44 protein-coding genes (1 of these 44 running past the window's edge) are annotated in these 42119 nt (G+C 42.7%); 31 read left to right on the forward strand and 13 right to left on the reverse strand.

The features are described 5' to 3' along the window. The 5 genes from gpmI to EP57_RS13480 all read left to right on the forward strand — a co-directional run. Window positions 1-1359: the 3' portion of a 2,3-bisphosphoglycerate-independent phosphoglycerate mutase gene (gene gpmI / locus EP57_RS13455; protein ID WP_036087491.1), read on the forward strand. The gene continues 174 nt to the left of window position 1, outside the view; only the last 1359 of its 1533 coding nucleotides appear in the window; its start codon lies beyond the left edge, outside the window; the stop codon is at window positions 1357-1359. A gap of 110 nt (window positions 1360-1469) precedes the next feature. Next, complete coding sequence (gene eno, locus EP57_RS13460) at window positions 1470-2762, forward strand: phosphopyruvate hydratase (RefSeq protein ID WP_036087492.1); 1293 nt, start codon at window positions 1470-1472, stop codon at window positions 2760-2762. 111 nt (window positions 2763-2873) lie between these two features. Then, complete coding sequence (locus EP57_RS13465) at window positions 2874-3581, forward strand: alpha/beta fold hydrolase (RefSeq protein WP_036087580.1); 708 nt, start codon at window positions 2874-2876, stop codon at window positions 3579-3581. 246 nt (window positions 3582-3827) lie between these two features. Beyond that, window positions 3828-4571, forward strand: a complete 744-nt coding sequence (locus EP57_RS13475; protein WP_036087495.1) for an alpha/beta hydrolase — start codon at window positions 3828-3830, stop codon at window positions 4569-4571. Between the two features lie 85 nt (window positions 4572-4656). Next, complete coding sequence (locus EP57_RS13480) at window positions 4657-5103, forward strand: carboxymuconolactone decarboxylase family protein (RefSeq protein ID WP_036087497.1); 447 nt, start codon at window positions 4657-4659, stop codon at window positions 5101-5103. A 46-nt stretch (window positions 5104-5149) separates the two neighbouring features. Here EP57_RS13480 and EP57_RS13485 read toward each other — a convergent pair whose 3' ends face one another. Both EP57_RS13485 and EP57_RS13490 read right to left on the reverse strand, forming a co-directional pair. Then, window positions 5150-6340 carry an ABC transporter permease gene (locus EP57_RS13485; protein ID WP_036087498.1) on the reverse strand — a complete coding sequence of 397 codons (1191 nt, stop codon included), beginning with the start codon at window positions 6338-6340 and terminating at the stop codon, window positions 5150-5152. Beyond that, window positions 6333-7079 carry an ABC transporter ATP-binding protein gene (locus EP57_RS13490; protein ID WP_036087500.1) on the reverse strand — a complete coding sequence of 249 codons (747 nt, stop codon included), beginning with the start codon at window positions 7077-7079 and terminating at the stop codon, window positions 6333-6335. The genes EP57_RS13485 and EP57_RS13490 overlap by 8 nt, the downstream gene beginning before the upstream one ends. Window positions 7080-7233: 154 nt before the next feature. Between EP57_RS13490 and EP57_RS13495 the strand changes: the two genes are divergently transcribed. The 8 genes from EP57_RS13495 (at window position 7234) to EP57_RS13530 (ending at window position 15459) form a co-directional block, all read left to right on the forward strand. Further along, a complete protein-coding gene (locus EP57_RS13495) occupies window positions 7234-7935 on the forward strand; it encodes a LytR/AlgR family response regulator transcription factor (protein WP_036087582.1) in 702 nt (233 codons plus the stop codon). Between the two features lie 15 nt (window positions 7936-7950). After that, on the forward strand, window positions 7951-8757 hold the full coding sequence (locus EP57_RS13500; protein ID WP_036087503.1) for a hypothetical protein: 807 nt from the start codon (window positions 7951-7953) through the stop codon (window positions 8755-8757). Window positions 8758-8766: 9 nt separating this feature from the next. After that, window positions 8767-9705: a sugar-binding transcriptional regulator gene (locus tag EP57_RS13505; RefSeq protein ID WP_036087505.1), complete on the forward strand. Its 939-nt coding sequence runs from the start codon at window positions 8767-8769 to the stop codon at window positions 9703-9705. A gap of 83 nt (window positions 9706-9788) precedes the next feature. Beyond that, a complete protein-coding gene (deoC, locus tag EP57_RS13510) occupies window positions 9789-10463 on the forward strand; it encodes a deoxyribose-phosphate aldolase (protein ID WP_036087506.1) in 675 nt (224 codons plus the stop codon). A 66-nt stretch (window positions 10464-10529) separates the two neighbouring features. Next, window positions 10530-11555: a LacI family DNA-binding transcriptional regulator gene (locus EP57_RS13515; RefSeq protein ID WP_036087508.1), complete on the forward strand. Its 1026-nt coding sequence runs from the start codon at window positions 10530-10532 to the stop codon at window positions 11553-11555. 202 nt (window positions 11556-11757) lie between these two features. Next, window positions 11758-12939: a NupC/NupG family nucleoside CNT transporter gene (locus EP57_RS13520; protein WP_036087511.1), complete on the forward strand. Its 1182-nt coding sequence runs from the start codon at window positions 11758-11760 to the stop codon at window positions 12937-12939. 15 nt (window positions 12940-12954) lie between these two features. Continuing rightward, window positions 12955-14136, forward strand: a complete 1182-nt coding sequence (gene deoB / locus EP57_RS13525) for a phosphopentomutase (protein WP_036087512.1) — start codon at window positions 12955-12957, stop codon at window positions 14134-14136. A 21-nt stretch (window positions 14137-14157) separates the two neighbouring features. Continuing rightward, window positions 14158-15459, forward strand: a complete 1302-nt coding sequence (locus EP57_RS13530; RefSeq protein ID WP_036087516.1) for a pyrimidine-nucleoside phosphorylase — start codon at window positions 14158-14160, stop codon at window positions 15457-15459. A gap of 52 nt (window positions 15460-15511) precedes the next feature. Here the strand turns inward: EP57_RS13530 and EP57_RS13535 are convergent, their stop codons facing one another. Continuing rightward, window positions 15512-15976: a DUF1877 family protein gene (locus tag EP57_RS13535; RefSeq protein WP_036087517.1), complete on the reverse strand. Its 465-nt coding sequence runs from the start codon at window positions 15974-15976 to the stop codon at window positions 15512-15514. A gap of 192 nt (window positions 15977-16168) precedes the next feature. Between EP57_RS13535 and EP57_RS13540 the strand changes: the two genes are divergently transcribed. Next, window positions 16169-17143, forward strand: coding sequence for an ABC transporter ATP-binding protein (locus EP57_RS13540; RefSeq protein WP_036087519.1), 975 nt, complete (start codon window positions 16169-16171; stop codon window positions 17141-17143). Then, on the forward strand, window positions 17140-18654 hold the full coding sequence (locus EP57_RS13545) for an ABC transporter permease/substrate-binding protein (protein ID WP_036087521.1): 1515 nt from the start codon (window positions 17140-17142) through the stop codon (window positions 18652-18654). The genes EP57_RS13540 and EP57_RS13545 overlap by 4 nt, the downstream gene beginning before the upstream one ends. Window positions 18655-18707: 53 nt before the next feature. Here the strand turns inward: EP57_RS13545 and EP57_RS13550 are convergent, their stop codons facing one another. Together EP57_RS13550 and EP57_RS13555 are read right to left on the reverse strand one after the other, a co-directional pair. Further along, window positions 18708-19067, reverse strand: a complete 360-nt coding sequence (locus EP57_RS13550; RefSeq protein WP_036087522.1) for a Lin0512 family protein — start codon at window positions 19065-19067, stop codon at window positions 18708-18710. Between the two features lie 12 nt (window positions 19068-19079). Continuing rightward, window positions 19080-19526: a MarR family winged helix-turn-helix transcriptional regulator gene (locus EP57_RS13555; RefSeq protein ID WP_036087523.1), complete on the reverse strand. Its 447-nt coding sequence runs from the start codon at window positions 19524-19526 to the stop codon at window positions 19080-19082. 135 nt (window positions 19527-19661) lie between these two features. On the opposite strand from EP57_RS13555, the gene EP57_RS13560 reads away from it, so the two are divergent. After that, on the forward strand, window positions 19662-20102 hold the full coding sequence (locus tag EP57_RS13560; RefSeq protein ID WP_036087524.1) for a universal stress protein: 441 nt from the start codon (window positions 19662-19664) through the stop codon (window positions 20100-20102). Between the two features lie 50 nt (window positions 20103-20152). On the opposite strand, the gene EP57_RS13565 is transcribed toward EP57_RS13560, so the two are convergent. Continuing rightward, window positions 20153-21409: a nucleoside permease gene (locus tag EP57_RS13565; RefSeq protein WP_036087526.1), complete on the reverse strand. Its 1257-nt coding sequence runs from the start codon at window positions 21407-21409 to the stop codon at window positions 20153-20155. Window positions 21410-21466: 57 nt separating this feature from the next. Then, on the reverse strand, window positions 21467-22285 hold the full coding sequence (locus tag EP57_RS13570; RefSeq protein WP_036087528.1) for a purine-nucleoside phosphorylase: 819 nt from the start codon (window positions 22283-22285) through the stop codon (window positions 21467-21469). Between the two features lie 175 nt (window positions 22286-22460). Here EP57_RS13570 and EP57_RS13575 point away from each other — a divergent pair, with 175 nt between their 5' ends. Further along, on the forward strand, window positions 22461-23651 hold the full coding sequence (locus tag EP57_RS13575) for an ROK family protein (protein WP_077916872.1): 1191 nt from the start codon (window positions 22461-22463) through the stop codon (window positions 23649-23651). Window positions 23652-23678: 27 nt separating this feature from the next. On the opposite strand, the gene EP57_RS13580 is transcribed toward EP57_RS13575, so the two are convergent. The 3 genes from EP57_RS13580 to EP57_RS13590 all read right to left on the reverse strand — a co-directional run bounded on the left by EP57_RS13580 (window position 23679) and on the right by EP57_RS13590 (window position 26749). After that, the gene (locus EP57_RS13580; protein WP_036087530.1) at window positions 23679-24542 is read right to left on the reverse strand and encodes an alpha/beta hydrolase; all 864 of its coding nucleotides are present in this window, start codon (window positions 24540-24542) and stop codon (window positions 23679-23681) included. Window positions 24543-24660: 118 nt separating this feature from the next. Beyond that, window positions 24661-25272 carry an immunoglobulin-like domain-containing protein gene (locus tag EP57_RS13585; RefSeq protein ID WP_036087531.1) on the reverse strand — a complete coding sequence of 204 codons (612 nt, stop codon included), beginning with the start codon at window positions 25270-25272 and terminating at the stop codon, window positions 24661-24663. A gap of 154 nt (window positions 25273-25426) precedes the next feature. Further along, a complete protein-coding gene (locus EP57_RS13590) occupies window positions 25427-26749 on the reverse strand; it encodes a 6-phospho-beta-glucosidase (RefSeq protein ID WP_036087532.1) in 1323 nt (440 codons plus the stop codon). A 228-nt stretch (window positions 26750-26977) separates the two neighbouring features. Between EP57_RS13590 and EP57_RS13595 the strand changes: the two genes are divergently transcribed. From EP57_RS13595 to EP57_RS13620, 6 genes are all read left to right on the forward strand, one after another. Then, window positions 26978-27730: a MurR/RpiR family transcriptional regulator gene (locus tag EP57_RS13595; RefSeq protein ID WP_036087535.1), complete on the forward strand. Its 753-nt coding sequence runs from the start codon at window positions 26978-26980 to the stop codon at window positions 27728-27730. Window positions 27731-27803: 73 nt separating this feature from the next. After that, window positions 27804-28934: a globin domain-containing protein gene (locus tag EP57_RS13600; RefSeq protein WP_036087537.1), complete on the forward strand. Its 1131-nt coding sequence runs from the start codon at window positions 27804-27806 to the stop codon at window positions 28932-28934. 144 nt (window positions 28935-29078) lie between these two features. Beyond that, the gene (locus EP57_RS13605; protein WP_036087538.1) at window positions 29079-29345 is read left to right on the forward strand and encodes an ACT domain-containing protein; all 267 of its coding nucleotides are present in this window, start codon (window positions 29079-29081) and stop codon (window positions 29343-29345) included. Between the two features lie 18 nt (window positions 29346-29363). Next, a complete protein-coding gene (locus EP57_RS13610; RefSeq protein WP_036087539.1) occupies window positions 29364-30719 on the forward strand; it encodes a PFL family protein in 1356 nt (451 codons plus the stop codon). Window positions 30720-30848: 129 nt separating this feature from the next. Beyond that, entirely contained in the window at window positions 30849-31304 is a 456-nt protein-coding gene (locus tag EP57_RS13615; protein ID WP_036087542.1) for a MarR family winged helix-turn-helix transcriptional regulator, read from the forward strand. Continuing rightward, complete coding sequence (locus EP57_RS13620; RefSeq protein ID WP_221630066.1) at window positions 31301-31669, forward strand: DUF1304 domain-containing protein; 369 nt, start codon at window positions 31301-31303, stop codon at window positions 31667-31669. Before EP57_RS13615 ends, EP57_RS13620 begins: the two co-directional genes overlap by 4 nt. A 23-nt stretch (window positions 31670-31692) precedes the next feature. On the opposite strand, the gene EP57_RS13625 is transcribed toward EP57_RS13620, so the two are convergent. Continuing rightward, a complete protein-coding gene (locus tag EP57_RS13625; protein ID WP_036087544.1) occupies window positions 31693-32664 on the reverse strand; it encodes a LacI family DNA-binding transcriptional regulator in 972 nt (323 codons plus the stop codon). A 150-nt stretch (window positions 32665-32814) separates the two neighbouring features. Here EP57_RS13625 and EP57_RS13630 point away from each other — a divergent pair, with 150 nt between their 5' ends. From EP57_RS13630 to EP57_RS13660, 7 genes are all read left to right on the forward strand, one after another. Beyond that, entirely contained in the window at window positions 32815-34149 is a 1335-nt protein-coding gene (locus EP57_RS13630) for a 6-phospho-beta-glucosidase (protein WP_036087545.1), read from the forward strand. A gap of 489 nt (window positions 34150-34638) precedes the next feature. Next, window positions 34639-36000, forward strand: coding sequence for a PTS sugar transporter subunit IIC (locus EP57_RS13635; RefSeq protein ID WP_036087547.1), 1362 nt, complete (start codon window positions 34639-34641; stop codon window positions 35998-36000). Window positions 36001-36209: 209 nt separating this feature from the next. Next, window positions 36210-36431, forward strand: coding sequence for a hypothetical protein (locus EP57_RS13640; RefSeq protein ID WP_036067252.1), 222 nt, complete (start codon window positions 36210-36212; stop codon window positions 36429-36431). Window positions 36432-36434: 3 nt separating this feature from the next. Then, on the forward strand, window positions 36435-36611 hold the full coding sequence (locus tag EP57_RS13645) for an LPXTG cell wall anchor domain-containing protein (RefSeq protein ID WP_114983024.1): 177 nt from the start codon (window positions 36435-36437) through the stop codon (window positions 36609-36611). A 14-nt stretch (window positions 36612-36625) separates the two neighbouring features. Continuing rightward, on the forward strand, window positions 36626-37054 hold the full coding sequence (locus EP57_RS13650) for a DUF3284 domain-containing protein (RefSeq protein WP_036087549.1): 429 nt from the start codon (window positions 36626-36628) through the stop codon (window positions 37052-37054). 211 nt (window positions 37055-37265) lie between these two features. Next, window positions 37266-39155: an LTA synthase family protein gene (locus EP57_RS13655; RefSeq protein ID WP_036087551.1), complete on the forward strand. Its 1890-nt coding sequence runs from the start codon at window positions 37266-37268 to the stop codon at window positions 39153-39155. Window positions 39156-39169: 14 nt separating this feature from the next. Further along, window positions 39170-39544, forward strand: a complete 375-nt coding sequence (locus EP57_RS13660) for a nuclear transport factor 2 family protein (RefSeq protein ID WP_036087552.1) — start codon at window positions 39170-39172, stop codon at window positions 39542-39544. 99 nt (window positions 39545-39643) lie between these two features. Here the strand turns inward: EP57_RS13660 and EP57_RS13665 are convergent, their stop codons facing one another. Both EP57_RS13665 and EP57_RS13670 read right to left on the reverse strand, forming a co-directional pair. Then, entirely contained in the window at window positions 39644-39844 is a 201-nt protein-coding gene (locus EP57_RS13665; RefSeq protein ID WP_036061193.1) for a cold-shock protein, read from the reverse strand. A 176-nt stretch (window positions 39845-40020) separates the two neighbouring features. Next, the gene (locus tag EP57_RS13670) at window positions 40021-40722 is read right to left on the reverse strand and encodes a Crp/Fnr family transcriptional regulator (RefSeq protein ID WP_036087553.1); all 702 of its coding nucleotides are present in this window, start codon (window positions 40720-40722) and stop codon (window positions 40021-40023) included. Between the two features lie 195 nt (window positions 40723-40917). On the opposite strand from EP57_RS13670, the gene EP57_RS13675 reads away from it, so the two are divergent. Beyond that, window positions 40918-41943 (forward strand): Mrp/NBP35 family ATP-binding protein, encoded by a 1026-nt coding sequence (locus EP57_RS13675; protein ID WP_036087555.1) that lies wholly within the window; start codon window positions 40918-40920, stop codon window positions 41941-41943. Window positions 41944-42119: the final 176 nt, after the last annotated feature.

Consider the following 42119-nt stretch of genomic DNA (forward strand, 5'->3'; position numbering starts at 1 on the left):
ATGGGTAACTCAGAAGTTGGTCATACGAATATCGGCGCTGGACGCATTGTTTACCAAAGTTTGACGCGTATTGATAAAGCCATTGAAGAAGGCGAATTCGCAGAAAACGAAGCACTAAACAACGCATTCACGCACACAAAAACAAATAACTCCGATCTTCACTTGTTCGGTTTGCTATCAGACGGTGGCGTGCACAGTCACATCAACCATCTTGTAGCATTGCTTGAAACAGCGAAGAACAAAGGTGTCAAAAACGTTTACATCCATGCTTTCCTTGATGGACGCGACGTGGCACCACAATCGGCTGTAGGCTATATTGAGACGCTACAAAAAGCAATCGCTGACTTGAACTACGGCGAAATTGCAACAGTTTCAGGACGCTTCTACGCAATGGACCGCGACAAACGTTGGGAACGTGTAGAAAAAGCTTACAACGCAATCGTTAAAGGCGAAGGCGCACAGTTCGAAGACCCGATTAAATTGGTCGAAGCTTCTTACGCAGACGGCAAAAACGACGAGTTCGTTGTTCCAGCCATCATTGCTAAGGACGGTAAACCAGTGGCAACGGTAAAAGATAACGATGCTGTTATTTTCTTCAACTTCCGTCCTGACCGCGCGATTCAACTTTCAAATGCCTTCACGGATACAGAATGGGAACATTTTGACCGTGGCGACAAACATCCGAAAGACGTGAAATTCGTGACGATGACGCTTTACAACCCAAGCATTATTGCCGAAGTTGCTTTTGCGCCAATCGAAATGAAGAACGTTATCGGAGAAGTTTTATCAAACGAAGGATTATCTCAATTGCGTATTGCTGAAACCGAGAAGTACCCGCACGTTACCTTCTTTATGAACGGTGGACGTAACGAAGAATTCCCTGGTGAAAGCCGCATTTTGATCAATTCACCGAAAGTCGAAACATATGACTTGCAACCTGAAATGAGTGCTTATGAAGTAACAGACGCGCTAGTTGAAGATATCAAAAACGATAAACACGATGCGATTATCTTAAACTTTGCAAATCCTGATATGGTAGGTCACTCTGGTATGGTCGAACCAACAATCAAAGCGATTGAAGCTGTAGACGAAAACCTTGGACGTGTTGTCGATCTTATTTTAGAAAAAGGCGGTTCTGCGATTATTTTCGCCGATCACGGTAACTCTGAAACGATGACAACACCAGAAGGCAAACCACACACAGCGCATACAACCGTACCAGTTCCAGTCATTGTTACGAAAAAAGGTGTTACATTACGCGAAGGCGGTCGCTTAGCCGATGTAGCTCCAACAATGCTTGATCTTTTAGGCGTGAAACAACCAGCCGAAATGACAGGCGAAAGTTTAATTCAAAAATAACATGGTCCTGCTTTGCGTTTTTGCGAAAACAAGGCTAAAATAAGAAGGTAAGCAACCGGTAATTCGGTCACTTCCTTACAAAAATTCATTTTTAGAGGAGAGTTTTAATTATGTCAATTATTACTGAAGTATATGCACGCGAAGTTCTTGATTCCCGTGGTAACCCAACAATCGAAGTAGAAGTTTACACAGAAACAGGCGCATTTGGTCGCGCATTAGTTCCAAGTGGCGCATCTACTGGTGAATATGAAGCAGTAGAATTACGCGATGGCGATTCAAGCCGTTACCTAGGTAAAGGTGTTTTGAAAGCTGTTGAAAACGTAAATGACATTATTGCAGACAAAATTATCGGTTTTGACGTAACAGACCAAATCGGTTTAGACCAAGCAATGATCGAGCTTGACGGAACTGAAAACAAAGGTAAATTAGGCGCTAACGCAATTCTAGGTGTATCTTTGGCAGCAGCACGTGCAGCAGCTGAAGAATTAGGCTTAGAATTATACGAATACATTGGTGGAGTAAACGCTAAAGTATTGCCAGTACCAATGATGAACATCGTTAACGGCGGCGAACATGCTGACAATAACGTAGACATTCAAGAATTCATGGTTATGCCAGTAGGAGCTAAAACTTTCTCTGAAGCATTACGTATGGGTGCTGAAATTCTACACAACCTTAAAACAGTTCTTAAAGGCAAAGGCCTAAACACTGGTGTTGGTGATGAAGGCGGATTCGCTCCTGACCTTAAATCTAACGAAGAAGCGTTAGAAACAATCATCGAAGCAATCAAAAAAGCTGGTTACACTCCAGGCGAACAAGTTAAATTGGCAATGGATGCTGCATCTTCTGAGTTCTATAACCGCGAAACTGGTAACTATGAACTTAAAGGTGAAGGCGTAACTCGTACTTCTGAAGAAATGGTTGCTTGGTACGAAGAGTTAGTAAACAAATACCCAATCATCTCTATTGAAGATGGTTTAGACGAAAACGACTGGAAAGGTCACAAACTATTGACAGAACGCATTGGCGATCGCGTACAATTAGTTGGTGATGACTTGTTCGTTACAAACACTAAGAAACTTAAAGAAGGTATTGACAATGGCATCGCTAACTCAATCCTAATCAAAGTTAACCAAATCGGTACGCTTACTGAAACATTAGACGCTATCGAAATGGCTAAACGCGCTGGTTACACAGCAGTAGTTTCCCACCGTTCTGGTGAAACAGAAGACAGCACAATCGCTGACATTGCTGTTGCAACAAACGCTGGCCAAATCAAAACAGGTGCTCCAACTCGTACAGACCGTGTTGCTAAATACAACCAATTGCTACGTATTGAAGACAACCTAGGTAACTTAGCTCAATACCACGGCGACGATACTTTCTACAACTTGAAAAAATAATTGTCGCTTGTAATGACATCCCGGAGTTTTCCGGGGTGTTTTTTTGCATTCAGGAAGCCAACATCGTCATTTTCTGCTATAATGACTTTACGAAAAGGTCGGGTGATAGCGATGAAAGCATATGTGAATGGAATAGAACTCTCATATCATATTTACGGCAGTGGTGAACCGCTTGTTTTGTTGCATGGCAATGGGCAGAGTCATGGTGCGCTGAAACGCCAAATCGACTTTTTTCGAAAAAGGTACCAAGTGATTGCTGTAGATTCACGTGGTCATGGCAAGTCCGAGCTTGGCTTTCGACCGCTTGATTTTCAAGTGATGGCGCTAGACATTTTATGTTTATTAGATTTTTTGAAAATTGATACGTATCGCGTTATCGGGTATAGTGATGGCGGGATTATTGCGCTAGAAATGGCGATATATCAACCGAAGCGGCAGAAACAGATGGTCGTGATTGGCACGAATTATGACGCGAATCAGATTAAATGGTGGGCTAATATTTTTAGCGTTGTTGGTTATTTCTTTGCTTCGCTGTTGACGCCGCTTAGTTTCTTTTTTAGGCGGATCAAGGCGCAGATGGGTTTGATGATTTTTTATCCGCATATTAAAGAAGAGGAGCTGGCGAATATTTCGGCTCCAATGTTGGCGATTGTTGGGGAATATGATGTGATTTCCAGAGCTGACACGAAAAAAATGGTTGATTCGGTACAGCGCGGGGAGATGGCTGTGATTCATAATGGCACGCATTTTTTGATCCGGCAAAAACCGCGAGAATTGCACGATATTATTGCCTCCTTTTTTGACAAAGATGTGACATAAACATAGGGAGAAAGTAGTGAAAATGTGTTTTTCTTTGGATTGCGCAAAAATAACATTGACACCCAAACCGTTCCGCGTTATCATATGTCTATTGTATAAATTATTGACCCCAAAAACAGAGATTGTGAATCGTGCTGAAGCCTTTTATAGCAAGGGTTTTCAGCGACCGAATCAAAAGCTGGTAATTTGTGCGTTTATGGCGTACAATGAGGGCAAGTTAAGGAAGATGGAGGAGTGCAATTAATCATGAGTACGGATCGTAGCTTTCTTATAAAAGCAGGCAGTCGTGCTGTTCTATTACTGCATGGATTTGCAGGAACGACAGAGGATGTTAGAGAATTAGGAGAGTATCTAGCAGAGAACGGTTATACGGTATATGCGCCAAATTATCGTGGTCATGGCGAAGAACCAGCTATTTTTCTAAAAACCACACCAGATATGTGGTACGAAGATGCAACGGCTGGCTACAAGCATTTACAAGACCAAGGATATCATGAAATTGCAATCGTGGGTGCCGCAATGGGTGGCGTTTTTGCGCTGAAAATGGCAGAAACATTCGCGCCTAAGGCTATTGCTCCATTATGTGCGAACGTGAACCGCAAAATGCGATACATTCCAGTAGAGAATTATTTATTAAAGAGTATGAGAAAAGATGGCATTGCAGAGCAAGACGCGCAAGTAATGCTTACTAATTATGCGCCGGAAATCGGCAAGATGGCAGATGCCCGCTCGGAATTCTACAAAACAGTAGCAAGCGAGATTGAGCGCATTGAAGTGCCAACGATGATTGGCCAAGGTTGTCGAGATGAAGAAATTTCAGCAGATGACGCGAATTATATTTTCAAAAATATTCATTCTGATGATAAACAACTTTGTTTCTACGCTGGATCAGGACATGATATTACGAACGATTGTGAGAAAGACATTTTAGGTGAAGACTTAGTGTACTTCTTAGATGACTTGATGTGGCTAGAACAAGAAGTAATGTAGAAATAATAGGGAAACGCCTGACGTGGGTGTTTCTCTTTTTTTGTGGATTTGTGTTATTATGTAGAGACGGAAAGGAGAATGTCAAATGACTACACGTTTTTTTCTAATGAAAGAGAATCCGAAAGCTTATGAACTACTTGGTGAACTGGATAAGTTGGGGAGAGAAAGCAATATTCCGCGTAACTTACAGGAATTGATTAAAATTTATGCGTCCAACTTGAACCATTGTGCGTTCTGTATTGATATGCACACGAAAGAGGCGCTAGAGATTGGCGAAACATTGCAACGTATTGCTGGTGTGAATGCGTGGCGTGAAGCTCCGTTTTACAGCGACAAAGAACGCGTTGTGCTGGAGCTTGTAGAGGAAGTGACGTTTATTCATCAACATGGCGTTTCTGACGCGGTGTATGATGAGCTTACAAAGCATTATAACGAGAAAGAAATCGGCGAACTATACGTGCTAATCGCAACAATTAATGCGTATAATCGCTTAGGAATTATGAGTAGACTACAACCTAAGATAGATAAATAATAAAAAGGCCCGTCAAAAATTAAATTTTTTGGCAGGCCTTTTTTTGCTATTTGGCTAATAGGTAATCGTTGTTGCTGTACATCCGTTTTGCTAGGTATAGGAAAATCAGGGCGAGTACAAGGTTGGAAGCGATTGTTGCGAGTAGATGTGTCCAAATGAATTGGTCGTAAATCATTTCGCGTAGTAAAAACGAGATGTTTGCCAGTGGGATGAAGAACATGGTTGTTGTGGTTTGGCTCAGGCTAACGAACATGGTCACGAACGCTGGAATTATGGCCAACATCATGATTGGACTTTGGTAGCTATTGGCTTCTTTCATTGATTTCGCAAAAATGGCTGTGATGGTTTGGAGGCTGACGATGAGTGCTGCAAAGGAAGCCGTTGCAAGGAGTGCTACGAAAAACAGGCCGAATGGGTTTGTCATGGCGTCAAGCGCCTTACGCAAATGCTCGGTTCCAAAAAAGATAACGAGTAGTGTAGCGGCAAGCGCAACGGTTGCTGTGAAAAGGCTGACGGTAATTGCGACGGACCATTTGCCAAGCAATAAAGTCGAGCGTTTTACTGGTGTGACAAGCAGAGCATCAATGATTTTCTTATCTTTTTCGCCTGCAAAAAGTTCGGAAATGACTGGGTATGCGCCGATTGTTACGCCGAGGCAAAGTAGCATTGGCAGGACGATGGTTAACATCATTCGCGAAATGTCGGTTTCTTCTGTGCTGCTAGATAAAGGCTTGATTTGGACTTGTATCGCGTTTAATGTTTGGATAGGGACGCTAACTTTTTCTAGGCGGTCGGAAACAATGTTTTTATCGATTGCGCCGAGTTGGGTACTAAGGTCGGTTACGGCGGCACTAGCATTTTTATCAGATGAGTCGCTGTAAATGATAACCGATGTCGCGTCGCCATTTTTTAGTTTGGTTAGTGCGTTTGGGTCTGCTTCCATGGCGATAAGTGCGTCTCCAGATGAAGCGGTTTGCTTAGGGTTGCTGGCTTTTTGGAATGTTAAATCTTTATCCTGTTGTTCTAAAACGTGTAGCAGTTCGGGATCTGCGGTTTGGTTAACGGCAACGGTGATGCTTTTGTCTGGATTGTGGCTCATCATGTTTTCGTAAAATAAAATCAGCCCGACAAAAAGGAGCATTGGTAGGAAAACGACGAGCAGGAAAGTTCGCTTATCACGCATGATTTCGAGCATTTCTTTTTTGTAAACGTGTCCGAATAGGCTTTTTTTAGACATACATATCACCCCGCACGATGTTTGACATGAAAATATAATTTAGGTCATTCGTTCCTTCTTTGGCGTATAAGGCTTCCGCGGTTCCGGCATATAGAAGCTGCCCCTGGTGCATCAAAATGAGATCGTCCGACAGGCTCTCTACTTCGTCCATGATGTGGCTGGAGAAAATAATCGTCTTCCCTTCTTGCTGCAACTGGCGTGTGAAATCGCGGAACACATTGGCACTTGTGATATCTAACCCCGTCGTCGGCTCATCAAAAAGGACTACCGCGGGATCATGGATGACGGCTCTAGCAATCGCGACTTTTTGACGCATGCCCCGGGAAAAACCGCCAACAGTTCGGTCGAGTTCTTTGCGCATGCCAAAGCGGAGTGAGAGGTCATCGATGCGCTTTTTCAAGGTGTGTTTTGGTAAACCGTAAAGACCTCCGAAATATAATAAGTTTTCGCGTGCTGTTAGGCGGTCGTAAAGTCCTGTTTCGCCGCCGAATAGGACGCCGATATGGCTTTTTACTTCTTCGGCTTGTGTTTTATTATCGTAACCCGCGACGGTAATCTTTCCTTCATCTTGCGTTATCAATGTCGCGATACTACGCAGAATGGTCGTTTTACCAGCGCCGTTTTCGCCTACTAAACCGACAATGCGGCCTTTATCGACGTGGAATGAGACGTGATTGACTGCGGTTGTTGATTTTTTGCGATCGCGGAATTTTTTGGTGACGTTTTGTACTTCAATCATGTTTGTTCCTCCTTTTTGCTTTTCTTGATGTCTTTATCATAGCGCAAAATGGCGAGAATAGGAGGGGTTTGTCGTAAAGGGGGGCAATTTCGTCGTGAAAAGGGTGTTTTTCGCCTAGAGTTTGTTTATAATGGAGGAATAAGGGGTGAAAAAGATGCTAACTGTTGGAATTGTTGACGATAATCCGTTAGATTTAGATAAATTGGAGTTAATTGTAGGTAAAGTGGCGACTGTGGAATTGCGACTAAAGGCGAACAATGCGGAGGAAGTCTATGCATTCATTCAGGAAACGCCAGTGGATTTGCTTATTACAGACATTGAAATGCCGGGAATGTCAGGCTATCAGCTAGCGGATTTTATTCACCTAAATAACATGAGTACAAGCGTGATTTTCGTTACTGCAAAAAGCGGTTATGCCGTTCATGCTTTCGAGCTCAACGTGCATGATTATATTTTGAAGCCTTACAATCAGGAACGGCTGGTCCAAAGCATCGAACGCTTTACCGACAAAAAAGAAGCTGGTAAAATAACGGGGCGGCTTTTCATTCGTTCTGGCGGCGACTTGGTCATTATTCCGAAAGACGAAATTATTTTTCTGGAACGGACGGGGCGTACGACGACTATACATACAACTAAAGATATTTTTGAGTCTTATCAATCACTCGGCGAATTAGAAGGGGACATTCGTGAAAGCATGTTTATCCGCTCGCATCGCTCGTTTCTCATTAATTTGCAATACGTCAAGCGCTTCACCGAATACTCGAAAAAATCATTCGAAGTCGTGTTCGAAGGCACCTCACAAAAAGCCCTTGTCACGAAAGAAAAACTGAAATATTTACAAGAAAACTATTTTTAAGAAGGAGCTAACTCAATGCGATTAATTTTGACTGTTCTGATTTTGGCATATACTATCGCGTGTTTGTATTTGGAAGCGCATGTCGTTTTGCAAGTGGTATCTGTAGTCCTTTGCTTTGGCGCACTAGCTCTTGCTATGAAAATTCGCACGGTGAAGCTTTCGCTGGCGGGAATTACGGTTATCGGCTTACTGCTCGCACTGATTTACGACGCGAGTTTGGCAGGTTGGGCGCTCCTTTTTCTGTTCCTCGTTGCGCAATATCAACTGGGCCAGCTCGAACAAACCAACCAGCAGCTGACAAGCAAAAGTGACCATTTACAAACCTTCGTGGCACTCCTTCAAAAAGAACGACATAAAAATTATGCGGGTCATGCAAACGATGCCGCATTCCAACTTGCCAAAAATGAACGACCAGACATCGCGGCTTGGCTTGTCACAACGGACGAACAATTGAAGTTAGCGAATCTGACGTTCAAAACCGACTTACACAGCGCAATTTCTGACTTACCGTTCCAAGAAGACGAACTGCGCGCACTGTTAACCGCCATCATGACCAACGCCAAACAAGCAGCCTCCCAAGTCGAAAACGGCTGGATTTCATTACGACTCCAACTACAAAGCGGTCTTTTCTTACTTGAAATCAGCAATGCTTCCAACATGCCCAATCAGGCGGTCATGGACAACCTATTCGCAAGACCGAAACCTACAAGCGGCACAGCCATCATTAAACACTACATAACAAAAGCACACGGCATCATCGACTACCGCTTCGACCAAGCCCAATTTAAACTACTATTAAAGATTCCAGCGATAAAGAAATGAGGAAACCCAATGGATAAACAAAAACAGCAGCTCAGCATTGAAGTCGCGCGGCTTTACTACCAATCCGACTACAGCCAACAAGAAATCGCCAGCCAACTCGGCATTTCCCGCCCAACCGTTTCAAGACTTTTGCAATTTGCCAAAGAGAGCGGTTTTGTGGAAATTAAAGTGACTGATCCGTTCGCCGATTTAAATGCACTAGAAACCGCGCTAAAAGCCAAATACAATCTGCGGGAAGCCCACGTCGTCTTTTCACCAACGACCGAATACCCGACAATCACTGACTTCTTGAGCAAAAAAGCAGCAGAATACCTCGAAGAAACCGTAACAAATGGTGATATTCTTGGCGTCAGCTGGGGAACAACGATGTACGAAATCGCCAAAAAAATGCGTCCACAAAACGTGCGCGGTGTCGAAGTCATCCAATTAAAAGGCGGCATCAGCCATTCCAATGTTAATACGTACGCCTCTGAAACGATTTCTCTATTCGCCGAAAACTTCCAAACAATGCCGCGCCATTTACCGCTCCCCGTTATTTTTGACAATGCAACGGTAAAACAAATGGTGGAGCAAGACCGGCACATTCACCACATCATCGAAATGGGCAAACAAGCTAATATCGCTGTCTTTACAGTAGGAACGGTTCGCGATGAAGCTTTACTTTTCCGACTTGGCTATTTTACCGAAGAAGAAAAAGCTTTGCTAAAAGAAAACGGTGTTGGTGACATCTGCTCCCGTTTTTACGACAAAGACGGCAATATTTGCAGCACCGAAATCGACGCCCGCACAATCGGTATTGAACTAGACTCACTCAAACAAAAAGAACATTCGATTCTAGTAGCCGGTGGCGCAAGAAAAGTCGCAGCAATTCACGGCGCCTTGCAAGGAGAATACGCCAATGTTCTCATCACAGACCAATTCACCGCAAAAGAACTAACACAAGTTTGAACATAATTTCATGTATCACTTTACAAATGTTCAAATATATATTATGATAAACTCAAATAAACGAAAAGCGAGGAGATTTAATCATGACAAATATCGCCAAAATGATTGACCACACAGCTTTAAAACCAGAAACAACAAAAGAAATGATTCTAAAATTAACAGCAGAAGCTAAGCAATTCGGTTTTGCATCTGTATGTGTAAACCCAACATGGATCGAGCTAGCACACGAACAATTGGCAGGAACAGACGTTGATGTATGTACTGTTATTGGCTTCCCACTAGGCGCTAACACAAGCGAAACAAAAGCATTCGAAGCAACAGATGCTATCCAAAAAGGCGCAACAGAAGTGGATATGGTAATTAATATCGGCGCTCTAAAAGACAAAAACGATGCACTTGTTGAAGCGGACATTAAAGCCGTTGTCGACGCAGCAAAAGGTAAAGCGTTAGTAAAAGTAATCATCGAAACATGTCTTCTAACAGACGAAGAAAAAGAACGCGCTTGTCGTCTTGCTGTAGCAGCAGGAACAGACTTCGTTAAAACATCAACAGGATTCTCAACAGGAGGCGCAACAGCAGAAGACATCGCTCTAATGCGTCGCACAGTTGGACCAGACATCGGCGTGAAAGCATCCGGTGGAATCCGCACAAAAGAAGATGTCGATAAAATGATCGAAGCAGGCGCAACACGTATTGGTGCCAGCGCTGGCGTATCGATTGTTTCAGGAAATGAAGCAAATCCGAAAGATAACTATTAACAAAATCACCGAAATGTGGCATGATGGAGGAGAAGTAATTTTTCCTGTGAAAAGAGGCGAGCCACATTGGGTGCAACGATTCGAGATATTGCAGAAAAAACCGGCGTTTCGATTACAACGATTTCCCAGATTTTAAATGGAAAAGGAAGCCGTTTTAGCGAAGCGACGCGAAATAAAGTGTTCCAAACCGCAAAAGAACTAGCCTATAAACCGAACTTTTTTGCGAAAAATATGGTGACTAATCGGACGAATACAATTGGTATGATTGTTCCTGAAGTGACGGACCCATTTTTTTCGCAGATGGTGAAGGGCGCAGAAGACTATTTGAATGCGCATGATTATATGATTTTATTATGTAATTCTTCGCAAGACAGTACGCGTGAGGATTTATATGTCGAGGAACTTTTGCATCGGGCCGTGGATGGTTTGATTATCGCAAGCCCGAATATTTTGGCGTCGAACGTGTTTACACAATTGGAATCGATGCGCAAACCGTACATTTTGTTAGATCGCAAACGGCATCATCGTGAGGAAGGTAATATTTATATTGACGATTATGAAGGCGGATACATGGCGACGGAACACCTTGTGTCACTGGGCCACCGCAAGATTGGCATTATCACCTCGGACGATTCTTTTTACTCTGTAGAGGAACGTTTACAAGGATACCAAGCCTGTTTGAAAAAGCATCACCTGTCGATATCACCTGATTGGATCATGGAAGGCGACCAAACCATGGCTGGCGGCTACAACGCTACAAAAAAATTACTCGCAGCAACGGACATCACCGCATTATTCGTTACAAATGACCAAATGGCAGTCGGGGCTTACCGCGCCGCATTGGAACTCGGTATTACGATTCCTGATGACCTTTCTATCGTTGGTTTTGATGACATCGAACTTGCGGAATACATGGCGCCAACACTCACCACCGTTCGCCAACCAATCTATGCTATAGGCCAAACAGCTGCTGACTATTTATTAAAAGCTATCCAAAATCCGAACGAAAAAATGGCAAACCAAAAAATGCCTTTAGAACTTATCGTCCGCGAAAGCGCTCGGAAATTGGCTAATAAAGCAACACATAAATGAGGCATGATGCTACCAAATGCAGTTTCGCAAAACATTTGGTAGCTCTCTAAAGAGGAAAACGCTTTTCTTCTTAGAAATTACATGCTATACTTACTTCGGTAAACCGTTTTACTTTTTAGAATTACAATGTAAACGTTTGCTAAATGAGGAGGATTTGTTTAGTAAACCGTTTTACTACTATTCAATTATTGGGGGATACACAATGAAATATCTTATCGGGATTGTTGGTTTAATCGTTGTTCTTGGAATCGCTTGGCTTGCGAGTAACGATCGCAGGAAAGTTAAGATTAAGCCGATTATAATTATGATTGTACTGCAATTTATTTTAGGATTTATTTTGCTGAATACAAGTGTTGGGAATTGGCTCATCGGTGGGATTGCTGATGGATTTGGTAAACTGCTCAACTATGCAGCAGAAGGGGTTAATTTTGTATTTGGTGGTATTGTAAACCCAGGTCAGATGACGTTCTTCTTAAGTGTTTTACTACCAATCGTCTTTATTTCCGCGCTTATCGGGATTTTGCAACACTGGCGCATTTTGCCGTTTATTATTAAATATATCGGTTTAGCGTTGAGTAAAGTGAACGGAATGGGGAAATTAGAATCATATAACGCCGTTGCTTCTGCGATTCTAGGTCAGTCCGAAGTTTTTATCTCCGTGAAAAAAGAACTTGGCCTGTTGCCAAAACATCGCTTGTATACGCTTTGTGCTTCTGCCATGTCAACTGTTTCGATGAGCATTGTCGGGTCATATATGGTACTCTTAAAGCCAGAGTATGTCGTAACAGCCCTTGTTTTAAACCTATTCGGCGGGTTCATTATTGCATCCGTTATTAATCCATATGAAGTCACAGATCAAGAAGATATATTAGAAGTCAAAGAAGAAGCGAAACAAAGCTTTTTCGAAGTGTTGGGCGAATACATTATGGACGGTTTCAAAGTTGCTGTCACCGTCGCAGCCATGCTTATCGGGTTCGTAGCCATTATCGCGATGATTAATGCGATTTTCAGTGGGATTTTCGGACTTTCCTTCCAAGAATTGCTCGGTTATGTTTTTGCACCATTCGCATTCCTTGTCGGTGTTCCGTGGGATGAAGCTGTTAAAGCCGGAAGCATTATGGCTACAAAAATGGTATCCAATGAATTCGTAGCGATGAACGATTTAGCATCAGGGAACTTCCATTTCTCCGGAAGAACAACCGCTATCGTTTCTGTATTCCTAGTTTCATTCGCGAACTTTTCATCCATCGGCATTATCGCTGGAGCAGTCAAAAGCTTAAATGATAAACAAGGCGTTGTCGTTGCCCGTTTTGGCTTGAAGCTGTTATTCGGCGCCACATTAGTTAGTTTCTTAACAGCCACAATCGTTGGCTTAATCTATTAAGGAGGTTTTTAAAAAATGGCATTTAAAAGAATTCACGTTGTAGTTATGGACTCGGTAGGTATTGGAGAAGCGCCCGACGCAGCGCAGTTTGACGATTTTGACGTTGATACATTAGGACACATCGCTCGCGAAAAAGGTGGACTGAAACTGCCAAATATGGCGATGTTAGGTTTATCGAACATCCGTGAAATCGAAGGCGTACCAGTTGCTGACAAACCACAAGCTTACTATACAAAAATGCAAGAAACATCCGCAGGAAAAGACACGATGACAGGACATTGGGAAATCATGGGCTTGTATATTGATACACCATTCCGCGTTTTCCCAGATGGCTTCCCAGACGAACTCATTCAAAAAATTGAAGACTTCTCTGGACGCAAAGTAATCGGTAACAAACCAGCCAGCGGTACTGAAATCATGGAAGAGCTCGGCGAAGAACAATTGGAAACAGGCGCATTGATCGTGTACACGTCCGCTGATTCCGTTTTACAAATCGCAGCGAACGAAGAACTTATTCCGTTAGAAGAATTATACCGCATTTGCGAATATTGCCGTGACATCACACGTGACGAACCGTATATGCTTGGCCGTATCATCGCTCGTCCTTTCGTCGGCAAATCAAAAGAAACGTTCGAACGCACATCCAACCGCCACGACTACGCGCTAAAACCATTTGATAAAACAGTTATGGACCACTTAAAAGACGGCGGACTAGACTCTATCGCTATCGGCAAAATTTCCGACATTTTCGATGGGGAAGGCGTAACAAGAGCCATTCGTACCAAATCAAACATGGACGGCATGGACAAATTCATTGATTTACTAACAGAAGACTTCCACGGCATGAGCTTCTTAAATCTCGTAGACTTCGACGCCTTATTCGGACACCGTCGCGACCCAATCGGTTATGGCGATGCTTTAGAAGAATTCGATGCACGCTTGCCAGAAGTTTTTGCAAATATGAAAGAAGACGATTTGTTGCTAATTACAGCGGATCACGGGAACGACCCAACATACCGCGGCACCGACCACACACGCGAATACGTGCCACTTTTAGCTTATTCGAAACAATTCAAAGACGGCGGCAAAGAAATCGATCTGCGTAAAACATTCTCAGACCTAGGCGCAACAGTCGCAGCGAATTTTAACGTAAAAATGCCCGAATACGGCGAAAGCTTCCTAAACGACTTAAAATAAAAAAGGATTGGTGAACTTAAAATGAGAATGGTAGACGTAATTTCAAAAAAGCGTGACGGTAAAGAACTAACGACCGAGGAAATTCAATTCGTTGTAGATGGCTACACGGAAGGCAAGATTCCGGATTATCAAGTCAGCGCCTTAGCAATGGCAATCTTTTTTCAAGATATGACTGATCGCGAACGTGCCGACTTAACGATGGCGATGGTGAATTCAGGCGAAACGATCGACTTATCGGCAATTGAAGGCATTAAAGTCGATAAACACTCAACAGGAGGCGTCGGCGATACAACAACGCTCGTATTAGCACCACTTGTTGCAGCACTTGACGTTCCTGTTGCTAAAATGTCAGGACGCGGATTAGGCCACACTGGCGGAACAATCGACAAACTAGAAGCAATTGAAGGCTTCCACGTCGAAATCACAAAAGACCAATTTATCGACCTTGTAAACCGCGACAAAGTAGCTGTTATCGGACAATCAGGTAACTTAACGCCAGCCGATAAAAAACTATACGCATTGCGCGACGTAACAGGAACGGTCAACTCGATTCCACTAATCGCAAGTTCCATTATGAGTAAAAAAATCGCAGCAGGCGCAGATGCCATCGTCCTAGACGTAAAAACTGGTGCCGGCGCATTCATGAAAACCGATGAAGATGCTGAGAATCTAGCACACGCGATGGTTCGCATCGGAAATAACGTTGGCCGCCAAACAATGGCAGTTATTTCAGACATGTCCCAACCACTAGGTTTTGCGATTGGTAATGCTTTAGAAGTCCAAGAAGCCATCGATACATTAAAAGGCGAAGGCCCAGAAGACTTAACAGAACTAGTTTTAATTTTGGGCAGTCAAATGGTTGTTCTTGCGAAAAAAGCGAAAGACTTGGATGAAGCGCGCGACATGCTAAAAGAAGTCATGGCAAACGGAAAAGCTTTAGCGAAATTCAAAGATTTCCTGAACAATCAAGGCGGCGACGGCTCTATCGTAGATGACCCAAGCAAATTACCACAAGCCGAATTCAAAATCGACGTTCCAGCCAAAGAAAGCGGCGTTGTATCTGAAATCGTGGCAGACGAAATCGGAATCGCTGCAATGCTTCTAGGCGCTGGCCGTGCAACAAAAGAAGACGAAATCGATCTTGCGGTTGGCATTATGCTACGCAAAAAAGTAGGCGATAAAGTCGAAGCAGGCGAACCGCTTGTAACGATTTATGCGAACAAAGAAGACGTGAAAGCTGTCGAAGAAAAAATCTACGCTAACATCAAAGTAAGCGATCACGCCGACGCACCAAAATTAATCCATACAATTATCACGAAATAAAAAAGAACGAGGAAGCGCCTGGGATTGTGCACCCATTCGTTTCCTCGTTTGTTTATACAATATAAAAAATAATGCAATCGTTGCTCTGCGCCACTTTATTGAAGAAAGCCCGCAATCCATGGAAGTTCAGCAATAAATCTTTATCGAATCGTTCTTTTTTTGTGCGCCAGTTTATCCCGTATAGCCCACTTTTTTTCAATTCTTTAAAGTTATACATAGCAGTGAATTGCTCCTCTGATATGCTAAATAAGGCGTCTTTTGCCATGCGAACTTGTTCTGGGTAAATAAAATGTACCGTCGCCAAAGCATCCCGAATATAATTCTCGGCTCGAAGTGGCACAATATACCCCCAAGGCGCGGCCCCATTATGTTTCTTACCGCAAAAAATGTAATGAAGAACCTCCCAATATTCATCCAGCGACAGTAACATTGGCATTGTGAAAACGGATTCATCCCCAGCCTTAATTTCCCGCATTCCTGGTTCGTCAATGTAGTAATAGTAACCATGTCTCTTCATCTCTTTATTTCTCCTTTCTAGTAATAACTTCACTGTGATAAAGTATATTATGCGTAATTTTAGTTGATTTGTCAACGAAATGCTTAATAGTGTAATTTTGTAGTTGATAGTGGTATTATTAAGAACAAATGTTTCTGTTTTTAGAATTAGGGTAACAAATAAACATGCTTAATTAGGAAAGGGAAGTGACCCATGATACGCTTTGAAAAAGTAACGAAACAATATCAAAACGGCGAACATGCAGTCAATAATGTGGATTTAAATATTAAAGACGGTGAATTTTTCGTTTTTATCGGTCCTAGTGGTTGCGGGAAAACAACGACTTTAAAGATGATTAACCGCCTCATTCCGCTGACGACAGGAACCATTTATATTGATGAAAAACGAATTAGCGACTATAACATTCACGAACTGCGCTGGAACATTGGCTACGTACTACAGCAAATCGCGCTTTTTCCACATATGACGATTGAGGAGAACATCGCGATTGTGCCAGAACTGAAGAAATGGGATAAAGACAAGATTCATCAGCGGATTACCGAATTGCTAGATAGCGTTGGTTTAGATGCGGAAAGCTACCGTAATCGTAAGCCTGCCGAGCTTTCTGGTGGGGAGCAGCAACGCGTGGGCGTAGTTCGTGCCTTAGCCGCCGATCCCGAAATTATCCTGATGGATGAGCCATTTAGCGCGCTTGACCCGATCAGCCGCCAGAAACTACAACAAGACATGATTGTACTACAACGCAAAATTAAGAAAACAATCGTTTTTGTTACGCATGACATGCAAGAAGCCTTGATGCTAGGCGACCGAATCTGCATCATGAAAGACGGCGAAGTAGTACAATGCGACACGCCAAATGAAATTTTACAAAACCCAGCCAACGAATTCGTGCAAAATTTCTTAGAATCAGGTAACGTGAACAAACACGTGCTATCTTCTAAGTTCACCGTACGCGATATGGTAGAACAAGGTTACTTTGACGCGCAGAAAGTTGATGGCGAAGCAGATTTTGCAGAAACGATTGCCGTGGAAGTATTATTACAACAATTGGCGAATCAAACGGTAGTATCAGTGGAACGAGACGGTAAAGCAGTTGGGCTTATTACACAACAACACGTCATTCAATTTTTGGCGAACCAGCTGGCAAGGGAAGGTGAGCACGTATGAGTAAGCTAATCGACACGTTTCAGGTGCGACAAGACGCTTTATGGGCCGCTTTAGTTCAGCACATTGAATTATCCTTCGTCTCCTTATTCATCGCTGTATTCATCGCTGTGCCGCTTGGAATCTATTTAACCAACCATAAACGCGCCGCGGAACCAATTATTCAAGTCACGGCAATTTTACAAACGATTCCTTCACTCGCGTTACTCGGTTTGCTAATTCCGCTCGTTGGGATTGGAACTTTTCCGGCGATTATTGCGCTTGTCATCTATGCACTGCTGCCAATTTTGCGAAATACATATACAGGGATTAAAGAAATCGACCCAGTATTAATTGAAGCAGCACAAGCCATGGGGATGAACCGTTGGAAACAACTATACAAAGTGCAATTACCGCTCGCTATGCCAGTTATTATGGCCGGGGTTCGTACGGCGATGGTCTTAATCATCGGAACGGCGACACTCGCAGCCCTAATCGGAGCCGGCGGACTTGGGGACTTAATTTTGCTAGGAATCGATCGCAACGACAACAGCCTTATCTTGCTCGGAGCCATTCCAGCAGCCCTACTCGCAATCTTATTCGACGTCATTTTGCGCTACATGGAAAAAGCGTCGTTCAAACGCACCTTAATCACGATTACAGGCGCATTAGTCATAACTGCGAGCATTATCATCGTCCCATATTTCACCCAACCACAAAAAGAACTAGTCATCGCTGGGAAGCTTGGATCAGAACCTGAAATCTTAATCAATATGTACAAACAACTCATCGAAAACGACACAGATCTAAAAGTAACCGTCAAACCGAACTTAGGAAAGACCAGTTTCGTGTTTAACGCTCTAAAATCAGGCGATGTTGACATTTATCCAGAGTTCACCGGAACCGTCCTAGAAACCTTCTTAAAAGTCCCTGCTAAGAGCCATGATCCAAACGAAGTATACGAACAAGCCCGCGCAGGCCTTGCCAAAGAAGACAACATGACATTCCTAAAACCGATGAAGTACAACAACACATATGCCGTCGCAGTTTCCAATGAATTTTCCAAAGCATATAATCTTGAAACAATTTCGGACTTGCAATCTGTGCAAAGCGCCGTCAAAGCAGGATTTACGCTAGAATTCACCGATCGCGATGATGGCTACAAAGGCTTGCAGAAGCTCTACAAACTGAAATTCGACTCACTGAAAACAATGGAGCCAAAATTGCGCTACACCGCTTTGAAAGCAGGCGACATCAACACATTGGATGCCTACTCTACAGACAGCGAAATCGCGCAATACAAGTTGAAAGTATTAAAAGACGACAAACAATTATTCCCGCCATATCAAGGTGCACCGCTAATGCTCACATCAACCATCAAGAAATACCCAGAAATCAAGGCACCACTTGAGAAATTAGCCGATAAAATCACCGACCAAGAAATGAGCGAGATGAACTACGAGGTCAACGTCAAAGGCAAATCCGCCGAAGAAGTTGCCAAAGCATATTTACAAAAAGAAGGATTAATTAAATAGCATAAAAATAAGCTGGGCAGTGTTTATAGACACCGCCTAGCTTATTTTTTACACTAATATCCTGTTTCTACCGAAGCGTTTACAATATACATCAAGTCGTTCTTATCCGCTTTGTCAGCAAGGAAAATACCGCTCGTTGTTACCATTCCGCCCGCCATAGTTTCTACAGTCACGGTGCCATAAGGAATAATCGCCTTAATCGCATCATGATCTAGTAACTCAGCGTCACAAGGCAAGGCCAATTTCACATTAACGACCATATTGTTCAAGTCGCCATCCGGAAGAAAAGCCTCGATACCTGGCATTGAATTCGTAAATATCGCATGGCGCACCGCTCGAACAGCAGCTTTCGTAATATCTTGACCATGCACATCCACACCGAATCCTGTCTGAATAAATACAATTTTCTCCATCCAATCACACTCCTATTTAAAAAATGCGAAGCCTGGTCGTTCTTTTGCATATTGCTCTAATACGTTCATCCAAACCTTGCCCTCTGGATCATCGCCAGCCGACAATGCAGCAGCCATTTGACGTCGCTGTGCCTCCCCAAGCTCAGCTTCAATCATTTGTCCAGCTTCCGTCAAAAAGACGCATCGCACCCGTTTATCCAATTCAGAAGGTTCAATCGTGATGTATCCCTTTTCCTTAAGTTCTAACAACGGCTGATGTAACGCCTGTTTCGAAACTTCCAGCAAAGTCAACAACTCATTCATTTTAACACCCGGAGAACGCGCCACAAAAAACAAAATCCGATGATGCGTCCGCGTAATGTCATACTTGCCAATAAGCCTGTCTGCCGTTTCCACAAACGTCTTGTACGCGAAATAAAATAGAGCGATCTGCTGATTTAATCGATCCTCTTTATCCATAAACTATCCCCTTTTTACAAAAGATAAATTTAGTATAGCACAAATTACGAAAAGTAGGAATGTGTGACAAAAAATCATAATAAGGGTATGAATTTGTTCATTCAGGGGTATAGTTTTATAAAGGAGTGATGAATCATGGGAAATAAATATACACGAATCTTAGTCGCGCTGGACGGTTCCAAACAAGCCGAAATCGCCTTTTTAAAAGCAGTAGAACTAGCCAAAGCAACAGGTGCCAAACTTGGTATCGCAAGTATCGTTGACGTCCGCTCATTCTCACCGAACCTATCTTATGACGGCGTACTCGAACAATTGGCTACCGAAGAAGCCACCGCCAGACTCGCCGAATACAAAGAACTCGCCGAAAAAGCCGAAGTCACAAGCGTAACCACCTTTTTAGAAGCCGGCAATCCAAAAACACTACTAGCTCGCGACATCCCAGCCGAATTCGACGCCGACGTACTTATTTGCGGAGCAACAGGCCTCAATCGCATTGAAAAAATCGTTCTCGGAAGCGTCTCAGCTTACGTTTTACAACACGCCATATGCGACGTATTAGTAGTCCGCGAAAAATAAAAAACGCAAGACATCATGCTCTGGTGGGAGTTTGGATGTCTTGCGTTTTATTAGTGTGTGATCTCCAAGTTTTTCATTTTTTCTGGTTCATGTTTGTAGCGGAATGTGAATTGGAAAACGATGGCTAGAACGAGCGTGTAAGCCGCGAAAATCAGCCAAATCATTGTCCAGTCTTTCACGCCATCCACCGTAAAGTAATCAACTACCATGCCGCTCAAAATTGCGCCAACATAGGCACCGACTCCGTTTACCATCGTCATAAATAAGCCTTGCGCACTTGCCCGAATATCTTTGCTCACTTCTTGCTCCACGAAAATCGCGCCAGAAATGTTGAAGAAATCAAAAGCACAGCCATAAACAATCATAGATAGTAGCAATAATACAGTACCAAACGGCGTCGGATCACCGAAAGCGAACAATCCAAACCGCAATGTCCAAGCAATCATACTCACCAACATGACCGTTTTAATCCCATATCGCTTTAAGAAGAATGGAATAGCCAGAATAAACACGACCTCCGCCATTTGCGAAACCGATAATAAAATCGATGGATACTTCACAACTAAACTATCCGCAAACAGAGGATTCAAGCCAAAGTCATGTAAAAACGGGTTACCAAACGTATTCGTAATTTGCAAAACAGCTCCAAGCAACATTGCAAACAAGAAAAACACTGCCATTTTTGGCTTTTTAAAAAGAACGAAAGCATCGAGTCCGAGCATGCTGACCCAGCCTTGATTTTTCTTTTTGTTGGCAGTTGGAATGGAGGGCATCGTTAGGGAATACAGCGCTAACAACAAAGAGGCACCAGCGGCAATATAAAGTTGCACATTGCTAAGCTCGAATTGGCCAAGACTGATCGTCCACATCGCGATAATAAAACCAACCGTACCAAAAACACGAATTGGCGGGAAATTAGTAACCGTATCAAGATTTGCTTTTTCCAAACAGAAATAAGAGACCGTATTAGAAAGCGCTAGTGTCGGCATAAAGAACATAGCGTTCACCAACATCACCCAAAACATCACTGTTGGGTCACTCACAGACGCCGCATAAAAGAGGGCACCAGCACAAATCAAGTGACACGCCGTATACAAATAATTCGCCTTAATCCACTTATCCGCAATAATCCCCATCAATGTCGGCATAATCACCGCGGCAATTCCTTTCGAACTATAAACAATCCCAACCTCCACACCCGAAAAACCGAGCGTGTTCAACATATACGAGCCGAGAGTTATGAGCCAGCTCCCCCAAATGAAATACTGCAAAAACGACATAAAACGAAGACGCGTTTTAATCCCCATGATGTTTTTCCCTCCAAATTATACAAACTTATTTTTATTTTGATAAAAAGCGGTCAATCAGAAACGTTCAACAATTTCCGCAACAAGTTTTAAGAAAGTAGCTTTTACACGTTCGGCTGTTTCGATAACTTCATCATGGCTCAGTGGTTGGTCAAGAATGCCGCAAGCCATGTTCGTTAAGCAAGAGATACCAACAGTTTCAATCCCAGCATGGCGGGCAATCAGAGCTTCTGGAACAGTAGACATTCCAACGGCATCAGCACCAAAACCGCGAATCATTCGAATTTCTGCAGGCGTTTCATATGTCGGGCCAGTCCACCAAGCATAAACACCTTCACGCAAAGTCACGTTTTGTGCTGTAGCAACGTCTTTCACGATACCGCGCAAACGCTTACTATAAACTTCCGAAACATCTAAGAAACGCACGCCAAGATCCGGATTGTTTGGACCCATCAATGGATTGTTAGCCGTCAAATTAATATGATCGGTAATCAGCATCAAATCGCCAGGATTAAAGTCGACATTCACCGCGCCGCAAGCATTCGTAATGATTAATTTCTCTACACCAAGCGCTTTCATCACACGAACAGGGAAAGTAACTTCATCCAGCGGGAAGCCCTCATAATAGTGGAACCGGCCTTTCATCGCAACGATTTGTTTGCCGCCAATTGTACCGATAACAAGCTCGTTCGCATGTCCCACAGCACCTGATTTCGCAAAATGAGGAATATCGTTATACGGAATATGAATCGCATCCTCAATCGTATCCGCAAATGGCCCAAGTCCAGAACCTAAAATAATCCCGATCGTAGGTTTGACCGCCGTTAATGACTCAATATACGTTAAAGCCTCGTTAATGTGTTTTATTTCATGCATGTTAATATCCTCCTTGTAAAATATATATTTGATTTGTAAAACGCTTTCACAAGTAATTCTAGCATGAATAAATCCGAAAGTAAATAACTTTTTTTCATTTTGATAAAAAGAGTTTGAAATTGCTTTTTTGGCGGGCATTTGATACATTTTTACTATACAAGAGGGGGTTATGGCGATGGTCAGCAATATGTTGGAGTCGTTCCGAACTACACAAAATTCGAAAATTAAGAAGCTAAAAACATTATATAATCTAATTCGCAAACAAGAAGGCATAACGGTTGAGGAGCTACTTACCCAAACCGGGATGAAGCCTGCAACATGCGCGCGTTTGCTTGATGAATTGAGTAAAAATCACCTTATTAACAGTAATCAGCTTGGCGTTTCGACCGGCGGACGTAAGCCAATTTTATATCGAATTAATCCAGAACAAGCCTACTTAATCGGCATAGAAGTGACGGATATTTATTCCACCATTGTTTTATCCGATTTGAATTTAAAAGAAATAGGCCATAAAAAAATCCAGATGGGTGATGAAAAGTCGATTTATAAACGATTAGATGTTTTTATCGCACAAACATTGGATTTGCTACAGGAATATGATAAATCGATGGACGATATTTTAGGCGTGGGAATTTCGGTGGATGACCTTTTTGATCAGGTGAATTATACCGAAGTGCAGCGGGAGGATATTGAAAGCTATTTGAAGGCGCAGCTTCCGACGTATATCATGGTTGGCAGTGGGGTGAACTTCGCGGCATTGGCCGAGTACCGCTTGCATTATTGGCAGACGAGTGACCGGTTTTTATTTACGACTGGCGATATTGAAATCCGGAGTGCGAAGATTGAGTCGGGCGTGGTGAACTCAGGACAAGGCGGCATGACAAACGCATTCGGGCATACAATCATTGACACGAATGGCTCCCGTTGCTACTGCGGCTCATACGGCTGCCTACACACATACAGCTCACTTCCAGCGATTAAAGCCGAAATACAGCAAAAACTAAAACGAGGCGAACCATCCTTACTATCCGAACTAACAGATAATCCTGATACATTGGACTACTTCACGATTTTCCAAGCATTAGAACAAGGCGATCCAATGTGCGAAACTATTTTAAAAAATGCGGCATATTACTATGGCATCGCGCTATCGAATTTAATTTTGACAACACAGCCAGACACCGTCGTTTGCGGCGGTACACTTGTCCCGAAAGCGACCTTTTTTGAAGACGTGAAGCGGACTGTGGAAGAACGGTTGCAAGCTTTTCCAAAAATAAATACGACGATCTATCCAGCGAAAGAATCATATGAAATTGTGGCCCAAGGTGCGGGCGGAATGGTTTTAGAGCGATTTTTGAGCGAATGAAAAAACTAGGACGGGAGATTCTCCTTCCTAGTTTTTTGCTAGTGATATTTCTTTTTTGTCACCCGGATATTCGTATAGAAACCAGGCGATTTTTTTCTGAATATCGGGACTCGCGAATAGCGTTCGGTGGTCGTATTCCTCGCCTTTATAGTAGCTTTCTAAGTATGCTTTTGCCTCGTTTTTGAAAATCAGACGAGAGCCGAATGCGCTTAAGACGGGGACGATGTCATCGGAGAAGCTGCCGTCGTCAATATTGCTAGCTATCGAAAGGACGAGTAAATCGGGATTAATTTTGGCACGGTTTTTTTCGTATTTTTGCAAGAGCGGGGTTGCTTTTGGAACGTCAGTGAATGCTAAATCGCCCTTATTGTCGTCTGGATCTAAGTCATTGTACGGCGAACCGATGGCTACAAGGCGTTCTAAAGTCGGCGCTGTTTTGGCGTATTTCTGTGCATAGGTCGACAACACAAGGCCGCCATTGGAATGACCAACACCATCGAACGCGGCGAATTTATACTTCTTCTGCAAGTCTTCCATCGCTAGCCTCAGCCAAATCGCTTGCTGTGTAATGCTCGCATCAATACTATCGGCAAAACCTATTTGAACAATCGGATGCAGCGCTTTTTTGCTAAAAGTACCGTGATAAGTTAGCGCACCGTCCGTTCCAATATGAAGTTTGATACGCTCGTTGGACGTGTGGTAATCATCTATAAAAACATCGCTAAAACCGTCCAATGTATCTGTACTTCCGCCAGTTCCATGAACGAGAATAAGCGCGTTTTGAGCAGAGAGGTTAGGCAGGTTTTTCATGTCTTGTTCTGTGGTTTTGTCCGTACTGCAACCAGCGAGCAAGAAGATAAGTAGTGCAATGAATGTGACGCTTTTTTTCATGGGTGATGAGTCCTTTCTTGATAAGTTGTGGTTATGTAAAGTCTAGCATAGAAGGAGTTGCGTTTCAAATAAGCAAAAAAGAGTTTGAGCATCATCTACTGCATGCTCAAACTCTTTCTCATTTCACCGTTACATAGATTGTTTTCTCAGCAGTTAAGCCGTAGAAATTCGATGCGGTGTATGTTACGAAATATTTTCCGGGGATATTCGTATTTAAATCGCTGGCCTTAACATGAAGGAAAATCCGGATGTCGCCTGCAAGTTCGTCGAAAGCTGACACATTTTTTATGAAATCAAAATCGGTACCGCGTGTAATGGTCGCATCTTGTGCTTCGATAATTGGTTTAGCAACGACATTGACTTCGACGCGGCGCTCTTTCCAACGGCCATCGGGGGCAATGGCGCGGTAGGTCACGTGGTATGTTCCGACTTTGCTCGTGTCGACATCGTTTTCTGTTACTAAAATCGAAGGTGTTAAATCGATATGGTTGTCATCGTCGTAAGCAGTTAACGAAATCGGTGGCATCATTGGGTCGAAAATCGTGTTTTTCTCAACGAAATAGCGATGGGCATGCAAGGAAATTCCTTTGATGCGGTCGCTGCCAGAGATTAATAAATCGTGTTTTTCGGGAATTGTTTTCGCTTTGACATTGCGGTGTGCGAGGCTAGTTGGAAGCAATAATAGGACGGCAGATGTAACGAGGGCTGTTGTGGTTAATTTTTTATACATGTTTGTTTTCACTCCTAGTAATCGTATACTAACATTATACATCGAAATGGGATAAAAAGGTGTTAAATAATGCACATGATTGCGATTTTTTTGTGTACTTTTCGACACAAATAAAAGACACCGAACGGTAAAATGCTCGGCGTCTTTGGCATACTTATTTATTTTTGAAGAAAAGTGGTAAATGTTCTTTGTGTGCTTCTAGTAGTTCGTCAAGCAAGACACGTGCATCGGTATCGCTTGGTACTAGAGGGTTTACAGTTAGTGCTAGCAATGCTTTATCGTAATCGCCAGTCACTGCGGCTTCGGCTGTTAGGCGTTCTACCGTTTTGATTTGTTGGATGATGCCGTTGATTGCAACAGGAAGGTGACCGCTTGCTAGTGGAATCGGACCTTGACGTGTAATCACGCAGTTTGTTTCAATCGCAGAATCGGGATCGATGTCCAAAATGGCACCATTGTTACGTGTATTGACGATTTGAATATCGCGTTTATCATTGTAAATCGAGTTAATCAAGTTACATGCAGCTTCACTATAATAAGCACCGCCACGTTGTTCCAATTGTTTTGGTTTTTCAGCTAAATCAACATCTTTATACAACTCGAAAAGTTCAGCTTCAACGCGTTTTACGACTTCTGCACGTGTACCGTGTTTTTCGTAAGCAGCTTGTTGATCTTCCAGTTGAGTACGTGTTTGCCAGTAATAGCGTAAGTAGTCGATTGGAATCATGTTTAAAGTACGTAAGAATGTTGCGTCCCAACCAGTTGCATTAATATTTTTCAAAGTAGAGCCAGATTCGCCTTCTGTCATTTTTGTAACGACTTCAGCAGTAACATCTTCGCCATCTTTATAAACTGTTTTTGCAAAAACCATATGATTTAAGCCGACAAATTCCACGTAAATTTCGCTGTGGTCAACGCCTAGAATATCCGCAATGTTTTTCTCAATGCCGATTGGGCCATTACATAAGCCGACAACTTTTTTGATATTGCTGTAACGAAGAACGGCTTCTGTTACCATTCCAGCAGGGTTCGCGAAGTTGATCAACCAAGCTTTAGGGCACAGGCGCTCCATATCTTTACAAATGTCTAGAATAACAGGAATTGTACGGAAACCTTTAAACATACCACCAGGGCCGTTAGTTTCTTGTCCGACAACACCGTGAGAATTCGGAATACGTTCATCTTTCACACGCGCATCTAATTGACCAACGCGCAATTGTGTTGTAACGAAATCAGCACCTTTTAGCGCTTCTTCACGATCCATTGTTAAATGAATTTCGATATCCGCACCAGCTTTTTCAACCATGCGTTTCGCTAAATTACCAACGATTTCTAATTTTTCTTTACCAGCAGGAACGTCCACAAGCCAGATTTCACGGACTGGTAATTCATTTTGACGTTTGATGAAACCTTCAATTAATTCGGGAGTATAGCTTGAGCCGCCACCAATTGTGGCGATTTTGATACCTTTAGACATCAATATTTCCTCCAATATAATAGATTTGAACTCACGACAAGTTCACAATTTGCTTTACGCTTTCTTCCTCCATAGTATAGGACGAAAATGAAAAAATAGCTACGATTTAATGATTATTTGGTAAGGATTTTTGAAGATGGAATTTGTTACTTTTGTGTAACGAGTTGTCACAAGTGTGTTAAACATGATAAAATATCGGTATAAAGCTGGATTAGGAGGCATTGTTATATGCTTTTTTTAGACAAAACAATCGAACTAAACGATACAGAAATGACGATTTACCACTATGTAGTCGGCAATTTGGACACGGTTATTTACATGCGGATTCGGGATTTAGCCGATGCAACCCATGTTAGCACAACGACAATTTTACGATTTTGCCGGAAATTTGGGTGTAACGGTTTTTCCGAGTTTCGTGTGAAGCTGCAAATGTACGCGCAGAATCGGACCAAAATCAGTGTGGATATGTCGGATGAGACAACGTATATTGATTTTCTAAAACGCACAGCTCAGCCTGAATTCAAGGCAAATATTGCCCAGTCTGCGAAAATTTTACGCGATGCGGAGTTGGTTTTATTTGTTGGCATCGGGGCGTCTGGAATTATCGCTGAATATGGCGCGCTCTATTTCTCCTCTTTGTTCACGTTAGCGCTACATATCGAAGACCCGCTAAACCACCCGTTTTACCACTTGTCTAGCAAAATATCCGACAAAATCTGTCTCATCGCGATCTCCGTATCAGGCGAAAACGAAGATCTCATTAAATACATTCACCAACTAAAAACCCAGAAATGCAAAATTATCACGATTACCAACAGCGCCAAATCAACAATGGCAAAACTGTCCGACGCGAACATCCCGTACTACATCAACAAAGAAATGTACCAAGAAGCCGACATCACATCCCAGCTCCCAGCCGTGTATACAATCGAATGCATCGCCCGCGAAATCAGAACCCAGATAGACCGCGAAGAAAAATAGGGAAAACCCTGAGAAAAATGCTTTGTGTACTATGTTAGAATAGATGTATACCATTTTTTAGGGGGATTGAATCATGATAACAGAAGAACAAAAACAAATCGTAAAATCAACGGCACCACTTTTGAAAGAGCATGGGAAAGAAATCACATCTATCTTTTACAAAAAAATGTTCGCAGCGCATCCGGAGTTATTGAATTATTTCAACATGACGAACCAAGAAATCGGCACACAACCACTGGCACTAGCCAACACGGTTTATTTAGCAGCCGAAAACATTGAGCAATTAGAAGTGCTCTTACCACAAGTCAAAACAATCGCGCATAAACATAGAAGCCTGACAATTAAAGCAGAGCACTATCCAATCGTCGGCGAATATTTACTAAAAGGCATCGCAGAATATCTCGGTGATGCAGCCACACCAGAAATCCTAGAGGCATGGGGCGCAGCGTACGGCATCATCGCAGACATTTTCATCGAAGTAGAACAAGAAATGTACGACGCACTCGGCGATACGCGAAATCAAGATTTTATACCTTTTAAAATCGCTGATAAACAAGATGTCACGCCAAATATCTTCACTTTGAATTTAGTTCGTGATGATGGCGGTAAACTGCTCGATTTTAGCCCTGGCCAGTACATATCGCTACGTATAAAACTGGACCAACTTTTCCATAATCGCCAGTATAGCCTAACAAAAGCGTTCAATAATCAATACTACCAAGTCGCAATCAAACGCGAAAACGAACATGATCCAGCAGGCGTTGTTTCCAACCATATTTACGATAATTATCAAATCGGCGATACAATTCTAGCAACTTTACCAGCAGGCGATTTCACGCTAAACACTACGAATAATCAGCACACATTCATCGCAGGTGGAATCGGTATTACACCAATAGCAGCAATGATTGACAGCTTCACGAAACCAGAAGGACTAGAACTCATTCATTGCGTGCGCTCCGAAGAATACGCCGCCTTCTCCAAAGACTTCCAGACACAACTTGGCGCCCACTACCACCAATTCGCAGGCAAAAAACTAACAAAAGCAGACATCGAAAAACTTGTCCCATCAGGCTCCGCCATTTATTTATGCGGACCAGTGCCATTCATGCAAGAAGTCGAAGCATTACTACTAGAACTAGGTCACGAGCAAAAGAACATCCACTTCGAAGCTTTCCAACCAGCACTCAGCCTAATAAAATAAATTGAAATACCTGCTTAGTCATCCCGTTGAGCAGGTATTTTTTGTTTAGAAATCATTAAATTTATTTTTTTCTAAATACTTAGTGAAATGTTGTCGCATAAGAAGTATAATAGAACCTATCAATTAAAAAAGGAGCTGAAGAATTTGAAAGCAATTTTAACAGTAATAGGGAAAGACAAGGTCGGCATTATATCTGGCGTAAGTAGCGAACTAAGCACACTTGAAATCAACATTCTCGACGTATCCCAAACCATTATGGACGGCTATTTCACAATGATGATGATGCTAGATATCACAACGACCAAACCATTCGACGACATAAAAAGCCAACTTGCGAAAAAAGGCGAAGAATTAGGTGTTAAAATCAGCGTCCAACGCGAAGAAATTTTCAATTCAATGCATAAATTATAAGAAGGAGGTGCCGCTCATATGGAAACAAAGCAAATATTAGAAACAATCCGCATGATTGAAGAAGAAAAGCTAGACATCCGAACAATTACAATGGGAATCTCACTGCTCGACTGCATAGACAGCAACGGGGAAAAAGCGCGCGCAAACATCTACAAAAAAATTACTACATACGCCGCAAAATTAGTCGAAACCGGCGAACAAATCGAATCCGAATACGGCATTCCAATCATCAATAAACGCATCTCCGTCACACCAATTGCTATCATTGCTGGCGCATCAGACGACAAAGACTACGTTGCATTTGCCAAAACATTAGACGAAGCAGCACGAACAGTAGGCGTCAATTTTATCGGTGGCTTTTCAGCGCTAGTCGAAAAAGGTTACACAAAAGGCGACAAAATCCTGATTCAGTCCATCCCAGAAGCATTGGCACAAACAGAGCACGTATGTTCATCAGTTAACATTGGTTCCACACGCACAGGAATCAACATGGATGCCGTTCGTGACATGGGCGAAGTCATCAAACAAACCGCAGAACTAACAGCAGACACACAAGGATTAGGCTGCGCAAAATTAGTCGTTTTTGCTAACGCAGTAGAAGACAATCCCTTCATGGCAGGCGCTTTCCACGGCGTTGGCGAGGCAGATTGCGTAATAAACGTTGGCGTCAGCGGCCCAGGTGTTGTAAAACGCGCCATCGAAAAAGTAAAAGGCGAGAGCTTCGATAAAGTCGCCGAAATGGTCAAACAAACCGCCTTCAAAATTACACGCATGGGCGAACTAGTCGGACAAGTCGCATCCGAACGACTCGGCGTCCCATTCGGCATCGTCGACCTCTCCCTAGCACCAACACCAGCCGTCGGAGACTCCGTCGCACACATATTAGAAGAAATGGGCTTAGAAATGGTCGGCACGCATGGGACAACCGCAGCACTCGCGCTCCTAAATGACGCAGTGAAAAAAGGCGGCGTCATGGCATGCGGACACGTCGGCGGACTAAGCGGCGCCTTCATCCCAGTCTCCGAAGACATCGGTATGATCGAAGCCGTCAACGCAGGAGCGCTCAATCTTGAAAAACTAGAAGCAATGACTGCCATCTGTTCCGTGGGGCTAGACATGATTGCGATACCAGGCGACACACCAGCAACGACCATCGCCGCAATGATCGCCGACGAAGCAGCAATCGGCGTCATCAATAACAAAACAACCGCCGTCCGCATCATCCCAGCCAAAGGCACAAAAGTAGGTGACATGGTCGAATTCGGCGGACTACTAGGAACAGCCCCCGTCATGAAAATAAACCAAAACTCATCCGCAGATTTCATCGCACGCGGCGGCCGAATCCCAGCCCCAATCCATTCCTTTAAGAACTAATCACGAGAGCGAGGACGCGCATCAACCATCCTCGCTCTATTTTTGCCAAGCAAATACATTGCATCCCACTCTAAATTAGTTCATAATAGAACTATCCTAAATTGAACTAAAAAAGAAAAGAGGTATCCCATGCCAACCCTACAACAAACCGGCGATATCATCAAAGCCATCGTCAGCGTTAACAACGCCCTCAGCCAAATCACCAAGCAACACGAATCCGAACTCGGCGTCACATTCCACCAACTCGCCATCATCAACACAATCCAATTCCACCAAGGCGGCACACTAAAACAAGTCATCGACCAACTATCCCTATCCAAAAGCACCGCCAGCACCCAAGTCGATCAACTCGTAACCAAAGGCTACATCAAGCGCGAATTTTCTAAGAAAGACCGCCGCGAAACAAGGCTGACCCTCACCACCAAAGGCATCGAACTTGCCCAACAGAGCATCGAGATTCTCCCATTTTATCAAACCACCCAAGAACAACTCGCAACCCAATCCCCAGCAACCATCGAAGCCATCACAGAAACATTAACCCAAGTACTAACCCAACTACAACATCTAAAAGGAGCAAAAAAATGATCCCCATCCTAACCACTATTTTTATCGTAATCGTTGCCCTCATGCACTTTTACATCATGTATTTCGAAATGTTCGCCTTCACAAAACCAAGAACACTCAAAACATTCAACATCACAAAAGAAAAAGCCGAGAACGCCAAAGAACTCGCCGCCAATCAAGGTCTATACAACGGTTTCCTAGCAGCCGGCCTCGTCTGGAGTGTCCTTTACCCCGACACCCAAATCGGTTTACAAATCGCACTTTTCTTCCTAAGTTGTGTCGTCATCGCAGCACTATACGGCGCCGCCACAGTGTCCAAACGAATCTTCTTCGCACAAGGCATCCCAGCAATCATCGCACTCATACTAACGATTATTTCTATATAAAGAAAAACGACGCGACACACAAGTCACGTCGTTTTTCTTTCCACAAGCGTAAATTCCAAATGCTGCAACGGCTCATCCTTATCATCTAACCGATTCGAAATAATCCGAAACGCATTTTCCGCCTGCAAATCAATCGGATAATGAATCGTCGTCATATCAAACAAGCGCGCCACATTATTCGTATCATCAAACCCGACAACCGCCACATCCTCAGGAATACGAATCCCAATTCGCCGCGCCTCCGCAATAAACCCAGAAGCCAAATAATCCGTCGGGCACAAAATCGCATCCGCCTTCACATCTTGCGCCAACCACCAGTGCGCAATCTCCTCGCCATGCGTAATCCGTCCCTTATTATAAAAATGCTCCATCTCGTTCGGATTAAGCCCATACTTCTCACAAAAATCAGCAAAAGCCCGCATCCGACCACGCGTATTTTTTCCCGACATTCGCCCGTAAATATTCACAATTCGGCGATATCCTTGCGCGTACAAATGCTCCAATCCCAACATATACCCATCATACTGATCCATAAAAACCGAAGCCACTTTCTGCAACTCGACCCGTTCCCACGTCACAATCGGCCCATATTTCGCATATTTCTCAATCAAATCCCAAGGACTGAGCCGCAAAACAAACACGAGCGCATCCAACTGCTTATGACGCAACATCTCGAGCGCTTCCAGTTCCCGCTCCTTGCTCCCGTTTGTCACGAAAACCGTCACATTATATCCATCCTCCTGCGCCGCCATCGAAAAACTCCGCAGAAAAACCCCCATCGAATTATCAAAAGTCAGAGCCACGATACCAAGCATCATCGTTTTGCCCTTTTTCAAAGAAACCGCGTTACGATTCGGTGCATAATCGAGCTGATCTACAATTTCCTGCACCCGCGCCCGCGTTTCATCACTCACATAACCACGTCCACTCACAACCCGCGAAACCGTCGCCGCAGAAACCCCAGCCAGTTTTGCAATATCTTGAATATTTGCCATCGAAACCATCACCTCTTCCTTAATTAGTATACCGCAAAAACCAAAATAAAAAAGTTTTGAATTAATCCTTGACCTGTAATGCATTACATAGAATACAATAAAGAAGAGCAAGAGAAACCGCTTTATAAAATTTCTTGGAGGTATGTATAAATGAGTAAAGGCGTAAAAATCGTTACCATTGGTGGAGGATCAAGCTACACTCCAGAACTAGTAGAAGGGTTCATTAAACGTTTTGACGAATTACCAATCAGAGAATTATGGCTAGTAGACATCGAAGCAGGCCGTGAAAAATTAGAAATCGTTGGCGCAATGGCTAAACGTATGGTAAAAGCAGCAGGCATTGACTGCGAAGTACATTTAACACTTGATCGTCGCGAGGCATTAAAAGATGCTGATTTCGTAACAACACAATTCCGCGTAGGTCTTCTTGACGCACGTATTAAAGACGAAAGCATTCCGTTAAGCCACGGTATTATTGGACAAGAAACAAATGGTGCAGGCGGTATGTTCAAAGCCTTCCGTACAATTCCAGTTATCCTAGGAATCGTAGAAGATATGAAAGAACTATGCCCGAACGCTTGGCTTATCAACTTCACAAACCCAGCTGGAATGGTGACAGAAGCCGTTCTTCGCTACGGCAAATGGGACAAAGTTATCGGTTTATGTAACGTTCCAATCGGCGCAATCAAGAGCGCATCAGACGTCCTTAAAAAACCAGAAGAAGATCTATTCTTCAAATTCGCCGGAATCAACCACTTGCACTGGCACCGCATTTTTGATAAAGACGGCACGGAACTAACAGAACAAGTTATCGACGGCCTTTACGCACCAGATGCTAACCCAGAAAAAGTAGTAGAAAACATCAAAAACATGCGTTTCCTATATGAACAAGTTCGCAATCTAAAAATGCTACCATGTCCATATCATCGCTATTACTACATGACTGACAACATGTTAGAAGAAGAACTAGAAGCCTTCAAAACAGAAGGAAGTCGTGGTCAAGTTGTAAAACGTCTAGAAGAAAGCCTATTCGAACTTTACAAAGATCCAAATCTAGACCACAAACCAGAAGAGTTAGCAAAACGTGGCGGAGCACACTACAGCGACGCAGCATGCGAAATCATCAACTCTATTTACAATAACAAAGGCACGATGATGGTCGTTTCCACACGTAATAACGGAGCGATTGACGATGTTCCTTACGATAGCGCCATTGAAATCACAAGTGTTATCCGCGCTCACGGTGCAGAACCAGTCAACTTCGGCAAGTTCCCACCAGCACAACGCGGCTTGCTACAAGTGATGAAAGCAATGGAAGAACTAACAATCGAAGCAGCAGTAACAGGCAACTACGACACAGCCCTACAAGCCTTCACGCTAAACCCGTTAGTTCCAAGCGGCGACATCGCACAAACAGTCCTTGATGAATTACTAGAAGCACACAAAGAACACCTACCACAATTCTTCACAAAAGTAGAAGCATAAAATTTCTTAAGCACGCAGCCGCCAAATCTGTGTGCTTTTTTTGCAATAAAATTTTGGATAGAGTAGCGATTTTGTGAAACAATATTGCCGAATAGAATAATTCGTAAAAACCTAAAAGTCTATACATACCAAGTGTGTACAGCTTTTTTTGTGTTTACACGGTTTACATTTATGTGTGTAAACGCTTTACTTTCACAAGAAAAGCTTGGCGTATGAAGCGCTTCCACGTTTTTTTCGAGATGTTAAAAAGTTGGCACGCTTTTTGCATTATAGTTAAGTGAATCCATAAAACCTTAATTTGAAAACGAGAGGAGGACATCCCTAGCACTTCATAGGTCGAATGGAGGTTGTTCGCATTCAAACGCTTAGAAGCTGACATAATCAAATAATCCCAAGTTTTACGAACGGATCAAAAAAGGGTATAAGTTCACGGGGTTGTTCGACGAATGCCGATAAACCACAATAAGCTTCAAAATAGGGAGGATAATTATGAACGGACTAACTAATTTTTTAGAAAAGTATTTCGTACCAGTTGCGGCTAAAATCGGCTCGCAAAAACATTTAGTCGCGCTTCGTGATGCATTCATTTCAACGATGCCTATCACAATGGCCGGCTCAATCGCAGTTCTTTTGAACGCATTCTTTAGAGATTTTCCAACGTCGTGGGGTTGGACGGGCTTTGTTGAAGCCATGCAACCACTAATCGGAGTCAATGGATATGTTTGGGCAGCGACACTTGCAATCGTTTCCTTAGTATTCTCAGTGTCATTAGGTTATAACTTATCGAAAGTGTATGAAGTTGACCGCTTAGCCGGTGCACTTGTTTCACTTGCAGCATTCGTTATGAACTTGTCACAAACAGTAGCAGTAGATCCAATCAAAAACGCGATCTTAGCAGCTAATCCAAAAGCAGACGTTTCCATGATTCAACCAGTTTGGGGATTCCTTGATCTTAACCAAGTGAATGGTACTGGTTTGTTTACAGCAATGTTATTCGGTTTTATTTCTACTATTATTTATGCCAAATTAATGCGTGCTAACATCACAATCAAGATGCCTGATTCAGTGCCACCAGCAGTAAGTAAAGCGTTTGCGGCTATCATTCCTGCATTAGTTGCACTTTATATCTGTGCGATCATCGACTGGTCGTTCGTTAAAATTACAGGCCTTGACGTTATCACATGGATTTCTAAAACAATTCAAGAGCCACTACTTGCCTTGTCACAAGGTTATGGCGCGGTATTGTTAGTAACATTCTTAGTTCAATTACTATGGTTCTTCGGTATTCACGGACCAAACGTACTTGCTCCAGTTCTAGAATCACTTTGGGGTACAGCACAACTTAACAACATTAACGAAGCTGCAAAAGGTGTTGCAGGTTCAGATCTTCCATACCAATGGGTTCGTGGTTCATTCGACGCTTACGTATGGATGGGTGGTTCAGGTGGTACATTGGTACTTATCATTGCACTACTTATGTTCTCGAAACGAGCGGATTCCCGAACAGTTGCGAAACTGTCACTCGGGCCTGGTATATTCAACATCAATGAGCCAATCATGTTCGGTCTACCGATCGTGCTTAACTCTATCTATCTAATTCCATTTATCATTGCACCAATGGTTATGGTTACAATCGCTTACTTTGCAACAACATTGGGTCTCGTAGCCCCAGTTAAAATTGCAGTAGTCTGGGTAATGCCACCGCTTCTAAACTCATTCCTGGCAACCGGAGGAGATTGGATGGCGCCTGTCATATCCTTAATAAACATGGTCATAGCCTTCTTAATCTGGGTACCTTTCGTTATCACAGCGAACAAGGTTGGTGTACCAGAAGAAGAAATGAAAGCCTAAATTGCTCAAGCGAGGCGACCAATGCTCATAAACGTCGTCCTCGCTCGAGTTTGGTGGCACAGAACAGGTTTCTCGTGCTACCAATTTTAGTCTGGCGCTATTCTTAGTGATAGGCCAGACCATTATGTGCATTCGTGTTTAGATGATATTCTTTACACTCCACACGCCAAACAAGTATAATAAAGGTAATATTGAAGGAGGTAATGAAAATGATCGTAATTAGCAGTCCTATGAAACGTGATTTTTTTGTAGAAACATTGGAGAAGTATAATGAAAATGGTGTCACTTTTAAAAAAGTAGACGAAAAAGGGATTAAATTATATTTCGAAACAACGGCTGAGGATGAAGAAGCGGCTGTAAGAATCGCAAAAGACGTTATGAAAGCAACTGATATTGGCGCTGTTCTTTACTTCCAGGTTACTGTGGAGTAAATGATGAAAAGTGCAGCAAACGGACTATTTATAATGAGTCTTGGCTTAATCATTATCGTATTCAGCCCAACATTAGGCGGTACGTCAACGAATTTGCCAATGATGCTTACTGGAGTTTTAGTAGTTATTTTAGGCGCGCTAATGGTATTTTTGAAGAAGAAAAAAGATAAGAAATCCTAAAGGGAGATGGCAATATGAACGTTTCCACAAAGCTATACATCTCACAAAAAGAGTGTTTTCATACAATCGCTAAGTCGGTTATCTACGACGTGAAACAAGCGACCGGAAAAAATCTGCCAATGCAAAAGCTACAAGGGCTGAAGTACCGCCGGAAAATGTCCAACGGTGCCACAGTTGAAACGAAAATCACAGAATTTCAATTTCCAAATGTATATCAATTCGAAACAACAAGTCGCGTGAACTTACACCGGACAACCTATACCGTTACCGAAATTAGCGACCACGTTTGCGAAGTCACGTACAAAGAAGAAATTGAAGCCGAGAAGTGGATGCAGAAAATGAATAATATGTTGGTAGGTACCATTTTCGCATTTTTGAGGAAAAAAAGGGTAACACGTTTGTTGAAAGCCATGGAAGCGTCCGTGATTACAGCAAGCAAATAAAAGGGATCATTAGGCGGTATTACCCCAATAATTGTGGTATCCCAAGTGCCATTAATAAGAAATATCGCTTTTTGATATAGAGCAAGAGCAGTGAGGCATGTCTCACTGCTCTTGCTCGTTCCTATTTGATTCTATGAGTCACTATAGTATAATACCTTAGAAGAAGCACGAGAAAATTCAGCGTTATTGCTTACAGAGGAGATTTTTTATTATGACTGCACCAAAACAAAGAAAGCAGCTCAAACATCCATACCTAGTAAGGTCACTTCGAACGCTAGGCTTTGGGCTTATACTATCTGTTCTTTTACATATTCTACTTGATGCCTCATTGAGTGGCTTTAATTTATCTGACACATTCGAAATGATTAAAACCTACCCAATCCCATTTTTGCTAGGAATTCTAGTATTATTACTCGTTTATTTATTCTTGATTTCACTTATCGGCAACTTGTGGGCCAGTACGACAATACTCGTCGGCACATCCATCGTTGTCGCTTTTGCAAACAATCAGAAGTTCCTAGAACGAGGCGAACCGCTTTATCCGCAAGAATTTGAAATGATTACCCAGTGGCGCTTCATGCTTTCCATGCTCTCCACATGGCTCGTCATTTTACTATTTCTTGGAATCGCCGTAATCATCGCCATTGCCTGGGTGCTAGACCGCTATTCGCGCAAAGTATCCGCCAAATATTACGGTCGTGATTTTAAATATTGGGACCGCAAAACACTCATCATTCGCGCAGTAGGACTCGTATTTAGCGGCGTGTTACTGTTCTCTTTAACCAATTTCCAAAGTTCCGACAACTGGCTCCGCAAAGCATACAACATCGATGCACAATGGAAAGACGTGGATCCGAAAGAAAGCTACCAACAATATGGCTTCGTCGGCGGCCTCATCTATAGTGCAACAGCAAACATCATGGACAAACCAGCAGGCTACAGCGAAGCAAAAATGAAGCAAATCACGAAGAAATACAATAAAATCGCCGATGAAATCAACCAAACACGCCAAAATAAACCGATGGACGATGTCAATATTGTCTACGTCATGAGTGAAAGTTTTAGCGATCCAACTAGATTAAGCGGTGTCACAACATCCTCAGATCCAATTCCAGAAACCCGCAAAATCATGGAGAAATACCCATCAGGCTACAGTCTTTCGCAAGGATACGGGGGAGGCACCGCCAACATCGAATTCGAAGCACTAACAGGGCTTTCTATGTACAACATCAACCCGCAAATCACATCGCCGTACCAAATGTTCCTATATCAAAAAGAAAAGTTCCCATCACTAGTCAGCTCACTCGCGCAAAACAATTACGAAACGATCGCGATTCATCCATTCAAACCATCATTTTACCGTCGCACAGACGTTTACAACGCGCTGCAATTCGACAAATTCATCAGTCGAGACGAGATGGTGCACACCGAGAAATTGGATGATAGCGAATATATATCCGATGCATCAGCCTACCAAGAAACACTGGATCAACTAAAAGCAAGCGACAAATCAACATTTATCCACCTTGTCACGATGCAAAATCACATGACTTACTGGGATAAATACATCAATACCATTGCCGTAGAAGGCGTTCCCGAAGAAAACAAACAAACCGTCCAAACCTATTTACAAGGCATTAAATATTCCGATGACGCTCTAACAGACTTCATCACACAGCTAAAACACCTAGACAAGAAAACAATGGTTGTTTTTTGGGGAGATCATTTGCCAAGCGTGTTCCCAGAAGAAATCGTCAACCAGAACACAGAACGAACGATGCACGAAACGCCAATGTTCATGTACGCCAATTTTGACCTACCGAAAAAAGACTACGGAACCATCAGCCCAATTTATTTTGCACCAAAAATGCTAGAACTAACAAACAGCAAAGTATCACCGTACTACGCATTGCTAACCGAAATGAGTCAACAAGTCCAAGGCCTAGAAAAGAACGTACTAATCGACAATCACAACAAAACCATCATCGAAGACCAACTATCCACCGAAGCCAAAGAATACCTAGCAGACTACAAAATGGTACAATACGACCTCATAAGTGGTAAAGGCTACACAAAAACAAGCATGTTCAAAGATAGGTAGGGGAGTGTTTTGACATGAACGCCACACACAAACAAATAGTCGAGGCCTATTTCACCGGCTGGATTTCCCAAAATAAACAACAAATACTAGACACGCTAAGAGAAGACGTTTACATTGAAGAATGCTACGGCCCGTGTTACAGCGGCAAAAAACAAATAACAACCTGGCTAGACAACTGGTTCAAGCGAGGCGAAGTACTATCATGGAACATCACAGAAGAATGGTTCGACCAGAAAAAAGACACTTACATGTGCAAATGGCAATTCGAATGCCTATACAAAGAAGAAAAAGGTCGATTTGACGGCATGAGCATCATTATCTTCGCAAACAATCAAATCAAGACCATCGAAGAATTCCAAACCACCGCAAAACATGAATATCCATATTAATAATGGAGAGAAAGTGCGATAATCTATATCGCATTTTCTTGTTATGCACACAAAAAAAGAGCACTCATAAATGAGCACTCTTCTCTAAGTCAGCTAAAATTACGCTTTTTCAACGTTAGCAGCTTGAGGTCCACGTTGACCTTCTTCTACGTCAAAAGTAACTTTTTGGCCTTCGTCTAAAGATTTGAAGCCTTCACCTTGGATAGCGCTGAAATGTACGAATACATCGTCACCGTTTTCGCGTTCGATAAAACCAAAACCTTTTTCACCGTTAAACCATTTTACTGTACCTGTTTCCATATCAAAATTCCTCCTCGTGCACACTGGCACATAATATTACTATTCCTGCTTAGCGGTACGAAGTGGAAAGTTATTCACTAATCATTTCTTCACCAACAAAAATAAGTCTAGTTAAATATACCATGCTTTTTCAAATAAAGCAAACAAATAACCTTTTCCTCTCCAAAAAGAGGTCTTTAGGACAGTTGAGGAAGCTGATCGGCACCAAGCAAACGCCGCAACTCCTCCACATCCGTAATCACCCAAGGCTTTTTACTTGATATCAGAATTTTTTTTGCACGGAGTTCTGACAGCACTTTTGATGTATACCCTTTCGATGTATTAGAAAACTCCGCCAATCTTTTATAAGTCAGAAAAATAGGCAACTCAACACTATTGTTTTTTTGTCTAAATCCTAAATCAATCAAGGAAAGCAAACTAAAGTAAATCCGATCCTGCGAATTCAGCCGATCTTGAATCGTAATCGCATACAACTCTCTTCGCGTGCGAGCCATATAAGCCAGCAAAATATAGTTTCTCGGATCTTCCACCCGCATAACCTTCTTAAAAAAAGAAAATTCGACGCGCCACCACCGCACATCGGCTAGCATCTCAATTTTAGAAATGTTTGGAACATCGTCCTCATATATCGGCAAAAAAGGAAAACTCCCTGGACCAAACAAAAAATGAAACCGCCGACCTAACTGCCCATCATATTCATACTTCACATAACCTTGCTCAATTAAATAGAAATATTCGCGATCCCTATTATATATCAACTCAGTACCCTTCGAAACCATTTCTTCTATACAGTGATGATTAAACTGGGCATCCTTTTTTAAAAGTTTTAAAATATTGGCATTAGAAGCAAAGCTATCAATTGTTTCTTTCAAATACATGGCCAAGCCTCCTCCTAAACGAATAAATGGCTACCCCTACAATACCACAGAAACAATGACCTTACACATTTCAAGTCTGAAAAAAGGCGACAATCTTCATTATATGCAAAAACCTCGCGCAAGAATGGTGAAATATGTTATACTTTAGAAAGCGCTTAATATTTTTGGAGTAACTATAATTGGGAGGCCACAGAAATGCTTAATGAACAACAAATCACTAAATTACTAGAACGCATCATCGATCCAGTCTTAGAGGCAACATTATTAGAAACAGACGGGATAATAGAAGTTAGTGCAACAGAAGCAGGAACAACACTAGAAATCGCACTAGCAGACCCAGAACAACAAACCGAAGAATTCATCACGAACATCACAGACCTACTAAGCCAATTCGGACACGAAGAAATCCACTTAGAACTAAGCTACCTCCCAACATCAAAAATCGAAAAAATAATAGAAGGAAGAAACAACATCCTATCTCCAGAAAGCAAAACACAATTTATCGCAATAGCTAGTGGCAAAGGCGGCGTCGGCAAATCAACCATCGCAGCTAACCTAGCAGTATCACTAAGACGCCTAGGCAAAAAAGTCGGTTTACTAGACGCAGACATATACGGCTTCAGCCTTCCAGTTTTACTAGGCACCTCTGAAAGCCCAACAACTAAAGACGAGAAAATCATTCCAGTCACTACATACGGCATCCAATTAGTCTCCATGGAATCTTTCGTTGACGAAGGCGAACCAGTCATTTGGCGTGGCCCGATGTTAGGCAAAATGATAAAGATGTTCCTAGAAGACGTTATGTGGGACGCACCGGACTACCTAATCATTGACCTCCCACCAGGAACTGGCGATGTAGCCCTAGATATCCACACACTATTACCATCCTGCAATGAAATCATCGTAACCACACCACATCACGCGGCAGCAACCGTAGCATCCCGAGCCGGCATCATGGCACAAAAAAATAATCACCACATTTTAGGCGTTATAGAAAATCTATCCTATTATTTATCCGAATCAGGCGAAAAAATATATTTATTCGGTCAAGGCGGCGGAGAAAAAGTAGCCGAAACCCTAAAAACAGAACTATTAATGACCTTCCCAATCGAACAACCCGAACAAAACAAGAATGGCTATCTATCAGGTATCTACGAAGAAAACACACCACTTGGTGACGACTTCCTGACCCTCGCAAAAAAAATAAATCAACATTTATAATAAAAATATGCAAAAAAGTATTGACGAATGGATAAATAGTTGGTATATTTATAAACGTTGCTGATGCACATAACGCAAACCGCAACACATGAGATTGCTCTTTGAAAACTGAACAAAAAACAAAGATAAAACCAAGAAAACAGCAATGTTTTCAGGTAAGAATCGCAGGGCGGAAA

Source organism: Listeria booriae (genome assembly GCF_000766865.1).
GTDB classification, from domain to species: Bacteria; Bacillota; Bacilli; order Lactobacillales; family Listeriaceae; genus Listeria_A; species Listeria_A booriae.

Excerpts from the sequence above, each read along its gene's own strand:
- EP57_RS13485 (WP_036087498.1), bottom strand. The coding sequence starts at position 6,340 with ATGTCTAAAAAAAGCCTATTCGGACACGTTTACAAAAAAGAAATGCTC.
- EP57_RS13480 (WP_036087497.1), top strand. The coding sequence starts at position 4,657 with ATGACTACACGTTTTTTTCTAATGAAAGAGAATCCGAAAGCTTATGAA.
- EP57_RS13670 (WP_036087553.1), bottom strand. The coding sequence starts at position 40,722 with ATGTATTTGAAAGAAACAATTGATAGCTTTGCTTCTAATGCCAATATT.
- EP57_RS13520 (WP_036087511.1), top strand. The coding sequence starts at position 11,758 with ATGAAATATCTTATCGGGATTGTTGGTTTAATCGTTGTTCTTGGAATC.
- EP57_RS13615 (WP_036087542.1), top strand. The coding sequence starts at position 30,849 with ATGCCAACCCTACAACAAACCGGCGATATCATCAAAGCCATCGTCAGC.
- EP57_RS13620 (WP_221630066.1), top strand. The coding sequence starts at position 31,301 with ATGATCCCCATCCTAACCACTATTTTTATCGTAATCGTTGCCCTCATG.
- EP57_RS13675 (WP_036087555.1), top strand. The coding sequence starts at position 40,918 with ATGCTTAATGAACAACAAATCACTAAATTACTAGAACGCATCATCGAT.
- EP57_RS13540 (WP_036087519.1), top strand. The coding sequence starts at position 16,169 with ATGATACGCTTTGAAAAAGTAACGAAACAATATCAAAACGGCGAACAT.
- deoC (WP_036087506.1), top strand. The coding sequence starts at position 9,789 with ATGACAAATATCGCCAAAATGATTGACCACACAGCTTTAAAACCAGAA.
- EP57_RS13600 (WP_036087537.1), top strand. The coding sequence starts at position 27,804 with ATGATAACAGAAGAACAAAAACAAATCGTAAAATCAACGGCACCACTT.
- EP57_RS13465 (WP_036087580.1), top strand. The coding sequence starts at position 2,874 with ATGAAAGCATATGTGAATGGAATAGAACTCTCATATCATATTTACGGC.
- EP57_RS13555 (WP_036087523.1), bottom strand. The coding sequence starts at position 19,526 with ATGGATAAAGAGGATCGATTAAATCAGCAGATCGCTCTATTTTATTTC.
- EP57_RS13545 (WP_036087521.1), top strand. The coding sequence starts at position 17,140 with ATGAGTAAGCTAATCGACACGTTTCAGGTGCGACAAGACGCTTTATGG.
- EP57_RS13650 (WP_036087549.1), top strand. The coding sequence starts at position 36,626 with ATGAACGTTTCCACAAAGCTATACATCTCACAAAAAGAGTGTTTTCAT.
- EP57_RS13585 (WP_036087531.1), bottom strand. The coding sequence starts at position 25,272 with ATGTATAAAAAATTAACCACAACAGCCCTCGTTACATCTGCCGTCCTA.
- EP57_RS13500 (WP_036087503.1), top strand. The coding sequence starts at position 7,951 with ATGCGATTAATTTTGACTGTTCTGATTTTGGCATATACTATCGCGTGT.
- EP57_RS13590 (WP_036087532.1), bottom strand. The coding sequence starts at position 26,749 with ATGTCTAAAGGTATCAAAATCGCCACAATTGGTGGCGGCTCAAGCTAT.
- EP57_RS13630 (WP_036087545.1), top strand. The coding sequence starts at position 32,815 with ATGAGTAAAGGCGTAAAAATCGTTACCATTGGTGGAGGATCAAGCTAC.
- eno (WP_036087492.1), top strand. The coding sequence starts at position 1,470 with ATGTCAATTATTACTGAAGTATATGCACGCGAAGTTCTTGATTCCCGT.
- EP57_RS13575 (WP_077916872.1), top strand. The coding sequence starts at position 22,461 with ATGGTCAGCAATATGTTGGAGTCGTTCCGAACTACACAAAATTCGAAA.
- EP57_RS13495 (WP_036087582.1), top strand. The coding sequence starts at position 7,234 with ATGCTAACTGTTGGAATTGTTGACGATAATCCGTTAGATTTAGATAAA.
- EP57_RS13665 (WP_036061193.1), bottom strand. The coding sequence starts at position 39,844 with ATGGAAACAGGTACAGTAAAATGGTTTAACGGTGAAAAAGGTTTTGGT.
- EP57_RS13645 (WP_114983024.1), top strand. The coding sequence starts at position 36,435 with ATGAAAAGTGCAGCAAACGGACTATTTATAATGAGTCTTGGCTTAATC.
- EP57_RS13530 (WP_036087516.1), top strand. The coding sequence starts at position 14,158 with ATGAGAATGGTAGACGTAATTTCAAAAAAGCGTGACGGTAAAGAACTA.
- EP57_RS13635 (WP_036087547.1), top strand. The coding sequence starts at position 34,639 with ATGAACGGACTAACTAATTTTTTAGAAAAGTATTTCGTACCAGTTGCG.
- EP57_RS13490 (WP_036087500.1), bottom strand. The coding sequence starts at position 7,079 with ATGATTGAAGTACAAAACGTCACCAAAAAATTCCGCGATCGCAAAAAA.
- EP57_RS13565 (WP_036087526.1), bottom strand. The coding sequence starts at position 21,409 with ATGGGGATTAAAACGCGTCTTCGTTTTATGTCGTTTTTGCAGTATTTC.
- EP57_RS13560 (WP_036087524.1), top strand. The coding sequence starts at position 19,662 with ATGGGAAATAAATATACACGAATCTTAGTCGCGCTGGACGGTTCCAAA.
- EP57_RS13640 (WP_036067252.1), top strand. The coding sequence starts at position 36,210 with ATGATCGTAATTAGCAGTCCTATGAAACGTGATTTTTTTGTAGAAACA.
- EP57_RS13660 (WP_036087552.1), top strand. The coding sequence starts at position 39,170 with ATGAACGCCACACACAAACAAATAGTCGAGGCCTATTTCACCGGCTGG.
- EP57_RS13475 (WP_036087495.1), top strand. The coding sequence starts at position 3,828 with ATGAGTACGGATCGTAGCTTTCTTATAAAAGCAGGCAGTCGTGCTGTT.
- EP57_RS13570 (WP_036087528.1), bottom strand. The coding sequence starts at position 22,285 with ATGCATGAAATAAAACACATTAACGAGGCTTTAACGTATATTGAGTCA.
- EP57_RS13535 (WP_036087517.1), bottom strand. The coding sequence starts at position 15,976 with ATGAAGAGACATGGTTACTATTACTACATTGACGAACCAGGAATGCGG.
- EP57_RS13595 (WP_036087535.1), top strand. The coding sequence starts at position 26,978 with ATGCTTTTTTTAGACAAAACAATCGAACTAAACGATACAGAAATGACG.
- EP57_RS13580 (WP_036087530.1), bottom strand. The coding sequence starts at position 24,542 with ATGAAAAAAAGCGTCACATTCATTGCACTACTTATCTTCTTGCTCGCT.
- EP57_RS13505 (WP_036087505.1), top strand. The coding sequence starts at position 8,767 with ATGGATAAACAAAAACAGCAGCTCAGCATTGAAGTCGCGCGGCTTTAC.
- deoB (WP_036087512.1), top strand. The coding sequence starts at position 12,955 with ATGGCATTTAAAAGAATTCACGTTGTAGTTATGGACTCGGTAGGTATT.
- EP57_RS13655 (WP_036087551.1), top strand. The coding sequence starts at position 37,266 with ATGACTGCACCAAAACAAAGAAAGCAGCTCAAACATCCATACCTAGTA.
- EP57_RS13625 (WP_036087544.1), bottom strand. The coding sequence starts at position 32,664 with ATGGCAAATATTCAAGATATTGCAAAACTGGCTGGGGTTTCTGCGGCG.
- EP57_RS13610 (WP_036087539.1), top strand. The coding sequence starts at position 29,364 with ATGGAAACAAAGCAAATATTAGAAACAATCCGCATGATTGAAGAAGAA.
- EP57_RS13550 (WP_036087522.1), bottom strand. The coding sequence starts at position 19,067 with ATGGAGAAAATTGTATTTATTCAGACAGGATTCGGTGTGGATGTGCAT.